This window comes from Escherichia sp. MOD1-EC6842 (assembly GCF_002965705.1).
GTDB classification, from domain to species: Bacteria; Pseudomonadota; Gammaproteobacteria; order Enterobacterales; family Enterobacteriaceae; genus Escherichia; species Escherichia ruysiae.
The window spans coordinates 517,198-573,897 of the sequence record NZ_PTRF01000001.1 but is presented as its reverse complement, the minus strand read 5'-3'; the positions used below and the strand labels follow the sequence as shown (position 1 = coordinate 573,897).

Genomic DNA, 56,700 nt, shown 5'->3' with positions numbered 1-56,700 from the left:
AATTCATCATTGATAATCTGGAATGCGATGTCATCGCGCATTTCGTGCAGCGGAAAACGTTTAGATTCCGCGATAGTGGAAATAGATTTCGCACCAAAACGTGAATCGAGTAGTTCTGACCTTAAATCCGTTACTTGCTTCTTATCCATTTCAAACTCCTTAAAATGATTGGATCGCATTAAAAAAAGTAGGATTTATCGATAAAGTAAGCAAGCGTAATGGCTTGGGTTTTAAATAACAAAATCCTAACCGATTTTTGATTTTCGGAATAAGTGCAGTGTATTTTTCATAATTAATTACAATGAGATACAACAGTTTCCGATAAGGGGTTTTGAGTGATATGTTGTTATTTTTCTGTGATTTTACTACGCGCCATGATTATCACATAAAAATCAGCTCGCAAAATATCATTATTCGCTCGTCATTAATTTATGAAAGCGATGGATAAGATTGTCAAATAACAAAGGTTATTACTGAAATCTCTGCCAACCATGCTGGCGGGTGAGGTTTTTATTCCTTCAGCAATAGTCCAGTATAGATGTATGCAGATAATGACTATGCGAAAAATTAAGTAATGTCTATCGCGAGTGATTAAGATATTTCCTAATCGAAGAACACATGACTATAAATGAGGATTGGCATACCACCGAAGGCTTATTGACTTATTTTGACTGAAATGCCTTTCCGCTATAAAAGGCCAGTAACGATACCTAAACAATCCAATTCTAAATAACCAGGTAACCATAATTTAGTCAGCATCCAATAGAACTTGCCCCTTTATATTAGCTCTTGCACAAAAAGCTAAATTCATATTTACAAACAAAAATATAATCCCGGCCCTGTCACCAGACGAGTTATTGCAACCACTGAATATTCAGGGTGGCGATGCGCTTTCTTTCATAAAGGTATTTCCTTTTCTGCGGAAAAGGAAACCGGGAAATACCCGGTTTTTCTGACAAGCAAACATTTTATTTGCGTTTGCTTATGTTCGTTAATTCGTTCATCAGGAAATTATCTCAATGTCACGTTTTAAAAAAGCTAATAAACAACCACGCTTTCGTTATTCAGCCCTGGCTCACTGCGTGGCGTGGGCAAACATCTCTATTCAGGTTCTTTTTCCACTGGCTGTCACCTTTACGCCGACAATGACGGCGCGAGCGGCTCTGCCTCGTCTAAGTACGGAAAATACTGCGGTTGCGACTGACAATAATGCAGAAAAAAATATCGCGTCGTTTGCCGCGAATGCCGGTAAATTTTTAAGCAGTCAGCCGGATAGCGATGCGACACGCAATTTTGTTACCGGAATGGCCACAGCTAAGGCTACCCAGGAAATCCAGGAGTGGCTTGGAAAATATGGTACGGCGCGTGTCAAATTGAATGTCGATAAAGATTTCTCGCTGAAGGACTCTTCGCTGGAAATGCTTTATCCGATTTATGATACGCCTTCAGATATGCTGTTCACTCAGGGGGCAATACATCGTACCGACGATCGTACTCAGTCAAATATTGGTTTCGGCTGGCGTCATTTTTCAGGCAATGACTGGATGGCGGGGCTGAACACATTTATCGATCATGATTTATCCCGTAGTCATACCCGTATTGGCGTTGGTGCGGAATACTGGCGCGATTATCTGAAACTGAGTGCCAATGGTTATATTCGGGCTTCTGGCTGGAAAAAATCGCCGGATATTGAGGATTATCAAGAGCGTCCGGCTAATGGTTGGGATATCCGCGCAGAGGGATATTTACCGGCATGGCCGCAGCTTGGCGCAAGCCTGATGTATGAACAATATTATGGCGATGAGGTAGGGCTGTTTGGTAAAGATAAGCGCCAGAAAGACCCACATGCCATTTCTGCTGAGGTGAACTATACGCCAGTGCCTCTTCTGACACTGAGTGCAGAGCACAAGCAGGGCAAGAGCGGTCAGAATGACACTCGCTTTGGCCTGGAAGTTAACTACCGGTTTGGCGAGCCTCTGGAGAAACAACTCGATACGGATAGCATTCGCGAGCGTCGGGTACTCGCAGGCAGCCGTTATGATCTGGTTGAACGTAATAACAATATTGTTCTTGAGTATCGCAAAGCTGAGGTGATCCGTATTGCTCTGCCTGATCGTATTGAAGGTAAGGGCGGACAGACGGTTTCGCTTGGTCTTGTAGTCAGCAAAGCAACTCACGGTCTGAAAAATGTGCAATGGGAAGCGCCGTCCTTGCTGGCTGCAGGCGGTAAAATTACCGGTCAGGGTAACCAGTGGCAAGTGACGCTTCCGGCTTATCAGGCAGGCAAAGACAATTATTACGCAATTTCTGCGGTCGCATACGATAACAAAGGCAATGCCTCAAAACGCGTACAGACTGCAGTGGTTATCACCGGGGCAGGTATGAGCGCCGAGCGCACTACGTTAACGCTTGACGGTCAGAGCCGTATCCAAATGCTTGCTAACGGGAGTGCGCAAAAGCCGCTGGTTCTGTCTCTGCGAGACGCCGAAGGGCAGCCAATCACGGGTATGAAAGATCAGATCAAAACTGAACTGACGTTTAAACCTGCCGGAAACATCGTAACGCGGGGCATTAAGTCTGCTAAATCACAAGCGCAACCAACTCTGGGGGAGATCACCGAAACAGAAGCCGGGGTGTACCAGTCGGTCTTCACCACCGGTACGCAATCAGGTGAAGCAACCATTACGGTGAGCGTTGATGGCATGAGCAAAACCGTCACTGCTGAACTGCGTGCCACTATGATGGATGTGACAAAATCGACTCTGAGCGTGAATGAGCCGTCAGGTGACGTGGTTGCCAATGGTCAGCAATCCTACACGCTGACGCTTACTGCCGTGGATACCGATGGCAACCCTGTAACGGGAGAAGCCAGCCGCCTGCGATTTGTTCCACAGGACAGCAATGGCGTTACCATTGGCAGCATTTCGGAGATAAACCCAGGGGTTTACAGCGCCACGGTTTCTTCAACCCGCGCCGGAAACATTGTTGTGCGTGCTTTTAGCGAGCAGTATCAGTTGGGAACGTTACAACAAACGCTGAAGTTTGTCGCCGGACCGCTTGATACAGCGCATTCAACCATCACCCTGAACCCGGATAAACCGGTAGTTGGTGGCACGCTTACAGCTATCTGGGCAGCAAAAGATGCCTATGACAACCCGGTGACCGGTCTCACTCCAGATACACCGTCATTAACGGGGACTGCCGCTGCGGGTTCTTCCGTTTCAGGCTGGACGGATAATGGCGACGGGACGTGGACTGCGCAGATTTCTCTGGGTACTACGGCGGGTGAATTAATTGTTATGCCGAAGATCAACGGTCAGGATGCTGCAGCTAATGCGGCGAAAGTGACTGTGGTAGCTGATGCTTTATCTTCAGGCCAGTCGAAAGTATCCGTTGCAGCGGATCGCGTAAAAGCAGGGGAAAGCACGACTGTGACGCTTGTGGCAAAAGATGCGCATGGTAACGCAATCAGCGGTCTTTCCCTGTCGACAAGCCTGACGGGAGCTGCGTCTGAAGGGGCGAACGTTTCCAACTGGAGCGAGCAAGGCGATGGTTCCTATGTCGCTACGCTGACCACCGGCGGAAAGACAGGTGATCTTCGCATTATGCCGTTATTCAACGGCCAGCCAGCAGCCACCGACGCCGCGCAGTTGACTGTCGTCGCGGGCGATCAGGCAGTTTCTACTTCAACGCTGACAGTAAAAGATGCCAACCTTGCTATTGAAAGCACGACGGAACTGACTTTCTCCGCCAGAGACCAGTTTGGAAACGCGCTTACCGATATCGACACCGCTAAACTTGGCGCATCGCTTTCCGGTGACGCTGCGTCTGGTAGTTCAGTTACAGGCTGGAGCCATAAAGGCAACGGCGAATACACGGCTGTTCTGCGTTCGGGAACGCGGGCAGGCGCGCTGAACATTATGCCGCAGATCGATGGCAAAAACGCTACAGCACAGGCAACTCCGGTTAACGTTAAAGCGGGGGCTATTGCGGTTGACCACTCGGAAATGACCGTATCAAAAACGTCGATTACCGCAGGCGAAAGCATCACGCTGACGCTGACTGTGAAGGATAAATTCGGCAACGCAATCACCGGTATTACACCGGAAACACCGCAATTTGGTGGTGATGCATACAACGTCAACCAGCAGCGCCCATCCGTCAGTCAGTGGACGGAGAAGGGCAATGGAACCTATACGGCGATGCTGACTGCTGGCGCAACGGGAGTTGGTGAGCTGACCATCATGCCGCGCGTTGATGGCGCTGATGCTCTGAAGCAGGCGGTTTCTGTCACCATCGCCGCCGGGGAGATGTCGTTAGTGAACTCCACGCTTGTTGCAGATAATGAAGCCCCGATGATCAAAACGACGACACAATTGACCTTCACGGCGAAGGATGCGAACGGTAACCCTGTAAGTGGTCTGAAACCTGATGCTCCAGAATTTAGTGGCGTAGCCAGCACAGGGACGGAACAACCTTCGGCAGGAACCTGGACGGAACAAAGCAATGGCACCTATGTTACGACGTTAACCACAGGCTCTGCAGCCGGTCAACTGGTTATCTGGCCTCGAGTGAATGGCAAAGATGCTGCTTCGAAACCACTACTGCTGAACGTTGTGGGTAACGCTTCTGAGGCTAACATTCACGATATTTCAGTGAATGTTGATAACCAACTGGCTGATGGACAGTCCGCCAACAAGGTTACCCTGACCGTAACAGATTCCTATGGTAACCCGTTGCAGGATCAAACGGTAACACTGACTCTGCCTGAGGGAGTGAGCAGCAAGACAGGGAATACGGTAACAACGAATGCGGCAGGTAAAGCCGATATTGAGCTGATGTCCACAGTTGCCGGGGAACACACAATCACAGTCTCGGTGAATAAAAATCAGAAGACTGCCACGGTGAAGTTCAAAGCGGATGCCAAAACCGGTCAGGCAAGCCTTCAGGTTGATACCGTCGATCAAAAAGCAGCAAACGGCAAAGATGCTTTTACGCTGACGGCAACTGTTGAGGATAAAAACGGCAACCCTGTTCCCGGAACTATGGTCGCCTTTAATCTGCCTCGGGGCGTCACACCGCTTAATGACGAGAGTACCTGGGTGAAGACCAGCGATGAAGGTAAAGCCGAGCTGCGAGTCGTTTCTGTGACTGCGGGAACGTATGCAATCACCGCAACGGCAGGAAATGACCAGATGTCGGATGCGCAGAGCATCACGTTTGTGGCTGACAAGGCTACGGCAACCATCTCGAGTATTGAGGTGATTGGCAACCGTGCACTGGCAGATGGTAAAGCCAAACAGACTTATAAAGTTACGGTTACTGATGCCAATAACAACCTTGTGCAAGGTAGTGAAGTGACGCTGACCGCCAGCCCGACAACATTAGATCTGGAGCCGAACGGGACTGCAACAACTAATGAGCAAGGGAAGGCTATATTCACCGCTTCTACCACTAAAGCGGCGATATATACGCTAACAGCGAAAGTGAATCGGACCGACGGTCAGGTATCGACGAAAACTGCCGAATCCAGATTCGTTGCGGATGATAAAAATGCAGTACTTGCTGCATCATCTGATGTAAAAGAACTGGTAGCAGACGGAGTGGCGACCGCAACGCTGGATGTTACTCTGATGTCGGCTGGCAACCCTGTTGGGGGAAATATGTGGGTCGACATTAAGGCTCCGGAAGGCGTGACGGAGAATGATTACCAGTTCTTGCCGTCGAAAGCTGACCATTTCGTGAACGGGAAAATCACACGTAAATTCAGTACCACTAAGCCTGGGGAATATACATTTACATTCAACACTCTGACGTATGGTGGGTACGAAATGCAGCCTGTGACGGTGACTATTAACGCTGTGAAAGCTGCTACTGAAGAAGGTGAGGAGGCAGTAAAATAATTTCTCCCGGAATGAAAAATTCGCTGTAATAAAGAATAATGGCGTTGACATTCTCAACGCCATTATTCCACTAAATACCTACCCTGGTACTGATTAGACGGTAGCAGGGTAGGGTAATCCTTAATCTGAGAATGTGACACAGATACAAACTAAGCTGGGCGAACGGGGATAAAAATTTCGCAAACAACATAATTGCTATCCTTTTCTACGAAAGTTTTATCGTAGTAAAATCGCTCAATATCACTGCCGTTGACTCTGACTAACCCCCTGGCAGGCAGTTCTATCAGATACAGGTTCCGCACCCAGTTCGCGTAGTGCTCCCAATCTCCTTCATAGCGGAAAGATGCATAAAGCCCTCCAGCCGTTATCCATTCCTTTGGCATGTCTGTATCCGCATGGTTGCATACAGTACCGGCGAAAGTTTCAACTGTGAGCAAATCTACCGATTTTGTTGATGGTGTATACGCTGAGACGTAATAGATATCCATCTTCAAATTTTGCAGACACCGGGATAAATGATTACGGCGCAGTTTTGCTTCTTCATCTGGTGGCGTATTAGATAGCTCAATATCATATTTAAATGCATTGCCAAAAATACGTGTTTCAGGAAGATGGATTAATGTGCAATCTGTCTTTTGATGTTGACGCGTTAATAACGGGGGTAAAATATTTGTTAGATCCCAAAAATCACGGTGCCGATATTCTCTGGGAGAACATCCAAACAATTTTTTAAATTCACGACTGAATGACTGCTGTGAATCAAAATGCAAAGAGAGCGCAATATCAAGCATTGATTTGGCAGTAAGTCTGACAAGAATGGCTGCCCGACAAAGTCTTCGTTTGCGGATGTATGCGCCCAGGGGCATGTGCATGAAGTTTCTGAACAGGAGTTGAATATTGCGTCTGCTGTAGCCAGATTTCTGTGCGATATCTTCGATTGAGATAGGGTGATCGAGATTGCACTCAATCCACTCCAGGAGCTGCTGTAAAATCTTCTGCCTGATCATAACATTCTCCATTTATCTTTAGTCACTTTGCACATTTTCCTGGCGACAATGGCTTTGAGTATATCAAAAACAGAAATGCCCGAGGCAAAACGATTGATAGTGCCTGTCGGGGAATGGGGAGGAAGCATGTACATTAAAGCTATGAGGTCGGTACGGTGGTCAGGGGCATTCTGATATCTCTTATTTAACATAATATACATTATGCGCACTAAGGTTGTCAGCACAAAGCGTTATTGTCGTCTCACCACAATTCAGCTTTCATTTTGCTCAGCACAGGACCGCAATCTTATGTTGGTGACTATGACAGACAGAGAACTTTACCGACTTGGCATCATTCAGCGAGTATTTGACCGGGCTTTGCTTCAGCTCTTCATGGATGACGCCACCGGTCGTCTGATGCACCTGCGATTCTGTGATTCAGAAAATGCGTTCGACTACATGATGGCCACCCAGCAATACATTGATAATAAACGTTACCGTGAGCTGGGACCTGCCGGTCTGGTCAGCCAGCGCAGGGGAAAGCCCGGCAACCATCAGTTAAACACTGCCATCAGAGACCAGACCCTGCAGTTTATTCGCACACGTGGTCGGGGGATGAATCCGTCTGCAATCTGGCGAATTCTGACCACAGAATACGGTGTCCGGATTTCAAAAGAGACCGTGCGGAAAATGATGATTACAACCGGCGCTTTGCGAAATCGCCTCGGCATGACTTTGATGTTCACCGGCCACTTGAAACTGATGATGATCTAGCCGCATCTTTCACATGGCGGGAACTGCGACGTGTTTCAAAATCTTTAACGGTGCAGTACTTTATCTGATTGAAGATAATGAGATGAGTTAAGCCGCAGGGCTATCGGGAAATATATCGAGGTCTGGCATTACCCGGAAGGTCGTAAAGAACTCTGCCTTAACGGTGAAGCTCTTCCCTACTCCACCTATGATCGGCTCCAGGAAATCGACCAGGGGGCTATCGTGGACAACAAACGACTCGGACGTACCCTTGAATTTATCAAACTGTTTCAGGATAAACGCGATAATAACCGTTCACAGGCACTCCCTGCCGGTGATGGCCCAGAAAACCAGGCGAAAAGAAATCGCAACGTTCACTGAATGGTGACGATATGCTTGATGCGTTGAAGACGTTACAGTCCCGTTCTGAAGAAATTTTCGGTACAAGGAAATGACGAAGCTCTGAAGGCAGACATAATCCCACCCTTCACAGAACTGAATTGCCAGAGACATTAATGTCCGCTTTGAGCGAGGAGCGGTCATTAGCCCCTCAGCCGTATGCCTTAAAGAGCGTACGCCAGAAATAAAAGGATTGCGCTACTGCGCATTCCTACTTTGACGGGATGTGACCCATGTCATCGCCACCGCTCCCAGAAGTAACAAACCACTTAAACCAAAAGCACTTCTCCATCCCAGACTGTCGAATACCAGACCTCCAGCCGTTGAACCAAGTGCAATAGATAGCTGAATCACCGCAACCATGAGGCCTCCCCCCGTCTCTGCATCTTCGGGTAACGCACGTGCTATCCATGTCCACCACCCCGTTGGCGCAGCCGTTGCAAGTAGCCCCCACAGGCTGAGTAAAACGGCAACAGCCCAGATGTGGTGTCCGACCAGCAGTAACGCACCGGTAATCGCTGCCATAAGCAACGGGATCATGATTAATGTCTTATAAAATATGGTGTTCAGGAATGTTGAGACGAGCATTGTGCCGACAAAACCTGCTACACCTATTGCGAGCAAAATCAGAGAAAGAGCAGAAGCTCCCACTCTGGTGACGCTTTCCAGAAAGGGGCGCACGTAGGTAAATAAAGCAAACTGTCCCATAAAGAAGAGCCCACAGGCCAGCAGTCCCGTTGGTACGATGGCGACACTGAACAGACGAAGCACAGACCCCTGTGGTTTATGTGTTTTATCGCTTTCCATCGAAGGCAGGCTGATCCATTGCCAGATGAACGCAGCTATCGCAAGGGGGACCAGACATAAAAAGGTGCCACGCCAACCGATGGTTGTCCCCAGATAGCTACCAAGCGGCGCAGCCACAACGGTGGCCAGCGCGTTGCCGCCGTTAAAAATTGCCAGTGCGCGGGGGACCTGGTGCTGCGGCACGAGCCGAATGGCGGTTGCAGCCGACATTGACCAGAATCCTCCGATGACGACGCCAATCAGAGCCCTCCCCAGCATATAAACCGGATAGTTAGGCGCTATGGTGATAACTATTCCCGATATGGCCATTAAGACCGTCAGCCCCAGCAGAAGATATTTTCGATTCAGGTCTCCGACAATACGGGAGATAGTCAGACTGGTAAGCACCGCCAGCGCGCCAGACACAGCAATTCCTTGCCCTGCCAGCCCTTCGGTAACGTGTAAATCATGGGCAATGAGCGTAAGCAGGCTGACTGGCATAAACTCAGAAGCGATCAGCACAAACACGCAAAGCGTCATGGCAAATACGCCGCTCCAGTATGCATGCGTTTTTTCGTATGATTGTTTTAGACTTATAGTGAACATTATTAGCATCCCTTAATATCGAACCAGCCAGATTCAGGCGCAGTCGGGTCAGAAGTTATTCAGGGAATAACGACATAATAGTTGGGTGAGAATAGAGGGCGATGTGGCATATTCTGCATCACACCAGGCAGTTAAAAGCCACCCGTTTACGACAGGTGGCCTGGTAAACCTTTCGGGTTATCTTAAGTTTGCCTTGAAAAATTGCTCAAATTTGGCAAATGGGATCTTACCCGCAACGTTGTCATACAGATCAACATGGTTTGCCCCGGGAACAATCACTAACTCTTTCTCTTTGCTGCCGATCGCGTTAAAGGCATCTTCAGCAAAATAGCGTGAATGGGCTTTTTCGCCGGTCACGATGAGTGTAGGGATAGTAACTTCATTAGCGTAACTCAGCAGCGGCATATTCATAAATGACAGCGGCATGGTTGCATTCCAGGCACCGGTTGAGTTGACCGAACGCGCATGGAAACCACGCGGCATGCGGTAATAATCAAAGAACTCTTTCAATACCGGATTAGGATTCGTGGGCAGAGTTTCCGGTAAAATACGATCGGAAGCGGTGACGTTGCCCTTCTCATCAACGTAAATGTCATGCCCGCCTGGCGCGAAAGCGCCATTTTCCGCATCCTTCCAGCGCTGCATGTTCAGATACTGCAATACGGCACGACGATCGGCAGTGGTATAGCGGTCTTTGCCATCGCCCACGCCATGACCCATTGCACGGCTCATGTCATACATCACGCTGCTCGCCACCGCCTTGACACGCGTGTCCATCGCAGCGTCGTTTAAAGCCATGCCGCCCCATCCGCAGATACCGAGCAACCCGATACGGTTGCGATCCACCTCTTTTTGCAGGCCTAAGAAATCAACCGCCGCGCTGAAATCCTCGGTGTTGATATCCGGAGATGCGACGTTTCGCGGGTAGCCGCCGCTTTCACCCGTGTATGAAGGGTCGAAAGCCAGAGTGACAAATCCCTGTTCAGCCAGCGTCTGCGCATACAGGCCGCTGGATTGCTCTTTCACCGCCCCGAAGGGGCCACTAACAGCAATAGCGGCCAGCTTGCGATCTCCACGATCCTTCGGTATGTAGAGATCCCCGACTAAGGTGATCCCGTACCGGTTCGGAAAGGTCACCTTACGGTGATCAACTTTCGTGCTCTCAGCAAAAGTTTTATCCCATTTCTCAACCAGCGAAACGGGCGCGTTCGGATTGGTTGTATCAGCGTAACTCATATTTGTGACTCCACTTAATGATGCGCATAACAGCATGGCGGGTATCGCAGCTGTCAATTTTTGGGTGAAAGCAGTCATCAAAATCCCCTTCATAAAATGTGCCAGATACTGGTTTCATACGGCCAACGCTGCCGTGCTTTGTTGCAACGCGCATATTATAGTTAGCACTAATAGTGCTGATTAGAGGGTAAATAATGCTAAGATTAATACCATATTGTTCTGAATTGTGATGCAGCAGCAGAGGAAGAATGATGGCGAAAAGGGAAAACTATAACGATCTCTATCTGTTTATGCAGGTCGTGCGAGAAGGGAGTTTTACCGCCGCCGCACAGAGGCTTGGTCTGGCGCAGTCAGGAATTAGCCGTGCAGTGCGCGAGCTGGAAGAACGACTGGGCGTGCAGCTTCTGGTACGCACCACGCGCAAGCTATCGCTCACCCATGCTGGCGAGTTGCTCTATAAAAACGTCGAATCTGGATTTGACGCCTTAGATATGGGGCTTGCCACGCTGGCCCATTATCGCCATACACCATCGGGTACGGTCCGTATTAATGCCAGCCAGCACGCCATTGACAAAGTACTGCTGCCGAAGCTGGCGGTGTTTAAACAACGCTACCCGGATATTCGGCTGGAGCTCATCAGTGAAAGCCGGTTTGTCGATATTATTACTGAACGCTTCGATGCCGGTATACGTCTGGGCTCGGAAGTGGATAGCGGTATGGTCGCGGTGCGTATTTCGCCCGATATGGAGATGGCCGTTGTCGGCACACCCGAGCACTTTCGTCGCTACGGATTTCCGCAAACCCCCACCGATTTAGTGGGTCATCCCTGCATCGCTTACCAGTTCGGCGACGGCAGCCTGTATGCCTGGGAACTCAATCAGGACGGTAAAAAGATCACCCATCAGCCTCAGGGACAATGGGCCTTTGCTGACAGTTATATGGAAGCCAAAGCCGCGAGGCTAGGTCTGGGACTGGCTTATGTTCCGGAGGAATTGGTGTCTGATGATATAGAACAGGGGGCGCTGATCAGAGTTTTGCAATGCTACAGCCAACGCCTGGAAGGTTCATATATCTATTATCCGCACAGAAATGTGTCACCCGCTCTACGAGCGGTTATCGATACATTGAGAATTTAAGGGATGAAGATGAGATGATTCGCAGGCCTGGGTAATAGTTGGAAAACAACGTCCGTTTCTGGCACACAGCGGACATTTCAGCTTTACCCTGCCCCGGACATCTGAACTTAGCTTTGACATAGGTTGTAGAGGCTAAATTGAGATGTCCATTTCTGGCAAATATAGCCATGCCCGCGCTACAGTCTCACCACTGCTTTCAAAGGATGAGACTCATAACTGCATTCGGAACTGAGTTTTTCTCAATGACCGATGTTAATCAACTCAGGCTCTTACAGGACGTGTTTGGTTCCACGCAGGCTTCGCGCCCCCAAAATTCAGTAGCCAAGGATCGACGTGCTTGTACTGGTGAGCTCATTCAGCAACATTGTGCGTCCATCAGTTGAATTCACAGCGAAAAGCAACCCTGGCAACTTTAGAGAGACTGGGATATTTTTACTTAACTCTTCTGACAAAGGTTATGGCAATGGTCTTAATCAGGACTCCTGAATTAAAAGATATACCATCTCTACAAAAGCTCTTTCTGCAATTGGGTTATCAGACAGATGTAGAACGCTTAGAAAATCATATTAACCAGAAGCATACCAGTCTTAGTATTTTGGTTGCTGAAGCAGAAAAGGAACTCTGCGGGGTTATTGTGATGAATTTTATCACCCCTGTACATGAAAACGGTTTGTGGGCATTAATTTCAGCTCTGGTCATAGATGAATCGTCGCGAGGAACAGGTATCGGAAAGAAGCTTCTCATTGCCTCTGAGCAAATCGCACTGGATAAGGGATGTTCTCAAATTGAGCTTTCAAGCAGTGAACGTAGAATCAGAGCACACAAGTTTTATGAAAGCCACGGTTATCAGGAAGTGAGGAAGCGTTTTGTTAAGCTTCTCGCAGACATGCCCATTGTTAAATAACTCTCCAGCGAGGTTTGCATGTCGGATTCGAGTACGAGCGCAAGCTGATTATTATAACCACTTCGTAAGTTGTGCCACCTGGTGTATATCATCTGACTTGATGTACACCAGGTATTCTACAGTAGTAAATCCAGTGTTTTCAGGGTCAAACCCCCTTCCCCATGATTGTATTTCTTTTCAATTTAATTGCATTCCTCAGTTCGAGGTTGAATTTAGCCTCGTCAATAAGTTTGTCCTTAAGTTCCTGTGCAATTCGCTTTAATTCCGTAAACGCAAGCGGCTTTTGCCCATGTAAGAATTGAACACCAGAACGTTCATAATACTTATCAATATGTTTTAACCTGTATTTTGCTAACTTTCTTATTTCACCTATAGAGCCCTGTTGTCCATTGTCTATTAGTCGGTTGATTGTATACTCAACAAACTCTTTTTTATCTTTTCCGAAATAACTCAAGACCAATGGAAGTAAAAAGCTTTGCATACAGATATCATATGAGAAAACCATAGAAAAATCGGCACCTAAAAGATCACAAGCTCCATCGAAATCATTATATAAAAAGATATAACGGTAAAAATCTTTAAACCTGCTAATTATACTTGCGTCAGTAACTTTGTTTGCGCCAATATAGCAGCCATAAGGGCTTCCTTTTGCAAACTCTATATTTTCTGTTGATTTGAAACTGTCACATCCCGCGACAATGGCCAGTAGGTTATTCATTGTATGTTTGTTTATCATTAAAAATAAATCATTCATCTCCCCCCAGGAGATATACTTTTTAATTCCAGGAAAAAACATCCCTTCCTCAGGTGAACCATGACACTCAAAATGCACTATAGGAATTAACCCTTTTTTTATGACTCCTTTTTCCAGCTCTTTAAAGAAAGAATTCAGCATGGGGATATTATGTATCTTAACAAAAACAATAGGAATTGGCACTTTCAGACTTGATATGGATTTAAATAGTTTTGAGGCAGTATTACTTTTAAGCGTTATATCATCTGGTTTATTATTGATTTTGATGTCACTCGGGGAATCAAGATCCTCATCACCTAAAACATCAATGATGTATAAAATGTTGAATGCAAATTTTCTCGTCATGTTTTATATCTCTATATCCGATAGAGTTAGTGTCCAAAATGCCATGATTGCACAAAAAACTCCTTCAAATCTGGCTCCTGCCCTAAGGATATCAAAAAAAATCCTCTGTGGAATTATTTACTTCATGGATATTTGGCTGGCAGATATTAAAATTAGATATTGAATATTCTGTATGTTAATAGATTCATATAAAATCAACAAAAAACTTAATATATGGATTTTATTTGTTTTAAAGTGGTTGTAATTAAAATTTACGCCAGGCTACATTTGAGTTAATCACGTAGGCCACGTACAAAGCGCGTGTTCAATGGATTGATGACGTGAGGCGAATCCATCAGTTTTATCTACACTTGGGATAATGCGCTGACGGGAGTAAAAAAATGGCTGACTGGAATCCCTCTTTATATCTGCACTTCAACGCCGAACGGTCACGACCGGCAGTAGAACTGCTTGCCAGAGTCCCTCTGGAAAACGCCTGGGAAATAGCCGATCTTGGCTGTGGCCCAGGCAATAGCACCGCCCTGCTACATCAACGCTGGCCAACGGCTAAAATTACCGGCATTGATTCGTCTCCGGCGATGATTGCCGAAGCGCGCGCAATTTTACCAGAATGTCAGTTTGTGGAAGCAGACATCCGCAATTGGCAACCTAACCATGCACTCGATCTGATTTTCGCCAATGCCTCGCTGCAATGGCTGCCCGAACACTATGAACTGTTTCCGCATCTGGTATCGTTACTCAATCCGCATGGCGTGCTGGCGGTGCAAATGCCGGACAACTGGCTGGAGCCGACGCATGTGTTAATGCGCGAAGTCGCCTGGGAGCAGCATTATCCGGATCGTGGACGCGAACCGCTGGCAGGCGTTCATGCTTACTACGATATTCTGAGCGAAGCCGGATGTGAGGTTGATATCTGGCGCACCACCTACTATCACCAGATGCCGTCGCACCAGGCGATTATTGACTGGGTGACAGCCACCGGATTACGCCCATGGTTGCAGGATCTGACGGAGAGTGAGCAGCAGCATTTTCTTACGCGCTACCATCAGATGCTGGAAGAACAGTATCCACTGCAGGAGAACGGGCAGATACTGTTGGCATTTCCGCGTCTGTTTATTGTTGCCCGGCGCACGGAGTAATTATTACGTCAGCTGGTAATGGCGATCGGGAAGAATCTTCGGCGGAATTTCTGTTTCGTCGTTCATCTGTAACAGGTCAATTTCAATAGCGTTGCAGATGGCATCCAACGGTAAATCATTGTTTTCAGTACCGAACGGATCTTCCAGCTCTTCCGCCAGACAATCCAGCGAAATAAAGGTGTAGGAAATTAGCACTGAGATAAAAGGCGTCATGTAATGCAGATCCACCACAAGGGCAAACGGTAGCATAATGCAAAAAAGATAAACGGTGCGATGCAAAATCAGGGTGTAAGCAAAGGGAATTGGTGTATATGCAATACGCTCGCACCCTGCCAGTACCGCAGAAATATCATTAAGACGATCGTTCAGACTAATAAACAGAATGTCAGAAAGTAGCCCGTTTCGCCGCTGAACGGCCAACCACTCACCCATTATCAATAAAATACGGTTAGCTGGAGAGTTGGAAGCCAGTACTCGCTGAAGATCTCCAGTATTAAGATAATGTGCCAGCACTCCCGCCTGTGGCTGTTTGCGTAATGTCATGCGTAAACAGTGGGCGAAGGCGATTTGTAGCCGGGCAAACTCCTTTACACTTGCCGAATCCGGCAATGTCGTTTTTACCTCGCGCAGTAACGACCGTGAAGCAATCATCAACTGCCCCCAAAGTTTGCGCGCTTCAACGTAACGGGCGTACCCAGCATTATTACGAAAACCAAGAAAAATGGCGATGGCGACACCGAGAATGCTGAACGGTGCGAGGGTGAATTTGATGCCCAAATGCGTGTACCAGGGCAGCATGAAAATAACAGCGATAGAAAAGAGAAAGTTTAGTAGCAAACGCGAGGATATTTTGGATAATACTGAACCGTGCCAGACAAAAATACGGCGCAGCCAGTGTTGTTGTGGGCGAACAATCATGATTATCTTCAGGCGTGGAAAAGTCGCACTATTAAACGTGATTCCGATCACATTCTCAAGACACTACTTACAAATTACCTACAAGCTTACAACATTAACAGGTTCTGCATGTGGCACCTGTTAATGATAAAGGCACATAGGATGTTGTAACTAATATAGTCAAATAAGAAACCCGGTCGAAACCGGGTTCAGAGTATTAGCACAACGGACGTACAGCTTCGCGCATTCCTTTTTCGAGAATCGCATCCAGGTCATTAGCAACCTGCTCGACCAGACCAGGCACTTGCGTCAGGTCCTGCTCCCAGTGGTCTTTTTCTGCTAACACAATCGCAACCAGTTCCTGGGTGCCGATAACGCGGTCACGATGCTGGCTCCAGAGTTGCTGGTAACGTTCCAGCCAGTGCGCATCGTCCTGTACCGGATACGTTTCTCCGTTACGCTCTCCGCGATAGAACGCAATCAATGCCGCTAATGCGAAAGTGAGGCGCGCCGGAAGTGTGCCGTTTTCCTTCTGCCCTGCCAGCAACTGCGGCAGGATGCGGGTGCGGAACTTGGTCATACCGTTGAGCGCGATAGACAGCAGCTGATGCTTAATGTACGGGTTACGGAAACGCCCGGTGACGGCACTGGCGAAAGATTCCAGTTCATCACGTGGCAGATCCAACACCGGAATAATCTCTTCGTAAATGGCTTTTTCAACGAATGCGCAAATTTCAGCATCGTTCATCGCTTCGCCGACGGTATCCAGCCCTGCCTGGAACGCCACCGGCACCAGCGCGGTGTGTGCGCCATTAAGGATTGCTACTTTGCGCTCTTTATACGGTTTAATATCGTCAACAATCAGCACGTTAAGCGGATATTTATCCAGACGCAGTTCAGTCGCTAAGGATTTCGGCCCCTGAATCACAAACAGGTAAAAGTGTTCAGCGGTGTCGAGGAAACCATCGTGATAGCCGAGTTCAGCTTCCAGTTTAACCACTTCATCACGCGGATAACCGGTAACGATGCGGTCCACCAGCGTAGAACAGAAACTGTTAGCCTGATCCAGCCATTGAATAAATGCTTCGGGCAGTGCCCATTCTTGTGCGTAGCGCAGCACCAGTTCACGCAACGCGTCGCCGTTGTAGTCGATCAGCTCACACGGAATGATGATCCAACCTTTATCCAGCGCGCCGTTGAAATGGCTGAAACGTTCGAACAGCAGACGCGTCAGTTTTGCCGGATAGCTTACTGCTGGCGCATCATCAAATTTGTCGCCCGCATGATAGCTAATACCCGCCTCTGTGGTGTTGGAAAAGACGAAGCGCATTTCCGGATTATGTGCAAGTTTCAGGAATTCATCGTAGTCACCGTAGACGCTGATTTCACGGTTTACAGAACGAATCAGACGCGCATCGCTGACCGCTTCTCCCTTCTCATTCAGGCCACGAATAATGGTGGTATACAGACCATCCTGCGTGCTCAGTGACGGCGGGAATGAAGTTTCAATCGGACGAACAACGACCACGCCAGAATTCAGGTCGGTGTGTTCATTCAGGAGATCAATTTGCCAGTCAACAAAGGCGCGCAGAAAGTTACCTTCACCAAACTGAATGATTCGTTCTGGATACTGTGCACCGGGAAAATCGCGACGATTTAGTGTTTTCACAATGGGTTCCCTTTTGATTAGTCATACAACCTGCTTGAATTGGTACGACAGGTTAGCAAACTTTAATACATTGAACCCCTGTTTTGATCAACTCGTGATGATTAATTAGCAGGTTTAAGATAAAAATGTGGCACAGATCATGGTTCCATCGAGGATTTTCCTCTTTCTCCAGTCGACAGAGTGGTAGAACACATTATGCTAAAACTGTGACAAAATAACAAAGCTGTCAGACAACTTCCTCACCATAACGCATGGTACTGGTGCGGTTACGCCCGTCTTTCTTCGACCGATAGAGACACGCATCAGCTTCGACCATCAATTTATTGAAGTCATCGGTTAGTGTGCGGTATGAAGCATCCCCACTACCGACGCCGATGCTAACCGTCAGATAAAGCGTCTTTTGTTGCCAGGTAAACGGTTGTAGTTCAACGCCTTTACGAATTTTCTCCGCCATCAGCAGACCATCAACGGGATTCATTGATGGCACGGCTACGGCAAACTCTTCGCCTCCCATTCTCGCCACCAGCCCCTTATCGCCGACAATTTTCTGAATATGCTGGGCAAACACGCTTAACACTTTATCGCCACACTCATGACCATAGTTATCGTTAATGCTTTTGAAATAGTCGATATCAAGCAACATGACGGTCAGATGTTGTGTCTGTTGCAGAGATGGACTTTTCAGCGCCTCATAAAGACCGGATCGTGAGTAAACCTGAGTCAGAAAATCAAAGTCGGCTCGCAGCGCAACTTGCTTCATTAGCGAATTAATCGCTGCCACGCTAAAGGAAACCATAATTGGGCAAATCGCCATCGTGGCAATGCCCAGACGCGCGGAAAACATCTGCGGAATAAAGAACGGCGAACCGACGGCGATATCAATTACCGAATTTGCTACCAGTACGATCTCCACTGCTCCGGTGATAAAAGTCAGCAGACACGTCACCTGTGGCGTATAGCGCACTGCACACCAGATTAATGCAGGCAGCGGGAACGCCAGACTCCCCGCTCCGCCAATGACGACCGAGGCAATAACCGACACAATAAGCGCAATGGCTGGCATCATCTGCTCTGCTTTAAAGCGCGGCAATACCCCAGGAATTGCCAGCGTCAGCATACAAGGCACAATCAACACGCCTGTTGAGAATTGTTCACTAAACCAGTCAGCAAGCAAAGGCCAGAAATCCAGGCTATCAATACTAACCGAACCAATCGCCCCGACGATGGCACATAATAAAGCGGCAATCAGACAATAATTAAATAACCGTAATGCGCTTACTGGCTCGTACTTATTTTTCCCCAGACGCTTATCCCGCATAACCAGTAGGGCGACAGTTACGATAAACATCATATTGGATAAATTGATAACCAGTGAAACCAGCCCCCATTCGGTGGTCATGGCATCATAAACCAGCATTGCCACGTAACAGATGGCATAGTAATGCAGACGATTAAGCCAGACGTAGCGGGCAAATACCCCAGCCATCACGCCATTCAGCGGCCAGAAAAGAGAAAGTTCGTGAACCAGGCGTAGCTCTGCACCTATAAAATAGAACAGCGTCGTTAGCGCAAAAATTGCAATGCTATTACGTAGTAGATGACCTTCCTGGAACAAACGGAAAGTGGATATGGGGTGTACATGCATTAATTATCTGTCCATACAATTGCGAGTGGCAATTATCTCAACGCAATAAGTAAATTCTCATAAAGGATAGCATGTTCGCTGACAGCGGCGACAAAGAAAGATATCAATCAGATGATCTTTTGGCTTTTACCACCATTCTTATGGCTGATTCATCTGAATAACCAGCCAGTGATAGATAACCGTCACGATATAACGTTGTTGTTCCTCACTTAACGAAACACCCTGCGGAATGTTATGCCACTTAGCCAGACAGCCACGGCAGCAGGTCGCGGTGGCGTGTTGAGCGATAAACACCGGATGCCCGCGCATGGGGGTTTGCTTCCCGTCGTTCGCCGGTAATGCCGGCGCAAGACGCTTAGCGACAAAATCTGCCGCATGTTGTTCAATAACCGGCGCGCCCTTCTCCAGACAATACTGACGCTCCTTGACGCCCAGACGAAAGCGAGAGCGAAATTTTGAACGGGCTAAACGCGCGAAGAGTGGATCAAGTGACTGCATTAATAAACCGAGCGTCCTAACTGTTTCGTTAATTGTTCAAGTACTGCGATACCGGCAAGCGAGTTACCTGCATCATCCAGTTCCGGGCTCCATACCGCGATAGCCATTTCATGCGGGACGATCGCAACAATACCGCCGCCAACGCCAGATTTCGCCGGAAGGCCTACCCGCCAGGCAAACTCCCCCGCGTTCTGGTACATTCCGCTCGTTGCCATCAACGCGTTAATTTGCCGCGCCTGCATCGGCGTCACTACGGGCTCATCGATATGAATAGCCTTTCCCTGATTTGCCAGAAAAACAAACGTCCGCGCCAGCTCAACGCAGCTCATTTTCAGTGCACAGTAATGAAAGTAGTTTTGCAGAACGGTTGTCACATCATGATGGAAATTGCCAAACGACTTCATCAGCCAGGCAATAGCCGCATTTCGCGCGGAATGTTCAAACTCGGAACGGGCAACCACCGTATCGTAGGCAATATCAGACACGCCGCTTAAGCCGCGCACGACTTCCAGCATACGTTGCCGTGGTGCGCTTAATCGCCCTTGCAACATATCGCAGACCACCAGCGCACCGGCATTAATAAACGGATTACGCGGAATGCCCTGCTCCATTTCCAGTTGGACTAAGGAATTGAACGGAGATCCCGACGGATCTTTGCCGACGCGTTGCCAGATTTCTTCTTCGGAGTAATGACGCATAGCAACAACGAGACTGAGCACTTTGGAAATAGACTGAATAGAAAATCGTTCTTGCGCGTCTCCGGCCTGGAAAAGCTGCCCATCAACGGTACAGATAGCAATCCCCAGACGGGAACCATCGACGGTTGCCAGTGCCGGAATATAATCAGCGACTTTACCCTGACCAATTAGCGGACGTACTTGCCGCAAGATATTTTCTAAAATTGCATTATCCATGGCGACTGCCACTCTCTGCTCCTTGCTCGCAGGTCTGAAAAGACCTGCGAGTATAACAGAGCTAAATATGTGACGTCAGATCCGGTCTTTCCACACCGTCTGGATATTACAGAACTCATGTAAGCCGAAATGAGAAAGTTCACGCCCAAAACCGCTCTTCTTCACACCGCCAAAAGCGACCCGTGCGTCGCTGGCGCAGAAACCATTGATAAACACGCCGCCGCATTCCAGACGTACCGCCATCTGTCTGGCTCGTGTTTCGTCAGCGGTAAAGATCGTCGCTGAAAGGCCGAACTCACTGTCATTCGCCAGTTCCAGCGCATGTTCTGCATCTCTCGCTACGGTGATTGCCGCAACGGGGCCAAACATTTCTTCACGAAATGCGGTCATTTCTGGGGTGACATTTGCCAGAACCGTTGGCGGATAGCAGTTACCTGCCCCAGCCATCTTTTCCCCGCCCAGTAACAAACGTGCGCCCTGCGCCAGAGTTTTTTCCACCTGATGATGCAACTCATCACGCAAGTCAAAACGTGCCATCGGACCAAGATCGTTCTCTTCGTCACGGGGATCGCCCATTTTCAACGCTGCCGCAGCCGCTACAAAACGTTCGGTAAATGCCGAAGCAATCCCCTCTTCGATGATAAAGCGTTTTGCCGCCGCGCAAACCTGTCCGGTATTCTGGTAACGCCCGGCAACCGCCGCTTTAACCGCCAGTTCCAGATCGGCATCGTTAAGCACAATAAACGGATCTGAACCGCCCAGCTCCAGTACGCATTTTTTCAGTGCCGCACCAGCCTGTGCACCAATAGCTGCTCCCGCACGAACACTCCCGGTCACGGTGACTGCCGCAATACGTGGATCTTTAATCATCTGACTGACACCATCGTTATCGGCATTTAGCCAGCCATATACGCCCTGAGGGATACCCGCGTCTTTAAACACCAGGGCAATGAGCTGAGCACAGCCCGTCACATTCGGCGCGTGCTTAAGTAAGTAGCCGTTACCTGCAAGAATGATGGGAACAGCGCCGCGCATCACTTGCCATAAAGGAAAGTTCCACGGCATAACTGCCAGAATCGTCCCCATTGGTCGATACTCAATAACCGCCTGCTGATTCTCAACCAGCGTTGGCTCTGCTTTCAGCATTGACGGGCCATGTTCTGCATACCAGTCACACAAATTCGCCGATTTCACCACTTCGGCACGTGCCTGCTTGATGGGTTTACCCATTTCGCGGGTGATCATTTGCGCTATCTCTTCGCTGCGAGTACGCAGAGCTTTACCGATATCTCGCAGTTTTTCCGCCCGGTAATCTACGCTTGTCTCGCGCCAGCCGCGAAAACCTTCCACTGCAAGCTGAAGAGCGTTTTCAATATCGTCAGCGCCTGTCCAGGGCAGTGAAGACAGTTGTTCACCGTTAGCTGGATTTATCGAAATGGCATGGGTCGCCGGAGTGATGGTCATTGGGGTATCTCCTTTATGAGTTATGGTTTGAAGATACGTAGATTTACTCTTGTTTGAAAATGAATAATATTAAGCCACTTATTCACAAATCGAGAATGCTATGGATCTGACTCAATTGGAGATGTTCAACGCAGTTGCCGAGGCAGGCAGCATTACCCAGGCTGCGGCTAAAGTACATCGTGTGCCGTCGAATCTCACGACTCGTATACGTCAACTGGAAACAGAGCTCGGTGTTGAGCTGTTTATCCGCGAAAATCAGCGTTTACGTCTCTCTCCCGCCGGGCATAACTTTTTACGCTACAGCCAACAAATTCTCGCGCTGGTGGATGAGGCGAGAAATGTCGTGGCTGGCGATGAGCCGCAAGGTCTGTTTTCTCTCGGATCGCTGGAAAGCACCGCCGCAGTGCGTATTCCGGCAACGCTGGCAGAATTTAACCGTCGTTACCCCAAAATTCAGTTTTCACTTTCCACCGGCCCTTCCGGCACGATGCTGGACGGCGTACTGGAAGGAAAGCTGAATGCGGCATTTATTGATGGGCCGATTAACCATACCGCCATCGACGGGATACCGGTGTATCGTGAGGAGCTGATGATCGTCACGCCGCAAGGACATGTGCCAGTTACCCGTGCCAGTCAGGTTAATGGTTACAACATCTATGCCTTTCGCGCCAATTGTTCGTATCGCCGTCATTTTGAGAGCTGGTTTCATGCTGACGGTGCCGCACCGGGGACTATTCATGAGATGGAGTCGTATCACGGGATGCTGGCCTGTGTGGTCGCGGGTGCGGGCATTGCGCTTATCCCTCGTTCTATGCTGGAAAGTATGCCGGGGCATCACCAGGTTGAAGCATGGCCGTTGGCTGAGCAATGGCGTTGGTTAACAACCTGGCTGGTCTGGCGTCGCGGTGCGAAAACGCGCCCGCTTGAGGCGTTTATTGAACTGCTGGATGTACCAGACTAAATGTTGTACCGGCTACTCACGCTGCCGTTGATACAGCATGACATGAATCGGCGAAACGCGACATAGATCACAAAACCGTTGTATTCAGATCATTAACCGTTTTAAGATCATTTCATTACCTTTTCGCAACTCATCCGATAATCGGTTATGACAACAAATATGGTTTCCCGCAAAGTGGCGTGGCTACGGGTCGTTACGCTGGCCGTTGCCGCCTTCATCTTCAATACCACCGAATTTGTGCCTGTAGGTTTGCTTTCTGATATTGCGCAAAGCTTTCATATGCAAACCGCACAGGTCGGTATCATGTTGACCATTTATGCGTGGGTAGTGGCGCTAATGTCACTGCCTTTTATGCTAATGACCAGTCAGGTCGAACGCCGCAAATTGCTGATCTGTCTGTTTGTGGTGTTTATCGCCAGCCACATACTGTCGTTTTTATCGTGGAGCTTTACCGTTCTGGTAATCAGTCGCATTGGTGTGGCTTTCGCCCATGCTATTTTCTGGTCGATTACGGCGTCTCTGGCAATCCGTATGGCGCCAGCCGGAAAGCGAGCGCAGGCATTGAGTTTAATTGCCACCGGCACAGCACTGGCGATGGTATTAGGTTTACCTATCGGGCGCATTGTGGGGCAGTATTTCGGCTGGCGAACAACCTTCTTCGCGATTGGTATCGGGGCGCTTATCACCCTTTTGTGCCTGATCAAATTACTTCCATTGCTGCCCAGTGAGCACTCTGGTTCGTTAAAAAGTCTTCCGCTGCTGTTTCGTCGCCCGGCATTGATGAGCATTTATTTGCTGACGGTAGTCGTGGTCACCGCCCATTACACGGCATACAGCTATATTGAACCTTTTGTGCAAAACGTTGCGGGGTTCAGCGCCAACTTTGCCACAGCATTGCTGTTGATGCTCGGTGGTGCGGGCATCATTGGTAGCGTCATTTTCGGTAAGCTGGGTAATCAGCACGCATCTGTGCTGGTCAGTGCGGCGATTGCGCTATTGCTGGTGTGCCTGGCACTACTGTTGCCTTCGGCAAGTAGCGAGATACACCTCGGCGTGCTGAGCATTTTCTGGGGGATCGCGATGATGATCATCGGACTTGGGATGCAGGTTAAAGTACTGGCGCTGGCACCAGATGCCACCGACGTTGCGATGGCGCTCTTTTCCGGGATATTTAATATTGGTATTGGCGCCGGGGCGCTGGTGGGTAATCAGGTAAGTCTACACTGGTCGATGTCGATGATTGGTTATGTGGGTGCAGTTCCGGCTCTCGCCGCGTTGATATGGTCAATCGTCATATTCCGCCGCTGGCCTGTGGCACTTGAAGAACAGACACAATAGCTTCCATGCACGAACGAGCCTTTCAGATTATTGACAACGTGCGCTTTGTTTATGCCGGATGCGGCGGGAACGCCTTATCCGGCCTACAACTCAATACATTGCAGAGATTACGTAGGCCTGATAAACGTAGCGCATAGGCAATGTTGCGTTTGTCATCTGCTCAGACCCATTTGGGTCTTTTTTAATGGTAAGTTTTAATAATTTCCAGGATGCCGTTAATAATAAATTGCACGCCCATACAAACCAGCAAGAAGCCCATCAGGCGGGAGATCGCTTCAATTCCCCCTTTCCCCACCAGCCGCATAATGGCACCAGAGCTACGTAGACTTCCCCACAAAATGACCGCCACCAGGAAAAAGATCAGCGGCGGCGCAACCATCAGCACCCAGTCCGCGAAGGTTGAACTCTGACGCACCGTTGACGCCGAGCTAATGATCATCGCAATGGTTCCCGGTCCGGCGGTACTTGGCATTGCCAGTGGCACAAAAGCAATATTGGCGCTGGGTTCATCTTCCAGCTCTTCCGATTTGCTTTTTGCTTCCGGTGAATCCGTTGCCTTTTGCTGGGGAAAGAGCATACGGAAACCGATAAATGCAACAATTAACCCCCCAGCAATACGTAGACCGGGAATCGAAATGCCGAACGTATCCATCACCAGTTGCCCGGCGTAATACGCCACCATCATGATGGCAAATACGTATACCGAGGCCATCAACGACTGGCGGTTACGTTCGGCGCTGTTCATGTTGCCCGCCAGGCCAAGAAATAACGCGACTGTCGTTAATGGGTTGGCTAACGGCAGCAACACCACCAGCCCCAGACTAATTGCTTTAAACAAATCTAACATTGGTGGTTGTTATCCTGTGTGTCTGAGTCATCAGCGAAAAGTATAAAGGGAAAACAAAGAGAAAGTTTCACTCTTTAACTAATCTTGCATAGCACTGACCAAAACTTGAACCGATTTAGCAAAACGTGGCATCAGACAATTCATTCATTTGACTTATACTTGCCTGGGCAATATTATCCCCTGCAACTAATTACTTGCCAGGGCAACCAATGTGAAAAGTACCAGCGACCTGTTCAATGAAATCATCCCCTTGGGTCGCTTAATCTATATGGTTAATCAGAAGAAAGACCGTCTGCTTAACGATTATCTGTCTCCGCTGGATATCACTGCGGCACAGTTTAAGGTGCTCTGCTCTATCCGCTGCGCAGCGTGCATTACGCCGGTTGAACTGAAAAAAGTGTTGTCGGTCGACCTGGGGGCACTGACCCGTATGCTGGATCGCCTGGTCTGTAAAGGCTGGGTGGAACGGTTGCCAAACCCGAATGACAAGCGCGGCGTGCTGGTAAAACTCACCGCCAGCGGCGCAGCAATATGTGAACAATGCCATCAATTAGTTGGCCAGGATCTGCATCAAGAATTAACAAAAAACCTGACGGCGGACGAAGTGGCAACGCTTGAGCATTTGCTTAAGAAAGTCCTGCCGTAAACAAAAAAAGAGGTATGACGATGTCCAGACGCAACACTGACGCTATTACCATTCATAGCATTTTGGACTGGATCGAGGACAACCTGGAATCGCCACTGTCACTGGAGAAAGTGTCAGAGCGTTCGGGTTACTCCAAATGGCACCTGCAACGGATGTTTAAAAAAGAAACCGGCCATTCATTAGGTCAATATATCCGCAGCCGTAAGATGACAGAAATCGCGCAAAAGCTGAAAGAAAGCAACGAGCCGATACTCTATCTGGCAGAACGTTATGGTTTCGAGTCCCAGCAAACGCTGACCCGAACCTTCAAAAACTACTTTGATGTTCCGCCGCATAAATACCGGATGGCTAATATTCAGGGCGAATCGCGCTTTTTACATCCATTAAATCATTACAATAGCTAGTTTAAACGTGACAACGTCACTGAGGCAATCATGAAACCACTTTTATCCGCAATGATAACCGCGCTTATTGTCTTTTCTGCGCAAGGCTTTGCGGAACAAACCACGCAGCCGACGGTTATTCCCTGTGGTGATGAAGTGATTGTTCCCCCATCGCAGGAACAACCACCATTCGATTTAAATCACATGGGGACAGGCAGTGATAAGTCGGATGCGCTGGGCGTGCCCTATTATAATCAACACGCCATGTAGTTAATTCTGGCCCCGACATATCGGGGCTTATTAACTTCTCACCTTCACCGCTTTACGCCACCGCAAACCAAACACATTGATATACAGCCCGCCCATTATCAGCACCGCACCGAAAAATTGCAGACCCGTTAATCGTTCATCTAACAAGAACGCCGCACTTGCCAGACCGACTACCGGGACAAGTAACGATAACGGTGCCACGCGCCAGGTTTCATAACGCCCAAGCAGCGTACCCCAGAGCCCATAGCCGACAATCGTCGCCACAAACGCCAGATACATCAGAGACAAAATGGTGGTCACGTCGATAGTGACCAGGCTGTGAATCATTGTTGCGGAACCATCGAGAATGAGCGAGGCGACAAAGAACGGGAGAATCGGGATCAATGCGCTCCACACTACCAGCGACATCACTGCCGGGCGCGATGAGTGCGACATGATCTTTTTATTGAAGATGTTGCCACACGCCCAGCTAAATGCTGCCGCCAGGGTCAGCATAAAACCGAGCATCGCCACATGCTGACCGTTCAGGCTACCTTCAATCAACACCAGCACGCCAAATATCGCTAAGGCGATCCCCGCCAGTTGCTTGCCATGTAGTCGTTCACCGAAAGTAAACGCGCCGAGGACAATCGTAAAAAACGCCTGTGCCTGTAAAACCAGCGAGGCCAGACCTGCTGGCATACCGAAGTTAATGGCGCAGAAGAGAAAGGCAAACTGCGCAAAACTGATGGTTAAACCATACCCCAGCAGCAAATTCAGCGGTACTTTCGGTCGTGCGATAAAAAAGATTGCCGGGAAGGCCACCAGCATAAAGCGCAAACCGGCCAACATCAGCGGTGGCATATTATGAAGCCCCACTTTGATGACCACAAAATTAAGCCCCCACACAACCACTACCAGTAGCGCCAACAACCCATCTTTTCGCGACATTCTACCGCCCCTGAATTTTCATCTTTTGTAAGCAATCAACTTAGCGGAATTTACTTTTTTTTAACAGTTGATTCGTTAGTCACCGTTTACGACGGCATTAATGCGCAAATAAGTCGCTATACTTCGGATTTTTGCCATGCTATTTCTTTACATCTCTAAAACAAAACATAACGAAACGCACTGCCGGACAGCCAAATGAACTTATCTCTGCGACGCTCTACCAGCGCCCTTCTTGCCTCGTCGTTGTTATTAACCATCGGACGCGGCGCTACGCTGCCGTTTATGACTATTTATTTGAGTCGCCAGTACGGTCTGGGTGTCGATTTGATTGGTTATGCGATGACAATTGCGCTCACTATCGGCGTCGTTTTCAGCCTCGGATTTGGCATTCTGGCGGATAAGTTTGACAAGAAGCGTTATATGTTACTGGCAATTACCGCCTTCGCCAGCGGCTTTATCGCCATTCCCCTGGTGGACAACGTGACGCTGGTGGTGCTGTTCTTCGCGCTCATCAACTGCGCGTATTCCGTTTTTGCTACCGTGTTGAAGGCCTGGTTTGCCGATAATCTTTCCTCCGCCAGTAAAACGAAGATCTTCTCGATCAACTACACCATGCTCAACATTGGCTGGACCATCGGCCCACCGCTCGGCACGCTGTTGGTGATGCAAAGTATCAATCTGCCCTTTTGGCTGGCAGCCATCTGTTCTGCGTTTCCTGTGCTTTTCATTCAAATTTGGGTGAAACGCAGCGAGAAAATCATCGCCACAGAGACAGGCAGCGTCTGGTCTCCAAAGGTTTTGTTACAGGATAAAGCTCTGCTGTGGTTCACCTGCTCAGCCTTTCTGGCCTCTTTCGTGAGCGGAGCGTTTGCCTCGTGCATTTCACAATACGTGATGGTGATTGCTGATGGTGATTTTGCCGAAAAGGTGGTCGCGGTTGTTCTTCCGGTTAATGCTGCGATGGTAGTTACGTTGCAATATTCCGTGGGCCGGCGCATTAATCCGATCAATATCCGCGCGCTAATGACGGTCGGCACTCTCTGCTTTGTCATCGGTCTGGTCGGGTTTATCTTTTCGGGCAACAGCCTGCTACTTTGGGGAATTTCAGCCGCCGTGTTTACTCTTGGCGAAATCATTTATGCCCCTGGTGAATATATGTTGATTGACCATATTGCACCGCCAGGGATGAAAGCCAGCTATTTTTCCGCCCAGTCTTTAGGCTGGCTTGGTGCAGCGATTAACCCATTAGTGAGTGGCGTCGTGCTCACCCGCCTGCCGCCGTCCTCGCTGTTTGTCATCTTAGCGTTGGCGATCATTGCTGCATGGGTGCTGATGTTAAAAGGCATTCACGCAAGACCCTGGGGGCAGCCGGTTCTTTGTTGACTCTCTGCCGTGCCTTAACGGCACGGCTTGACTCATTATTTTCCTGTTGCAAAGGCGTAGCCTTCATCTTCCCAGCCGGTTACCCCGCCGATCATGATTTTAACTGGCCTTCCTAACCGAGCCAGTTTGAGTGCCGCGCGGTCTGCGCCGTTACAATGTGGCCCCGCGCAATACACCACAAACAGAGTATCTTCCGGCCATTGAGCCATTCTCTCTTCGGTCATTTGCTTATGGGGCAGATGAATTGCGCCTGGGATATGCCGATGAGCGAAATCCTCTTCACGTCCGACCACATGCAGCAAAACGAAATCATCGCCAATGTAGGCCAGCGAGTCATGAACATCGGCGCAATCCGTTTCAACACTCAAACGCATGAGAAAATGCGCTTCGGCAACGTCCGGTTTCGCTGCGGTAAATTCAGTGACATAACGCATATTGCTTTTTCCTTTTGGGTTGTTGTGTTAACAATAATGTAACCAATCAACCTTTCACTGACTGCCTCACGATATGCCAGAAAAGAGTAAAATGATGCCAACATTGCAGCGCCCGCTGGTTGTTGTATTGGCTTATGACGGACTATGCACTTTCGAATTTGGTGTAGCCGTTGAAATCTTCGGCCTGCCGCGACCGGAACTGGGCGATAACTGGTATCGGTTTGCTGTTGCTGCGGTAGAACCCGGTGCGCTGCAAGCTACTGGCGGGATCCACGTAGTTGCGGATGGCGGGCTGGAGCTACTGACTGAAGCCGATATGATTATTATTCCAGGCTGGCGCGGTATAGATGCAACAGTACCAGAAATGCTATGCCAGGCGTTGCGCGAAGCACATCAACGCGGTACTCGCCTGGTTTCGATATGCTCGGGCGTATTTGTCCTTGCCGCCACTGGCCTTCTTCACCAGCGAAAAGCAACCACCCACTGGCGCTACACGGAACAACTCCAGCATCGTTACCCTTCAATTCACGTAAGTGACAATGTGTTATATCAGGATGAAGGACAAGTGATGACCTCCGCCGGAAGCGCAGCGGGGATCGATCTGTGCTTACATATCGTGCGCAAAGATTATGGTCACGAAATTGCTAATAATGTCGCCCGGCGGCTGGTCATTCAGCCTCATCGCCACGGTGAGCAACCACAAAACCTGACACGCCCGATGGCTGCGCCGCGTGAAAGCCATACGTTAGGCGCATTATTCGACTTTTTACAGCAAAATCTGGCACAAACGCATACCGTTGCCTCTCTCGCCGGACGAGTGAATATGAGTCAACGTACTTTTTTAAGACGCTTTGTCGCCTTAACGGGTATGACACCCGCCCGCTGGCTTCTCAATGAGCGATTAATACGAGTGGAAGATTATCTGCAAAATTCGTCGTTTAGCATCGATAAAATTGCAGATCTGACGGGGTTTGGTAATTCATCTTTACTGCGTCATCATTTTCACCAGCGTTTTTTATTATCCCCTTCACAATATCGGAAAAACAGCCGTTCCTCATCACATTAACCCTCTAATTCAGCCTTCGTTTAGGTTACCTCTGCTAATATCTTTCTCATTGAGATGAAAATTAAGGTAAGAGAGGAAACACACCACACCATAAACGGAGGCAAATAATGCTGGGTAATATGAATGTTTTTATAGCTGTACTGGGAATAATTTTATTTTCTGGCTTTCTGGCCGCGTATTTCAGCCACAAATGGGATGACTAATGAACGGAGATAATCCCTCACCTAACCGGCCCCTTGTTACAATTGTGTACAAGGGGCCTGATTTTTCTGACGGCGAAAAAAACCGCCAGTAAACTGGCGGTGAATGCTTGCATGGATAGATTTGTGTTTTTACTTTTGCGCTAACAGGCTTTTCTCTGCACTGGTAACGGATCATTGACACAGTAGCATTATTTTTCTCAATGAATGTTAAACGGTGCTTAAACTCGGGTAATCACGTTTTGTTCGTCAATAAACATGCAGCGATTTCTTCCAGTTTGCTTACCCTCATACATTGCCCGGTCTGCTCTTCCGATGACCACATCCAGCGGTTCTTCAGGAAATGCGCGGCTCACACCTGCGGTCACGGTTATGTTGATATGCCCTTCAGAATATGCGATTGCATGGGTATCGACTCGCTGGCAAATACGTACTCCGGCACGACATGCATCTTCATCATTAGCAGCTTTGACAATGATGATAAATTCTTCGCCACCATAGCGATAAACCGTTTCGTAATCACGCGTCCAGGCAGATAAGTAAGTTGCCAGGGTTCGTAATACCACATCACCGATTAAATGCCCGTAGGTATCATTAACCAATTTAAATCGGTCTATATCCAGCAGCATTAAATAGAGATTCAGTGGCTCAGCATTACGTAATTGATGATCAAAGGATTCATCAAGAACCCGACGACCAGGTAATCCAGTCAGAACATCCATATTGCTACGAATTGTCAGCAAATAAATTTTGTAATCTGTTAATGCTGCAGTAAAAGAAAGTAACCCTTCCTGAAATTCGTCAAAATGAGCGTCCTGCCAGCGATTTTCGACAATTGCCAACATTAATTCCCGACCACAGTTATGCATATGTTGATGGGCAGAATCCATTAGCCGAACGTAAGGTAATTCATCGTTATCGAGTGGCCCCAGATGATCAATCCAGCGACCAAACTGGCACAGTCCATAAGAATGGTTATCCGTAATTTCTGGCTTACTGGCATCTCTCGCGACCACGCTGTGAAACATACTCACCAGCCACTGATAATGGGCATCGATAGCCTTATTGAGATTTAGCAAGATGGCATCGATTTCCGTTGTCTTCTTGATCATTGCCACTCCTTTTTCACAGTTCCTTGTGCGCGCTATTCTACCGAGAGAAAAGAAAAATTACGTCAATATTTTAATAGAAATCCTAATCTGAGACGACGTTAAAGATAACATTCTGATTTAAAACAAAATAAGCAGATAAAAAAGTGTTTAATACTGTAAATTATCCCTTCCTTGCACCATAAAACAGAGGCAAATAACATAAACAGTAAAGCCTGATGCCCCTATTGATTGGGCCATCAGACGCATTTATTTTTGTGACTATTTCTGCAGATGTGTGACCCGAACGACGGCTGGAGTGCTTTTCTTATCCAGACTCCCGCTAATGTTGATCATCTGGTCAGGCTGAACTTGTCGTCCATCAAAGACGGCAGCAGGAATAACAACATTAATCTCACCGCTCTTATCACGAAAAACGTAACGGTCTTCACCCTTGTGGGAAATCAAATTACCACGTAATGAAACTGAGGCACCATCATGCATAGTTTTCGCAAAATCAACGGTCATTTTTTTTGCATCATCAGTTCCGCGATAGCCGTCTTCTATTGCATGTGGCGGTGGAGGCGCAGCATCCTGTTTTAAACCTCCCTGATCATCTGCCAACGCATAAGGCATGACAAGAAAACCTGCTAATACAATGGCCTGAAATTTCATACTAACTCCTTAATTGCGTTTGGTTTGACTTATTAAGTCTGGTTGCTATTTTTATAATTGACAAATAAGAATCGTACTGATTGTTATAAAACAATTAAAATCAGTCAGCTAGCAACAAAATTTGCTGCAAATTTAACTCAAAAAAGACAATAAAAAGATTAATGAAAGCTGTGTTTAAGTCTTAAATATATTTTCAGAATAATCGGATTTATAAATCTGATTTTTATTATAGTGAAAGAACATACCAAAAAGGCAAATCACCTTTGCAGCTAATAACGTGGACAAACAACGATGAACATTAATAGCAATAAAATTGTACAACTTGCAGATAGCGATACTATTGAAAACCTGACATCCGCGTTGAGCCAAAGACTTATCGCTGATCAATTACGCTTAACTACCTCCGAATCATGCACTGGCGGTAAGTTGGCTTGCGCGCTGTGTGCTGCTGAAGACACACCAAAGTTTTACGGCGCAGGCTTTGTCACTTTTACCGATCAAGCCAAAATGAAAATCCTTGGCGTCAGTCAGCAATCTCTTGAGAAATATACGGCGGTGAGCGAGAAGATAGCGGCAGAAATGGCAACTGGCGCCAAAGAGCGCGCAGATGTCGATATTAGTATTGCCATTACCGGCTACGGTGGGCCTGAAGGTGGGCAGGATGGTACGCCCGCAGGCACAGTCTGGTTCGCATGGAATATAAAAGGAAATACGCATACTGCGGTTATGCATTTTGATGGTGATTGCGAAACAGTATTAGCATTGGCGGTTCGATTTGCACTGGCGCAGCTTTTGAAATTACTGGAATGACTTTCTGGCCTGGCTTTACGCCAGACCAGCTATATTTACAGAAAATTAGACGTTCAGTCCACGATGTTGCAACATCGGCGCAATCTGTGGTGCCTTACCGCGCCATTGACGATACAAACGTTCTAAATCTTCGCTGTTGCCTCTGGAAAGAATCGCCTCGCGAAAACGTTGCCCATTCTCACGCGTTAAGCCGCCCTGCTCGACAAACCATTGATAACCGTCGTCTGCCAGCATTTGCGTCCACAAATAGGCGTAATATCCCGCCGCATATCCGCCACCAAAAATGTGGGCAAAATAACTGCTGCGATAACGTGGCGGTATGGCGGGAAGATTCATATTTTCCGCCACCAGCGCCCGCAGTTCGAAATCATTCACATCCTGCATCGCTTCATGCTCTTGCAGACAGTGCCAGCGCATATCAAGAAGTGCGGCGCTAAGCAATTCGCTCATCTCATAACCTTTATTGAACAGGCTGGCATTACGCATTTTTTGTTGTAACTCTTCCGGCATTGCTTTCCCGCTCTGATAATGCCGGGCGTAGCGCGCGAATACCTGCGGATGCATTGCCCAATGCTCGTTGATTTGCGAAGGAAATTCGACAAAATCGCGTGGTGTATTGGTGCCAGAAAGCGTGGCATAACGCTGGCAGGCAAACAGACCGTGCAACGTATGCCCAAACTCATGGAATAATGTAATAACATCGTCCCACAGCAACAATGCGGGTTCGTCTGCCGCCGGTTTCTGATAATTACAAACGTTATAGATTACCGGGCGTGTTTCATTAAGCGTAGATTGTTCTACAAAATTCCCCATCCATGCGCCGCCGCTTTTTGAGTCACGGGCGAAGAAATCACCGTAAAATAACGCCAGCCCCACGCCATTATGATCAAAAATTTCCCATACGCGGACATCAGGATGGTAAACAGGAATATCAAAACGTTCGACAAACTTAATACCGAAGAGCTGATTCGCAGTCCAGAATACACCTTCATTCAACACTGTGTTTAATTCGAAATAAGGTTTGAGCTGCGCTTCATCAAGACAGAATTTCTCCCGCCGCACCTGTTCAGCATAAAATGCCCAGTCCCACGGCTGGGCACTGAACTCACCCTGCTGATTATCGATAACCGCCTGTATAGACGCTAATTCATCGCTCGCACGTTGACGCGCCGCCGGAACAATTTCCCGCATAAAGTTGAGTGCTGCTTCTGGCGTTTTTGCCATCTGATCGGCGATTTTCCATGCGGCATAATGAGGGAAACCAAGCAGTTTCGCCTGCTGCGCGCGGATCTCCACCAGACGTTGAATGATAGCACGGGTATCATTGGCATCATTTTTTTCCGCTCGCGTCCAGCCCGCAGTGAACAGTTTTTCACGTGTAGAGCGATCGCGTAGCTCCGCAAGCGCCGGTTGTTGCGTGGTATTCAGCAATGGGATGAGCCATTTGTTTTCCAGACCTTTCTCGCGAGCCGCCTCTGCCGCCAGCGCAATTTCTTGCTCACTCATGCCTGCCAGTTGCGAAACATCGTCAACCACCAGCCCTCCGGATTTGTTCGCGGCTAATAACCGCTGGTTAAACTGACTGGTCAGGGTAGCGGCTTCTGTGTTCAGCACTTTTAATTTTTCTTTATCGGCATCTTCAAGTTTGGCACCGGCAAGAACAAAACGCTGATGAATAACTTCTACCAAACGAACAGATTCACTATCAAGGCCCAGCGTTTCACGCCGCTGCCAGACAGCATCTACCCGCGCGAATAATTCGCCATTCAGGTAGATATCATTAGCCAATTCCGCCAGTTCCGCCGAGAACTGTTCATCGAGACGCTGTAATTCATCATTAGTATGCGCCGAGGTCATGGCAAAGAAGACGCTGGTAACGCGAGTGAGTAACTCCCCGCTCTTTTCGAGGGCCAGAATAGTGTTAGTAAAATCGGGCGTCTGCGGGTTTAAAGCTATCGCCTCTATCTCAATCCGCTTTTGCCGCATCCCCTCATCGAATGCCGGGCGATAGTGTTGATTTTCAATCTGATCAAAATGAGGAGCCATATACGGCAGAGTACTCTGCGTAAGGAAAGGATTCGTCGTTGACATTTTCTACTCCTGAAAACGAGGTGTTCCATAGCGTAGGCTTACTGATAACGGAGTGCAATCTTGCAAACCAGTATTACCCGCTCTTAAGCATCACGTGCTATGTTATTGACACACAAAATCGTTGAGGAACAGTGAGATGATCGTTTTAGTAACTGGAGCAACGGCAGGTTTTGGTGAATGCATTACACGTCGTTTTATTCAACAAGGGCATAAAGTTATCGCCACTGGCCGTCGCCAGGAACGGTTGCAGGAGTTAAAAGACGAACTGGGAGATAATTTGTATATCGCCCAACTGGACGTTCGCAACCGCGCCGCCATTGAAGAGATGCTGACTTCGCTTCCTGCCGAGTGGCGTAATATCGATATTCTGGTAAACAATGCTGGACTGGCGCTGGGTATGGAACCTGCACATAAAGCCAGCGTTGAAGACTGGGAAACTATGATTGATACCAACAATAAAGGCCTGGTGTATATGACCCGCGCTGTCCTGCCTGGCATGGTCGAGCGTAATCATGGTCATATTATTAACATTGGCTCAACGGCGGGTAGCTGGCCGTATGCTGGTGGTAACGTTTATGGCGCGACAAAAGCGTTTGTTCGTCAGTTCAGCCTGAATCTGCGCACTGATCTGCATGGTACGGCAGTACGTGTCACCGACATCGAACCGGGGCTGGTGGGTGGCACCGAGTTTTCCAATGTTCGCTTTAAAGGTGACGACGATAAAGCGGAAAAAACCTATCAAAACACCGTTGCGCTGACGCCAGAAGATGTCAGCGAAGCAGTCTGGTGGGTTGCTACACTCCCTGCTCACGTCAACATCAACACACTGGAAATGATGCCGGTTACCCAAAGCTATGCCGGACTGAATGTCCATCGCCATTAATTTTTATACCCGGCTTAACCGCCGGGTTATTGCTTGTCACAAAAAAGTGGTAGACTCACTGAGTTAACCCACTCACAAGCAAGAACGAATGACCGTCGAAACGCAACTTAATCCCACACAACCTGTCAATCAGCAGATTTATCGTATTCTTCGCCGCGACATTGTCCATTGTCTAATTCCACCGGGCACACCGTTGTCGGAAAAAGAAGTTTCTGTTCGTTTCAATGTGTCACGCCAGCCGGTTCGTGAAGCCTTCATAAAACTGGCAGAAAACGGCCTGATTCAAATTCGCCCGCAGCGTGGCAGCTACGTCAATAAAATTTCCATGACTCAGGTACGCAACGGTAGTTTTATTCGTCAGGCTATTGAGTGTGCCGTCGCCCGCCGGGCGGCGAGCATGATTACCGATAGCCAGTGCTATCAGCTTGAGCAAAATCTCCACCAACAACGTATTGCCATTGAACGCAAACAACTGGATGATTTTTTTGAGCTGGATGATAACTTCCATCAAATTCTGACGCAGATTGCCGACTGTCAGCTTGCGTGGGACACCATTGAAAACCTGAAAGCAACTGTTGACCGCGTGCGCTATATGAGCTTTGACCACGTATCGCCACCTGATATGTTGTTACGTCAACATATGGATATTTTTACTGCTCTACAAAAACATGATGGTGATGCGGTAGAAAAAGCAATGACTCTGCATTTGCAGGAAATAAGTGAATCCGTGCAGCTGATCCGCCAGGAAAATAGCGACTGGTTTAGCGAAGAGTAATTCATTTCCTCTCATCCCATCCGGGGTGAGAGCCCATCCCTTTCTTCTGGTTCATGCAAGCATCAAAAAAGATGTGAACTTGATCATAAACAAAAAAATATTCACTCGACAGGAGTATTTATATTGCGCCCGTTACGTGGGCTTCGACTGTAAATCAGAAAGGAGAAAACACCTATGACGACCTACGATCGTAACCGTAACGCAATCACCACTGGCAGCCGTGTTATGGTTAGCGGCACCGGTCACACTGGCAAGATCCTGTCGATTGACACTGAAGGTCTGACCGCAGAGCAAATCCGTCGCGGTAAAACCGTGGTTGTTGAAGGTTGTGATGAAAAACTCGCGCCTCTGGACCTGATTCGTCTCGGCATGAACTAAGCGTGTGAATGCCGCCGATGGCGGCATTGCTGTTTTTACCTCTCGATATATTTCGCCACGGTCGCTTTCGCGCCATGCGCTAATAGAGACAAGTACGCTTCCGTCACCTTTGCAACAAACAAGTTATTGTTCGGCAAATTATCACCAAATATCGCCTTAATCGCCATCAACGACTGCACACGCGTTTTCCCTTCGGCACTACTTTGCACAGCCTTTTGAATGACCGCTAGTAACGGATCGCTAATCTCAATCTGATTTCCCTGTTCATCAACACCACCAACATAACGCATCCAACCAGCGACGCCCAGCGCCAACAGATCGAACGCGCTGTCATGCGCCAGATGCCAGCGAATTGAATCCAACATCCGCTGTGGCAGTTTCTGACTACCGTCCATTGCAATCTGCCAGGTTCGGTGGCGTAAAGCCGGGTTGCTGTAGCGTTCAATCAATCGATCGGCATAATTTTGCAAATCTACACCCTGTACTTTCAGCGTGGGCGCCTGTTCCTGCAACATCAAGGCATGTGCTGCATGACGATAATTTTCATCTTCCATACAGTCGTTAATGTGCTGATATCCCGCCAGATAGCCCAGATAAGCCAGGAAGGAGTGGCTGCCGTTGAGCATACGCAGTTTCATCTCTTCATAAGGCAGCACATCGCTGACCAGTTCAGCGCCTGCTTTTTCCCATTCCGGGCGTCCGGCAACAAAATTATCTTCAATCACCCACTGACGGAACGGCTCACACGCCACGCCTGCCGGATCGCGCACGTTGGTAAGTTGTTCGATTTTATCCAGCGTTTCCGCCGTCACTGCGGGTACAATGCGATCCACCATTGTCGATGGGAAAGTCACGTTTTCCTCTATCCATTGCGCCAGTTTTACATCCACTGCTCTGGCGTATGAAGTGACAACGTCACGCATAACGTGACCGTTTTCTGGCATGTTGTCGCATGACATAACGGTAAACGCGGGAAATCCTGCGGCTTTACGGCGAGCCAGCGCCTCGACAATCACGCCTGTTGCTGTTTTCGGCTGGTGGGGATTTTGCAAGTCGGCAGCTACCATCGGGTGATCCATCATTAACTGTCCGGTCGCCGGAGAGTGGAAATACCCTTTTTCGGTGATTGTCAGAGAGACAATTGCGATTTGCGGTTCACACATCGCGGCCAGCACGGCTTCTAAGCCATCAATTTGTACGTGCAGCGCCTTTTTCACGACGCCAACGACGCGAGCGGTCCACGCATCAGCCGACATTTCCGCAACGGTATAGAGATTATCTTGCTGTTTAAGATCGACGATTTGCTGTTCGCCGCCAATCAGATTCACTTCATAGTAGCCCCAATCGCTGTGATGCTGGGCAGCCAGGATATCGGCATACACGCCCTGATGCGCGCGATGAAATGCGCCAAACCCTAAATGAACAATTTTTGGCGTCAGGTTATTACGATCATAAACAGGGAGTGTCGCTTTTGCGGATAACAAATTATTTCCCATGACGTTTCCTTTAATTTAAATATGGCAAGCTGAATGGTTTGTTATATGAATAAAAATCCCTCCTCACTAAGAGAAGGGATTCTGGATTTACAGACTTGTTGAAGGTTGCGCAGCTCTTACAACGCGCGGTTGATCTTCTGCAGCATCTTCCAGCGCACTCAAATCGCGGTCTTTAACTTCTGGCATTTTCAGCGCGGAAATTAAGCCGATGACGGAATAAGCCATAATCATTATTGCAATCGGATACCAGGATCCTGTCATGTTACAGAAAATACCGGCCAGAATAGGACCAAACCCTGAAGCGATAAGACCACCAATTTCTTTAGATATTGCCATTCGGGTAAAGCGGTTTTTACAGCCGAACATCTCTGCCATGGTAATGTTTTCCAGGGCAAATAATCCCAACACCGCACAGTTGTGAATCACAATGAGAGCAACCATGATGGTGCCCGGTGCATAGCTTTTATCTACAATGATAGAAAGCATTGGCCACGCCAGGACAATAGCTGAAGTATTCATAATGATATAAGGAATACGACGCCCAATTTTATCGGATAACCAACCGAGGAAAGGAATCGTCATAAAACCGATAATAGAACTGATCATTAATGCATCTGTGGGAATTGCTTTATTAAACAGCAAAGTTTGCACTAAATAACCAGCAAGGAAAGTTTGAATCAGACCTGAGTTTCCTGCCTGTCCAAAACGCAGACCTGTTGCCAGCCAGAAGGATTTGCTCTGGAACATGCTACCGACAGGTGCAGGTTTTGCTGTAGGTTGGTTGCTGTCGTTAACCTTCTCAAAAACCGGGCTTTCTTTCAGGTTCATTCGCAACCAGATAGCAAAGACCATCACGACAACGCTCGCCAGGAACGGTATACGCCATCCCCATGCCAGCAGTTCTTCTTTACTAAGAATAAAGAACATAAAGGCCCAGATTGCCGTTGCGCTCAAGGTTCCGCAGTTAGTACCCATAGCCACAAATGAGGAGATAATTCCGCGCTTACCTTTCGGCGCATATTCCGCCAGCATCGTACCGGCACCGGAAATTTCCGCACCTGCCCCCAGCCCCTGAATAATACGCAACGTCACCAGCAAGATTGGCGCAAAAACACCAATCTGCGCATAGGTCGGCAACACACCAATTAAGGTAGTACAGATCCCCATCATGGTGATGGTAATAAAGAGCACTTTTTTACGCCCTATTCTGTCGCCCATCCGAAAATAAATGCTCCGACAATACGTGCAACATAACCAGCACCGTAAGTTCCCATTGCCAGAATTAACGCCATTGCGGTTGACGATTCCGGAAAAAATATTTCATGGAATACTAACGCTGCACCGAGCGAGTATAACTGAAAATCCATAAATTCAAGTGCCGTACCTAACCATCCTGATACCGCTGCCTTCACTAAATCCTTAGTGCTTCTTTCATGTTTATCTATTGTCATAATTGTTATCTCTAAATAAGAGGTAAGATGCGTAATGCTTATTCGCTATTATTGGTATTATTCAGAAAACGTGAGTAAAACTTTGCAACAATGCTTTTGATCCTTTTCAAATAATGAAATGGCATCAGCAACATGCAGATAATCAAATGTATGGGTAATTAATTTATCAGGATTAATTAACCCTTTGCTTAACCAGTCGATAACTACCGGGAATTTATTGGCATTTAACCGGGAAGAAAAAATAGAGAGTTCCTTGCCGGTAATTCCCTGCTGAATGACTTCAGACGGTTCACTGGAGAAGCCCATTAACACAATTCGTGCCGCCGGAGAAGCCAGCATAACCGCTTCTTTCAAAATGGAAGGATGGCAAGCAGCATCAATAATTAATGTTGGTTTGATGCCCTTTTCAGCGAATATTTCGCCAAGCGATGTCTGGCTGTTATTAATCGCCCAGTCTGCCTCGCTCTCTTTCGCTTTATCCAGTCGTTCATCAATACGATCGGCGACAATCACATTTTTAACGTTATAAACACCTTTCAATACCTGAACGATAGTCAGACCAATCGGGCCGGCACCATAAACCAGCACGGTGTCATCTTCAGTCGGCTGACCGTGTCCAGTAACGTTCGCCGCAATGGTAAAAGGTTCGATCATTACAGCGAACTGATCAGCCACCCCATCGGGAATTTTCCACGCATTCTTCGCCGGAACGACTGCATATTCGCTAAAACCGCCATCAGCGTGAACACCTAATACAGCTAAAGTTGTGCAAACGTTGGGTTTACCCATTGAGCATGGATAACAATGTCCGCAGCTGACTACGGGATCTACCGCAACACGTTCGCCAACTCTGGCGTTATCCACACCTTCACCTACGGCATCAATCACGCCAAAAAATTCGTGACCAATGACGCGCGGATATTTCGCAAACGGATTATGACCGCGATAAATGTGACTATCCGATCCACAAATTCCCGCGAGTTTCACTTTTACTCGAACTTCCCCCACTGCCGGGGTCGGAATTTCACGTTCGATAATCGCCAGTTGATTCGGTTTTTCAATTAAAATACTTTTCATTATTGTATGACTCCTTACCAGTTCCATAGCGTGCCATCTTCCAGACGTGCGACTGGTAGATAGGCAGGTTCGTAGGGATATTTTGCCGCCAGCTTTTCATCGAATTCGATGCCAATGCCTGGCTTATCACCAGGATGCATATAGCCGTTATCGAAGCTCCAGTTGTGCGGGAAGACTTCAAGCATTTGTTCTGAATAGCCCATATACTCCTGGACGCCGAAATTCGGCACCCACAGGTCAAAGTGCAACGCCGCAGCCATGCAGACTGGCGACAAATCGGAAGGATCATGTGAGCCAGTACGTACCTGGTAAAGCGAAGCAAAATCGGCAATTCTGCGCATACCTGTGATGCCGCCAGCGTGGGTCAGCGTTGTACGGATATAGTCGATGAGTTGTTCTTCAATCAGCTGTTTGCAGTCCCAGATGCTGTTAAAGACTTCACCCACCGCAATTGGCGTTACGGTATGTTGGCGAATGAGGCGGAAGCACTCCTGGTTTTCTGCGGGTGTCGGATCTTCCATCCAGAACAGGCGATAATCTTCAATACTTTTGCCAAAGCGTGCCGCCTCAATGGGTGTTAAACGATGGTGCATGTCATGCAGTACATGCTCATTAAAGCCAAACTTATTGCGCACTGCGTCGAACAGTTTTGGCATAAAGTCGAGATATTTTTCCGTTGACCACAACTGCTCTTCTGGCCACTGCCCTTTGGTCGCTGGTTCATAAGCCAGCCCTTTTCCTTTGGACATACCGTAAGTCGTTTTCATACCGGGAATACCGCACTGCACGCGGATAGCTTTGAATCCCAGTTCTTGATGGCGAGCGTAATCATCCAGTGCTTCATCAATACTGTGACCGGTGGTATGACAATAGACCATTACGCCTTCACGGGAAGCCCCACCTAACAGTTGGTAAAGCGGCATGTTTGCGGCTTTGGCTTTAATGTCCCACAGCGCCATATCAACAGCGGAAATAGCCGACATGGTGACAGGGCCGCGACGCCAGTAAGCGCCTTTATAGAAAAACTGCCAGATATCTTCGATACGATGGGCATCGCGGCCTATAAGTTGCGGACAGATATGATCCTGCAAATAGGACGCAACGGAAAGTTCGCGCCCGTTCAGAGTGGCATCACCAAGACCGGTAATACCGTCCTCGGTGGTGATTTTTAAGGTGACGAAATTACGTCCCGGACAGGTAACAAAAACTTCAGCCCCTACGATCTTCATGTTCTATTCCTTGCATCGCTTGTCGTGATGCATGAAATCTACGCAACTGAGCTACTACCATACAAGTATTAAGATCAAGAAAAGCCAGAGCGATCACAAAAAAAGGCGCATATTTGCGCCGTGAATAGTTCTAAAAACAGTCAAACTTTATTGTTTTTTCGGGGATCGACTAGTGCGTATATTATTGATAACAAAACATGAGTTATATCAGATAAGTCAGGCGCGTCCCCAGCCAGCAACAATAATCAACATGCCGAAAAGTGCAATTATCGCTCCCGTCCAATCGTAGAGACTGAGCTTCACTCCATCCACAACCCGCAGCCACAGGAGCGCCGTACAGACATAAACACCGCCATATGCTGCATAAACTCGCCCACTTGCTGCTGGATGCAACGTTAACAGCCAGACGAAAAGCGCCAGGGAAATTCCCGCCGGAACCAACAACCAGACACTGGCATTCCGTTTCAGCCACAGCCAGGGCAAAAAACAACCAATGATTTCACACAAAGCGGTAGCAAAAAACAGTAATGTTGTTTTAATCATCTTTGTCACTCATTGACATCATGTATATTTATAGGACGACATAATATCATCAACATAGACATCCTCTGGTACGTTTCGCGTTCACAGTGGATCGTGTAAAATCGCCCTTAATCATTCATGTAAGGAATAGATCATGAATATCACTCTCTGCAAAAAACTCAGCCTGCTCGCTTTTCTGCTGCCTTGCGCACTGGCATTTAGCGCAACTACCCATGCAGAAACCAACAAACTGGTGATTGAATCTGGCGACAGCGCACAGAGTCGCCAGCAGGCAGCAATGGAAAAAGAGCAATGGAATGACACGCGTAATCTGCGTCAAAAAATCAACAAACGCACCGAGAAAGAATGGGATAAAGCTGACGCCGCATTTGATAACCGCGATAAATGCGAGCAGAGTGCCAACATTAATGCCTACTGGGAGCCGAATACTTTACGCTGCCTGGATCGTCGTACTGGTCGCGTAATCATCCCCTAACCTGTTATTGATATAAGGAATGTAAGGACACGTTATGACTAGCGCCCACAGTGTTAAGCTACGTCCGCTGGAGCGTGAAGATTTACGCTATGTGCATCAACTCGACAATAACGCCAGCGTGATGCGTTACTGGTTTGAGGAGCCCTACGAAGCCTTCGTTGAACTCTCTGATCTGTACGATAAACATATTCACGATCAGAGTGAACGTCGTTTCGTCGTGGAATGTGATGGCGAAAAGGCAGGTCTGGTGGAACTGGTAGAAATTAACCACGTCCATCGCCGCGCAGAATTTCAGATAATCATCTCCCCGGAATACCAAGGTAAAGGTCTGGCAACCCGCGCCGCGAAATTAGCGATGGATTATGGTTTCACTGTTCTTAATCTTTATAAGCTTTATCTGATTGTTGATAAAGAGAATGAGAAAGCGATTCATATATATCGTAAGCTCGGTTTTACGGTCGAAGGTGAACTGATGCATGAATTCTTTATTAACGGTCAATATCGTAATGCCATTCGCATGTGCATATTCCAGCATCAGTATCTGGCGGAACATAAAACGCAAGGGCAAACTCTACTAAAACCGACCGCGCAATAGTATTAATAATAATCAATGGTATTTTTGATGGTGTAAACCCGTTCGACGGCGGGTTTTACTCCCTCATCCACAATGATTAATTGGCAGTCCACTGGATTCGCGTGGCTGTCATATTCACAAGTCTGTCTGACATTACCAACCTGTTGATTATTCAGTAAAGTAATTGCCGTATAATCCAGTTTTTTGATCGGGTCCGTTGATGGCGTGGCGCTGACAGATAACGTTTTGTCGTTACTTTTCGTCGTTTTCCCCAGCGGATAACCCTGATCATCATAGTGATATTCCATCTGCATCTGTTTGCTGCTGGCCTTAACCACGAAACCATTATCATCAGTTTCCCAACTTACACCGGCAGAAGGTAATTCTGCTAACTGGCATTTTCCCTGTAGACGTACTCTTTTCTCCAGCGTCTGTGCATCCCGATAATAATTTGCATCCAACACCAGGGTAATCACGGTATTATTTTCCAGATCCAGTAATTCGAGGGAATCAAAACAGCCCTCTTCCGATAAATTCCCCGAAACACGTTTCGTGACTTCCCCTTGCTCATTCATTAACGTCTGAGTGAAATCTTTAACCGGCCCACGCAGCGGGTCAAAATCAAATTCATTAGAGAAACTGGCCATTTCTGGCGTTAATGAAAGAGTTACCTCTGTACGGTCACATCCTGTGAGTATTATCGCAAGGAAACATGGCAGTAATTTGTAATTCACATCAATCACCAGACAGTAGAGATGATTCTCAATCATAGTAGTAAATACAGTAATTTACACGTGAAATGCTATGCTTATTTAGTAATATTCATGTAAGGAGCCAATGATGAAAATCATAGCCTGCAGTGCCGCACTTCTGCTCACCCTGGCCTCATCCACAGTGCTCGCCGCGTCGGATTCATGTGAGCGCATAAAAAGTGATATTTCACAGCGTATTATTAATAACGGCGTACCAGAAAGTGGCTTCACTTTAAGTATTGTGCCGAATGATCAGGTCGACCAGCCTGATTCACAGGTCGTCGGGCATTGCGCTAACGACACGCATAAAATTCTCTACACCCGCACCACCAGCGGTAATGTTTCTGCCCACACCCAGCCAACCCATGATAATGAGCCTGCTGAATCGCATTAATAAACCTGTGACTGCCTGATACGATGCTTACGCATCATATCAGGCCTGCCGTGTGGTATTGTTATGCGCAGGCAGTGTCCGCTAGCTGGGACACCTGCGGTGAGATGATCGGGCGTGCGCTCGTTTATGGCCTGCACATGACGTCCGGAATGACCATCGCAGGTTAACAAATTGGTGCGGGATAAACCGCACGTTTCAGGATGATAGGAATGACGCATTTCTCACAACAAGATAATTTTTCTGTCGCGGCGCGCGTGCTGGGCGCGCTGTTTTATTACGCTCCTGAGAGTAAAGAAGCCTCTCCACTGGTTTCTGCGCTAACCAGTGACGATTGGGTCACCCAGTGGCCTTTATCACAAACGTCATTAGCGCCGCTGGCAACGGCTTTTAAGGAAGAATGTGAAGAGTCGCGTACTCAGGCCTGGCAACGATTATTTGTCGGGCCGTGGGCGCTACCCTCTCCTCCGTGGGGATCTGTCTGGCTGGATCGCGAATCGGTGCTGTTTGGCGATTCTACTTTGGCGCTTCGTCAATGGATGCGCGAAAAAGGCATTCAGTTTGAAATGAAACAAAACGAACCGGAAGATCATTTTGGTTCGCTGCTGTTGATGGCAGCATGGCTGGCAGAGAACGGTCGTCAGACCGAGTGCGAAGAGTTGTTGGCCTGGCATCTTTTACCGTGGTCAACACGCTTTCTTGAGGTGTTTATCGAGAAGGCGGAACACCCTTTTTATCGCACGCTCGGTGAGCTGGCTCGTTTAACGCTGACACAATGGCAGTCACAGTTGCTGATTCCTGTCGCGGTAAAACCCCTGTTTCGCTGAATAATCCTGAGTAAGACCGAAGGGCGTAAACTGCACGCCTTTCGGCTCCAGTAAGTGACAACGTCACGCTTAATACCACATAAAGCACGCACAGCTTTTGCGCCAGGCTTCTTTTCCCGCAAAATAGAGACCCGTGTTTAATTTGCCGTTTCTGCTCATGCAACATCTACATGTCTACCCGGATCTGCGCACCATGTTCCGCCGCCTGCTTATCGCAATGGTCGTAGGCATTCTGGCGGCCTTTGCCGTTGCAGGGTTTCGTCATGCGATGCTGCTACTGGAGTGGCTGTTCCTCAATAATGACTCCGGCAGTCTGGTCAATGCAGCAACGAACCTTTCTCCGTGGCGTCGGCTGCTAACGCCGGCGCTCGGCGGACTGGCGGCTGGTTTGTTGCTGATGGGTTGGCAGAAACTCACTCAACAACGCCCCCATGCGCCTACCGATTATATGGAGGCGTTACAAACCGATGGGCAGTTTGATTACGCCACCAGTCTGATTAAATCCTTCGCTTCTTTGCTGGTGGTGACCAGCGGCAGCGCCATTGGTCGTGAAGGTGCGATGATCCTGTTGGCGGCACTTGCTGCATCCTGGTTTGCCCAACGTTTTACCCCACGCGAAGAGTGGAAATTGTGGATTGCCTGTGGCGCGGCTGCGGGGATGGCAGCAGCCTATCGCGCCCCACTTGCCGGGAGTTTATTTATTGCCGAAGTATTGTTTGGCACCATGATGCTGGCCTCCCTTGCACCAGTAGTAATCTCTGCCGTAGTGGCATTGCTTATTAGCAATCTTCTTAATCACAGCAATGCTTTGCTCTACAGCGTGCAACTCTCCATGATGATTCAGGCTCGTGACTATGCACTGATTATCAGTACAGGCGTGCTGATGGGTTTGTGCGGTCCATTGTTTTTAAAGCTAATGAACGCCAGTCATCAGGGTTTTATTAATCTAAAACTTGCACCGCCCTGGCAACTGGCATTGGGAGGGTTAATCGTGGGTCTGCTTTCCCTGCTCACTCCTGCCGTGTGGGGCAACGGCTATAGTACGGTGCAATCCTTTTTAACAGCCCCGCCACTGTTTATGGGCATTGCCGTGATCTTCCTCTGCAAGCTAGTTGCCGTGCTGGCCAGCAGTGGTTCCGGCGCGCCTGGGGGCGTGTTTACGCCGACCTTATTTATCGGACTGGCAATTGGCATGTTGTATGCCCGGAGCCTGGGGTTATGGTTTACTGACAGTGAAGGAATTACGCTTTTACTTGGGCTAACCGGGATGGCAACACTACTGGCTGCGACTACACATGCGCCCATTATGTCGACACTGATGATATGTGAAATGACCGGGGAGTATCAGCTACTCCCCGGTTTATTGATTGCTTGTGTGATTGCGTCAGTAATGTCGCGGACGTTACATCGTGACTCTATCTACCGCCAGCACACTACGCAGCATGGATAAGCGGATATATTGCCCCAGTTCACGCTGTTCTGCGCGAGGCAGATAAGGAAGCTCACCAATAAGCGGTGCCGGGAGTTTTTTACCCAATACATCAATGATTTCAGCGTAATGTGCTAACCCTGGGTTGATACGGTTAGCCACCCAGCCAATCAGCGGCAGTCCGTCGTTGGCAATCGCCTGTGCGGTCAGAAGCGCATGGTTAATACAACCTTCCTGAATACCTACCACCATCAACACGGGTAGCTGCTCCTGAACCACCCATTCAGAGAGCGGACGCAGGTCATTCATCAGGCTACGCCAGCCACCAGTACCTTCAACAACCACATGGTCGACTTTATCAGTCAGATTAGCCAGGCCATTTGAAATAAGGGTGTAATTGATCGGGCAACTGTGCGCCACACTGCTTTCTTCTTCGCTTAACGCTATGGGATTGACTGCTTCATAAGGCAGTTCAATTGATGAAACACTCTGCAACACCAGGGCATCTTTATTACGTAGCCCATCAGGTGTCTCTTTGCTCCCCTTCGCCACGGGTTTATACCCCGCAACCGTTTTTCCCTGGGAGGCTAACGCTTGTAGCAATGCGCGGGAAACCACTGTTTTCCCCACAGAAGTGTCTGTACCTGTTATAAAGAAACGCTTCAGCATCACTAACTCCACCGTTATGCTTCACAAATATAAGCCAGGAAAATAATTCAACTTTGGAAGTCTAAGTTATGCGTTCCTGGCTCAATTTGAGATAGCGCAAATTTTGGTAGAACAGTTAAAAAATGTTAACCCTGCAACAGACGAATCAACAAAGAACCGTTATACATCGCGTCTTTTACCAACGCCGCCCCCGCCATCGTCCCCTGATTAGAGAACTGGGTACTCTCGACGCTAATATGCTGGCTGTAGGCGGGAAGCGCCTGCTGACGGATACTGTCAGAAATTACAGGGAACAGGATCTCTGCAGCTTTGCTTAGCGGCGAACCAATCAGTATTTTTTGTGGGTTGAATAAATTCACCATAATGGCAAGAATCCGCCCGACGTGCGTCCCCACGCCAGTAATAATATCTTTTGCCAGCAGATCGCCCTGCAACGCAGCCAGACACAATGAATCCACAGTTAATGGCTGCCCATGTAACATCGAACTCATAGATTGATTCAAACGTAATTGTGCAAGCTCAAGAATACTATCAACACTAGCAATGGTTTCCAGGCAGCCGTGGTTACCGCAATAACAGCGTTTCCCGTAGGGATCGACCTGAGTGTGACCAATTTCCACAAGGCTACTGCTTCCCGCGTGTAGCAAATGACCATCGGTAATCACACCAGCACCCACGTTGTGATCAATCACCACCTGAATCACATCGCGTGCTCCGCGTGATGCGCCGAACAAGGCCTCAGCCATCGTCCATGCGCTAATATCATGCTGAATATAAACCGGTACACCGGTGTGCTGCTCCAGTACTTCGCCGAGCGGCATCTCTTTTACGTCCTCATAGAACGGCATACGGTGCACAATGCCATTTTCCGTATCAATAATTCCCGGCAAGGTTATGGCAATCGAAGTTAGACGCTCCAGTTTTTTCTGATGGCGGATAAAAAACTGATCAATATGATTAATGATGCGATCCAGCAGTGGCGAGTCATCTTTCAACGCCAGCTCCTGCGACTCTTCCACCACCAGTTTGCTGCTCAGATCGCGCAGGGCAAGGAAAATCTCCCCGCGACTAATGCGCAAAGAAAGATAGTGCCAGGCTTCGGTTTCAACCACTAGCCCCACCGCTGGACGACCACGGTTCCCCGCTTCTTTAATTTCCAGCTCTTGCACCAGGTGCGCTTCGAGCATTTCACGGACAATTTTGGTGATACTGGCTGGCGCCAGTTGCGCCAGCCGGGAAAGATCGATACGCGAAACTGGACCAAGCTGATCAATCAGGCGGTAAACCGCGCCCGCGTTGGTCTGCTTTATTTGATCAATGTGCCCAGGCTGGTTTTCAGCAACCACCGCATACTCCCTATATTTTCGCGCTCCGAAATAATCTGTAGGTTATGGTGAAGTACTTCAATATGCGTCGTCAAATTTTTACTTCGTCATGTGATTGACAGCACATTTTTCGGTTTTTTTTGCTGAATTATCCCTCACCGGAGTGCATTCATCAGCTGAATACGAAAGTTTCGCGCTGCCGGGCTTTGTTCACGATGCTTTGGCCAAACCAGCCACATTTCAGAAACCGCATCCTCTTCAGCAATAGGTAACCAGCGCATTTCATTGAGTTGGACACGTTTAAAAGAGGCGGGCAAAATCGAAACACCAAGACCGGCGGAAACCAGACCGATGATCGTCATCGCCTCGCCCACTTCCTGGGTGATGACCGGAGTCAGATTATAACGCCGCATCAGGCCAATAATGTCGTCATACAGCCCTGTCCCTACGTGCGGATCAAAAAAAACAAACGGCTCTTTTGCCAGTTCCGCCAGCGTTACCTTCGGTTTATTTGCCAAAGGATGATCGTGCGGGATCATCGCCATAAGCGGTTCATGCACAATAACCGCGTGATCCAGCGTCTCCGGCAACACGGTGTTTCGTAACAACCCCATATCGAGCGTCCCTTCGGTAAGAGGGTCTATTTGCTCGCGAGTATTCATCTCACGCGTCTGCAAATGGACATCAGGAAATTCACAGCGAAATAGCGATAAGGTATCAGACACTGCGCGAATAAAGGGTGCCGACGAGGTAAAGCCAATGCGTAACTCTCCCGCTTCTCCCTGATGCAGACGCTCAGCGCGAGCGGCTGCGTCATCCACCATAGACAGGATTTGCCGACTATCAGCAAGGAACTGCTTTCCTGCTGCCGTAAGCAGCACGCTGCGGTTGGTTCGTGCCAACAGTCGCGCGCCAATTTGTTGCTCCAGAGCCTGAATCTGCTGACTTAGCGGCGGTTGCGAAATGTTCAGGCGGGCAGCCGCGCGTCCAAAATGCAGCTCTTCCGCAACGGCAACAAAGTACCGGAGGTGACGCAATTCAATATTCATATCTTAAACATCTTATTTGAGATTATTAATATATTAGACATAACAATTCGATTTTCCTACTCTATTCCTAATCCCACATCACGGGCATAATTAGCAAGGATTTCAAGTGAGTCGTACTACAACTGTTGATGGCGCTCCGGCAAGCGACACTGACGAGCAACCCCTTTCCCAGCCAAACGAATTCATTAAACGCGGTACACCGCAATTTATGCGTGTCACCCTGGCGCTATTCTCTGCCGGGCTGGCAACCTTCGCGCTTCTCTATTGCGTGCAACCTATTCTTCCGGTGCTTTCGCAAGAATTTGGCTTAACGCCTGCTAACAGTAGTATTTCACTGTCCATTTCAACGGCGATGTTAGCTATCGGTTTGCTGTTTACTGGCCCGCTATCCGATGCCATTGGTCGCAAGCCAGTGATGGTGACGGCGCTACTGTTGGCCTCCATCTGTACGTTACTTTCGACAATGATGACCAGCTGGCACGGCATTTTGATTATGCGCGCCTTGATTGGCCTGTCGTTAAGTGGTGTAGCTGCTGTTGGTATGACCTACCTTAGCGAAGAGATCCACCCCAGTTTTGTGGCCTTTTCAATGGGACTGTATATCAGCGGCAACTCGATTGGCGGCATGAGCGGGCGCTTAATCAGCGGTGTATTTACTGACTTCTTTAACTGGCGAATTGCGCTGGCGGCTATCGGCTGTTTCGCCCTGACCTCGGCGTTAATGTTCTGGAAAATTCTCCCGGAATCACGTCATTTCCGTCCTTCTTCGCTGCGCCCAAAAACACTGTTTATTAACTTCCGTCTGCACTGGCGCGATCGGGGACTCCCCTTATTATTCGTCGAAGGTTTTTTGCTGATGGGCTCATTCGTAACGCTGTTTAATTACATCGGCTATCGGTTGATGCTCTCCCCATGGCATGTTAGCCAGGCAGTGGTTGGGTTATTATCGCTGGTCTATTTGACAGGCACCTGGAGTTCGCCAAAAGCAGGCACCATGACTACCCGCTTCGGTCGTGGCCCGGTGATGTTATTTTCGACAGGTGTTATGCTTTTGGGTCTTATCCTGACATTGTTCAGCTCACTTTGGCTCATTTTTATCGGTATGATGCTTTTCTCAAGCGGATTTTTTGCCGCTCATTCTGTTGCCAGTAGCTGGATTGGCCCTCGTGCTAAACGCGCCAAAGGCCAGGCTTCTTCGCTTTATCTATTCTGTTACTACCTGGGTTCAAGCATTGCCGGAACATTAGGTGGCGTCTTCTGGCATAACTATGGCTGGAACGGCGTCGGTGCATTTATTGCCCTGATGCTGGTGGTCGCTATTCTGGTCGGAACACGTTTACATCATCGGCTGCACGCCTGAAAAAATAAGTCCGGACGATGTGTTAAATTTCTGTCCGGACTTATTGCTTGCTCAACTCAACGTTAATAACCACCCCAAAATAGACGAAGCGCCTGCCATTTCTCGCAGAGCATCTAACGTCATCAGGATAATAAATACCCAAATTAGCGGATTCATTTTGCTGTGTGTCATTTATTGCAAATACACAGTGATTCTACCAATTTATAGGTAGTGAAAAAGTTAAGTTATTCAATACTACCGATATTGGTGGGAAATTCGCCTTACGTTACAATACGTTATTATTTCCTTCGTCATCGTTATCCGCTTTGTACATATCGTTACATGCCGAAACCAACCACTCACGGAAACCTGTCATTTCCAGAGATATAGTCATGACATCGGCCCCGCAGTGGGGTTGCATAAAAAACAAAATTGAGGGTATGACAATGAAAAAAGTATTAGCTCTGGTTGTTGCCGCTACTATGGGTCTCTCTTCTGTCGCATTTGCTGCAGAAACTGCGACCACGCCTGCTCCGACTGCTACAGTCACCAAAGCAGCGGCTGCAAAAACAACGCATCATAAAAAACAGCATAAAGCGGCGCCTGCCCAAAAAGCGCAGGCGGCTAAAAAGCATCATAAAAAAGCGAAAAATGAACAGAAAGCGCCTGAGCAAAAAGCACAGGCAGCCAAAAAGCACAGCAAAAAACACAGCCAGCAGCAATCTGCAAAACCAGTTGTACAACCAGCCGCGTAAGTTTTCGGCAGTAATAATGGCGCGCCCCCTCGCGCCTGAAAATTACGGTGTTAAACGGATAACGTTTAACACCGCCTTTAGCGGAGGGTACTATGGTGGGCCGTTATCGCTTTGAGTTCATTCTTATCACCCTTATTTTATGCGCCCTGATTGCCACCTGTTTTTATCTTTCCTGAGCGTAGTTATCTGATTTTACTCCCACTTTCATCCCGTCCCGTCTATAGTATTTACGAGGGTTTGCTTTTAATAATCATAATTACTCACCAGAGTGTGATATGCGTACAACCATTGCTGTAGTACTGGGTGCAATTAGTCTGACATCTGCATTTGTGTTTGCGGATAAACCGGACGATCATAAATCGACCAATAATGAGGTCAGCACCCTATTTTTTGGTCATGATGATCGTGTATCAGTAAATAACACGAGCCAATCGCCGTGGGATGCGGTTGGGCAACTAGAAACGGCCAGCGGCAATTTGTGTACGGCGACGCTAATTGCGCCGAACCTGGCATTAACGGCAGGACACTGTTTATTAACGCCGCCGAAGGGCAAAGCGGATAAAGCAGTTGCGTTGCGTTTTGTGTCAAATAAAGGTCTTTGGCGCTATGAGATCCACGACATCGAAGGCCGCGTTGATCCGACACTAGGGAAGCGGTTAAAGCCGGATGGGGATGGCTGGATTGTTCCCCCCGCAGCCGCGCCGTGGGATTTCGGTTTGATTGTGCTGCGCAATCCCCCTTCGGGCATTACGCCGTTGCCGTTATTTGAGGGAGATAAAACCGCGCTTACCGCTGCATTAAAAGCTGCGGGTCGTAAAGTGACTCAGGCGGGATACCCTGAAGATCATCTCGATACGTTGTACAGTCATCAAAATTGCGAAATAACCGGCTGGGCGCAAACCTCGGTAATGTCGCACCAGTGCGATACCCTACCAGGTGACAGTGGTTCGCCACTGATGCTTCATACTGATGACGGCTGGCAGTTAATTGGGGTACAAAGTTCAGCTCCTGCAGCAAAAGATCGCTGGCGCGCCGATAACCGGGCCATTTCTGTCACCGGTTTTCGCGACAAACTGGAAGAACTGACCCGGAAATAACGTTCAAACGCTGCCCGCATTATCGGGCAGCGTGTTCATCAGGCAAGTTTCACCATAATCATTCCAGCCAACAGCAAGACCAGACCAACCCAGCCTTTGCGATTTAAACGTTGACCAAACAAGATCCAACCAGCGGCTAACGTGGCAGCAATACCAAACCCGCCCCACAACGCATACGCCACCGACAAATCTATGCCCTTTACTGCCTGGGAGAGTGAGCTAAAGGCCGCAAGCACCGCTGCCAGCGAAAGCAAACCATAGACTTTGCGGCGAAAGCCGTCAGAAAATTTCAAAAAGACGTTAGCAATGATTTCCAGCACGATTGCCAGTGCCAGCCAGGCGGCGTGAACCCATTCAAACTGCGCCATGATTCACCTCCAGCGAGGGTTTACGCACTTTGCGAGTACCAGATTTAATCAACACAATCCCGAGCACCAGGGTTGTTAACCCGGCAATTTTTAGCAGCGATAAGCTTTCGTCAAATAACAGAACACTAAATAGCGTAATAAATAAAATACCGATACCTTCCCACAGAGCATAAGCCACGCCAAGTGCTATTTTTTTCACGGCAAAAGAGAGAAATATATATGACAGCGAAATCATCACCAGCATTAAAATAAAACCGCCGCTTCCCTCACTAACGCTCGCCCATTTCATTGACAGCGTGCCGGTAATTTCTGTGGCAATAGCCAGACCTAATAAAACCCAATAAATATACATCGTCCTTCCCCTGCAAGAGAATTATTTTAACATTCGCTCGACTCAGCGAAACCAAAAGAAAAGTATTCAGCCCAGCGCAGAGCGCCAGCTTTGGCAGAGGAAGGGACTAAAGCGCGTTGCGCCAGTGTTGCTCACCTGCGAGCAAGATGGTGGTTGAGGTACGAAAATGAGTAAATGTAGAAAATAACGTCCTGAACAAATTGTCCATAATATTACAATTATCCGCAGTGTTGCTTCTCGTCATCGCGGATGATAATTGTCCTCGGTAGTTGTACACGTCTGATTTGTATCATAGCTTAAGAATTAACTCAAAACATTTTCATTTCTTTACCTGAGGAGTTTGATTTTCGTTATAATGCCACGGCTAAAAAGAAAATATTATTAGCGAAGAAAGAAAAAATGGGGATACGCATGGCAAAGCCGATCATCACGCTCAATGGTCTAAAAATAGTCATTATGTTGGGAATGCTGGTCATTATTCTCTGCGGTATCCGTTTTGCCGCCGATATCATCGTACCCTTTATCCTTGCCCTATTTATCGCAGTCATTCTTCATCCGCTGGTACAACGCATGGTTCGTTGGCGCGTGCCGCGTGTGTTGGCTGTGTCGATTTTAATGATAATCATCGTGATGGCGATGGTGCTATTACTGGCCTATCTCGGCTCAACGCTTAATGAGCTGACCCGCACTTTGCCACAGTATCGCAGCTCAATCATAAAGCCTCTGCAAGTTCTGGAGCCTTTATTACAACGCGCGGGTATTGATGTCTCGGTTGACCAACTGGCGCATTACATTGATCCGAACGCGGCGATGACGTTGCTCACCAACTTGCTGACACAGTTATCTAATGCCATGTCATCCATATTTTTATTGTTGCTGACGGTGCTGTTTATGCTGCTCGAAGTGCCACAACTTCCCGGCAAACTCCAGCAAATGATGACGCGCCCGGTCGAAGGTATGGCGGCGATCCAGCGCGCCATTGACAGTGTGTCGCATTACCTGGTGCTGAAAACAGCCATCAGCATCATCACCGGTCTGGTCGCCTGGGCGATGCTCGCCGCACTCGATGTTCGCTTCGCTTTTGTCTGGGGATTACTGGCCTTCGCGCTTAATTACATCCCTAACATTGGTTCGGTTCTCGCGGCTATCCCCCCTATCGCTCAGGTACTGGTGTTTAATGGTTTCTATGAGGCGTTACTGGTACTGGCGGGATATCTGCTGATTAATCTGGTCTTCGGCAATATTCTGGAGCCGCGCATCATGGGGCGCGGACTGGGGCTTTCCACACTGGTAGTTTTTTTGTCGTTAATTTTTTGGGGATGGTTGTTAGGGCCGGTGGGAATGCTGCTTTCCGTGCCGTTGACGATTGTTGTCAAAATTGCGCTTGAACAAACGGCGGGAGGCCAAAGCATCGCCGTCCTGTTAAGCGATCTCAATAAAGAGTAACGGCCTCCGCAGAGGCCGTCAGGGTTACAGTGCTTTCAGGATTGCATCCACGCTGGCTTTGGCGTCACCAAACAGCATGTGGGTGTTTTCTTTGAAGAACAGCGGGTTTTGCACGCCAGCATAGCCGGTGTTCATCGAGCGTTTAAAGACAATCACGTTCTGTGCTTTCCACACTTCCAGCACAGGCATACCAGCAATCGGACTCTTCGGATCATCCTGCGCCGCCGGGTTAACCGTATCGTTAGCGCCAATCACCAGCACAGTATCGGTATCAGCAAAGTCATCGTTGATCTCGTCCATTTCCAGCACGATGTCATACGGCACTTTCGCTTCTGCCAGCAATACGTTCATATGCCCCGGTAATCGACCTGCAACCGGGTGAATACCGAAACGCACATTGATACCACGGGCACGCAATTTCTCGGTGATTTCTGCCACCGGATATTGCGCCTGCGCGACCGCCATGCCGTAGCCTGGGGTGATGATCACCGAGTGCGAGTTTTTCAGCAATTCTGCCGTCTCTTCCGCAGTGATTTCGCGATGCTCGCCAACTTCCTGATCGTCACCGGTGGAAGAACCATCTGTGCCGAAACCACCCGCAATGACGCTGATAAAGGAACGGTTCATCGCCTTACACATGATGTAAGAAAGGATGGCACCCGAAGAACCGACCAGCGCACCGGTCACAATCAGCAGGTCATTACTGAGCATAAAGCCCGCCGCTGCCGCTGCCCAACCAGAATAAGAGTTCAGCATCGACACCACCACGGGCATATCTGCGCCACCGATGGAAGCCACCAAATGCCAGCCGAAAACCAACGCAATGGCGGTCATTATCAGCAATGCCAGAACTTGCAGGCCAAC

At 48.3% G+C, this 56,700-nt stretch carries 56 protein-coding genes and 4 pseudogenes (1 of these 60 only partly in view); 29 read left to right on the top strand and 31 right to left on the bottom strand.

The window, feature by feature from the left end; all coding sequences use genetic code 11:
• Positions 1-149 (bottom strand): annotated as a pseudogene (locus A7Z29_RS03035) (glutamate decarboxylase); the annotation flags it as partial.
• An 870-nt stretch (positions 150-1,019) separates the two neighbouring features.
• On the opposite strand from A7Z29_RS03035, the gene A7Z29_RS03030 reads away from it, so the two are divergent.
• Positions 1,020-5,903, top strand: a complete 4,884-nt coding sequence (locus A7Z29_RS03030; protein WP_105289762.1) for an invasin domain 3-containing protein — start codon at positions 1,020-1,022, stop codon at positions 5,901-5,903.
• Between the two features lie 149 nt (positions 5,904-6,052).
• On the opposite strand, the gene A7Z29_RS03025 is transcribed toward A7Z29_RS03030, so the two are convergent.
• A complete protein-coding gene (locus A7Z29_RS03025; RefSeq protein WP_024165164.1) occupies positions 6,053-6,910 on the bottom strand; it encodes a helix-turn-helix domain-containing protein in 858 nt (285 codons plus the stop codon).
• Positions 6,911-7,348: 438 nt separating this feature from the next.
• On the opposite strand from A7Z29_RS03025, the gene A7Z29_RS03020 reads away from it, so the two are divergent.
• Together A7Z29_RS03020 and A7Z29_RS24010 are read left to right on the top strand one after the other, a co-directional pair.
• Complete coding sequence (locus tag A7Z29_RS03020) at positions 7,349-7,663, top strand: helix-turn-helix domain-containing protein (RefSeq protein ID WP_176241071.1); 315 nt, start codon at positions 7,349-7,351, stop codon at positions 7,661-7,663.
• A pseudogene (locus A7Z29_RS24010) lies at positions 7,585-8,097 on the top strand (ISNCY family transposase); the annotation flags it as partial. The gene A7Z29_RS03020 and the pseudogene A7Z29_RS24010, both read left to right, overlap by 79 nt.
• Before the next feature lie 142 nt (positions 8,098-8,239).
• Here A7Z29_RS24010 and A7Z29_RS03010 read toward each other — a convergent pair.
• Together A7Z29_RS03010 and A7Z29_RS03005 are read right to left on the bottom strand one after the other, a co-directional pair.
• On the bottom strand, positions 8,240-9,433 hold the full coding sequence (locus A7Z29_RS03010; protein ID WP_000494213.1) for an MFS transporter: 1,194 nt from the start codon (positions 9,431-9,433) through the stop codon (positions 8,240-8,242).
• 177 nt (positions 9,434-9,610) lie between these two features.
• Positions 9,611-10,747 carry an alpha/beta hydrolase gene (locus A7Z29_RS03005; RefSeq protein ID WP_010350796.1) on the bottom strand — a complete coding sequence of 379 codons (1,137 nt, stop codon included), beginning with the start codon at positions 10,745-10,747 and terminating at the stop codon, positions 9,611-9,613.
• Positions 10,748-10,920: 173 nt separating this feature from the next.
• Here A7Z29_RS03005 and A7Z29_RS03000 point away from each other — a divergent pair, with 173 nt between their 5' ends.
• Both A7Z29_RS03000 and A7Z29_RS02995 read left to right on the top strand, forming a co-directional pair.
• Complete coding sequence (locus tag A7Z29_RS03000) at positions 10,921-11,805, top strand: LysR family transcriptional regulator (RefSeq protein ID WP_001119030.1); 885 nt, start codon at positions 10,921-10,923, stop codon at positions 11,803-11,805.
• Between the two features lie 463 nt (positions 11,806-12,268).
• Positions 12,269-12,709, top strand: a complete 441-nt coding sequence (locus A7Z29_RS02995) for a GNAT family N-acetyltransferase (RefSeq protein ID WP_000243017.1) — start codon at positions 12,269-12,271, stop codon at positions 12,707-12,709.
• A gap of 145 nt (positions 12,710-12,854) precedes the next feature.
• Here A7Z29_RS02995 and A7Z29_RS02990 read toward each other — a convergent pair whose 3' ends face one another.
• Positions 12,855-13,808 (bottom strand): hypothetical protein, encoded by a 954-nt coding sequence (locus tag A7Z29_RS02990; RefSeq protein WP_105289761.1) that lies wholly within the window; start codon positions 13,806-13,808, stop codon positions 12,855-12,857.
• A gap of 380 nt (positions 13,809-14,188) precedes the next feature.
• Here A7Z29_RS02990 and tam point away from each other — a divergent pair, with 380 nt between their 5' ends.
• Positions 14,189-14,947 carry a trans-aconitate 2-methyltransferase gene (gene tam / locus A7Z29_RS02985; protein ID WP_105280467.1) on the top strand — a complete coding sequence of 253 codons (759 nt, stop codon included), beginning with the start codon at positions 14,189-14,191 and terminating at the stop codon, positions 14,945-14,947.
• Between the two features lie 3 nt (positions 14,948-14,950).
• Here the strand turns inward: tam and A7Z29_RS02980 are convergent, their stop codons facing one another.
• From A7Z29_RS02980 to sad, 6 genes are all read right to left on the bottom strand, one after another.
• The gene (locus A7Z29_RS02980; protein ID WP_024212389.1) at positions 14,951-15,865 is read right to left on the bottom strand and encodes a bestrophin family protein; all 915 of its coding nucleotides are present in this window, start codon (positions 15,863-15,865) and stop codon (positions 14,951-14,953) included.
• A 196-nt stretch (positions 15,866-16,061) separates the two neighbouring features.
• Positions 16,062-17,513, bottom strand: a complete 1,452-nt coding sequence (gene uxaB, locus A7Z29_RS02970) for a tagaturonate reductase (protein ID WP_105289760.1) — start codon at positions 17,511-17,513, stop codon at positions 16,062-16,064.
• Positions 17,514-17,739: 226 nt separating this feature from the next.
• Positions 17,740-19,158, bottom strand: coding sequence for a GGDEF domain-containing protein (locus tag A7Z29_RS02965; protein ID WP_123058397.1), 1,419 nt, complete (start codon positions 19,156-19,158; stop codon positions 17,740-17,742).
• A 138-nt stretch (positions 19,159-19,296) separates the two neighbouring features.
• Positions 19,297-19,656 carry a DUF4186 domain-containing protein gene (locus A7Z29_RS02955; protein WP_001191014.1) on the bottom strand — a complete coding sequence of 120 codons (360 nt, stop codon included), beginning with the start codon at positions 19,654-19,656 and terminating at the stop codon, positions 19,297-19,299.
• Positions 19,656-20,582, bottom strand: coding sequence for a glutaminase B (glsB, locus tag A7Z29_RS02950; protein WP_000257398.1), 927 nt, complete (start codon positions 20,580-20,582; stop codon positions 19,656-19,658). The genes A7Z29_RS02955 and glsB overlap by 1 nt, the downstream gene beginning before the upstream one ends.
• A gap of 63 nt (positions 20,583-20,645) precedes the next feature.
• Positions 20,646-22,034 (bottom strand): succinate-semialdehyde dehydrogenase, encoded by a 1,389-nt coding sequence (gene sad, locus A7Z29_RS02945; protein WP_105289759.1) that lies wholly within the window; start codon positions 22,032-22,034, stop codon positions 20,646-20,648.
• A gap of 100 nt (positions 22,035-22,134) precedes the next feature.
• Here sad and ptrR point away from each other — a divergent pair, with 100 nt between their 5' ends.
• Positions 22,135-22,995, top strand: a complete 861-nt coding sequence (ptrR, locus tag A7Z29_RS02940) for a putrescine utilization regulator PtrR (protein WP_105289758.1) — start codon at positions 22,135-22,137, stop codon at positions 22,993-22,995.
• Between the two features lie 147 nt (positions 22,996-23,142).
• The gene (ydeA, locus tag A7Z29_RS02935) at positions 23,143-24,333 is read left to right on the top strand and encodes an L-arabinose MFS transporter (RefSeq protein WP_105289757.1); all 1,191 of its coding nucleotides are present in this window, start codon (positions 23,143-23,145) and stop codon (positions 24,331-24,333) included.
• A gap of 181 nt (positions 24,334-24,514) precedes the next feature.
• Here the strand turns inward: ydeA and marC are convergent, their stop codons facing one another.
• Positions 24,515-25,180: an NAAT family transporter MarC gene (gene marC / locus A7Z29_RS02930; protein WP_000885044.1), complete on the bottom strand. Its 666-nt coding sequence runs from the start codon at positions 25,178-25,180 to the stop codon at positions 24,515-24,517.
• Between the two features lie 211 nt (positions 25,181-25,391).
• Between marC and marR the strand changes: the two genes are divergently transcribed.
• Genes marR through marB form a run of 3 tightly spaced genes read left to right on the top strand, consistent with a single transcriptional unit; the run spans position 25,392 to position 26,479 of the window.
• Positions 25,392-25,826, top strand: a complete 435-nt coding sequence (marR, locus tag A7Z29_RS02925; RefSeq protein WP_000843428.1) for a multiple antibiotic resistance transcriptional regulator MarR — start codon at positions 25,392-25,394, stop codon at positions 25,824-25,826.
• A gap of 20 nt (positions 25,827-25,846) precedes the next feature.
• Complete coding sequence (gene marA / locus A7Z29_RS02920; RefSeq protein WP_000091195.1) at positions 25,847-26,230, top strand: MDR efflux pump AcrAB transcriptional activator MarA; 384 nt, start codon at positions 25,847-25,849, stop codon at positions 26,228-26,230.
• Positions 26,231-26,260: 30 nt separating this feature from the next.
• Positions 26,261-26,479 (top strand): multiple antibiotic resistance protein MarB, encoded by a 219-nt coding sequence (gene marB / locus A7Z29_RS02915; protein ID WP_000803538.1) that lies wholly within the window; start codon positions 26,261-26,263, stop codon positions 26,477-26,479.
• 30 nt (positions 26,480-26,509) lie between these two features.
• Here the strand turns inward: marB and eamA are convergent, their stop codons facing one another.
• A complete protein-coding gene (eamA, locus tag A7Z29_RS02910; RefSeq protein ID WP_105289756.1) occupies positions 26,510-27,409 on the bottom strand; it encodes an O-acetylserine/cysteine exporter in 900 nt (299 codons plus the stop codon).
• A 195-nt stretch (positions 27,410-27,604) separates the two neighbouring features.
• On the opposite strand from eamA, the gene ydeE reads away from it, so the two are divergent.
• Positions 27,605-28,792: an efflux MFS transporter YdeE gene (ydeE, locus tag A7Z29_RS02905; RefSeq protein ID WP_105289755.1), complete on the top strand. Its 1,188-nt coding sequence runs from the start codon at positions 27,605-27,607 to the stop codon at positions 28,790-28,792.
• A gap of 35 nt (positions 28,793-28,827) precedes the next feature.
• On the opposite strand, the gene A7Z29_RS02900 is transcribed toward ydeE, so the two are convergent.
• Positions 28,828-29,226, bottom strand: coding sequence for a rhodanese-like domain-containing protein (locus A7Z29_RS02900; RefSeq protein WP_001271098.1), 399 nt, complete (start codon positions 29,224-29,226; stop codon positions 28,828-28,830).
• Between the two features lie 94 nt (positions 29,227-29,320).
• On the opposite strand from A7Z29_RS02900, the gene ftrA reads away from it, so the two are divergent.
• The 3 genes and pseudogenes from ftrA to A7Z29_RS23580 all read left to right on the top strand — a co-directional run bounded on the left by ftrA (position 29,321) and on the right by A7Z29_RS23580 (position 30,598).
• On the top strand, positions 29,321-30,292 hold the full coding sequence (gene ftrA, locus A7Z29_RS02895) for a transcriptional regulator FtrA (protein ID WP_123058398.1): 972 nt from the start codon (positions 29,321-29,323) through the stop codon (positions 30,290-30,292).
• Positions 30,293-30,399: 107 nt separating this feature from the next.
• Positions 30,400-30,495, top strand: a complete 96-nt coding sequence (gene mgtS, locus A7Z29_RS02890) for a protein MgtS (protein ID WP_000901364.1) — start codon at positions 30,400-30,402, stop codon at positions 30,493-30,495.
• Positions 30,495-30,598 (top strand): annotated as a pseudogene (locus A7Z29_RS23580) (hypothetical protein). Before mgtS ends, A7Z29_RS23580 begins: the two are co-directional and overlap by 1 nt.
• A 115-nt stretch (positions 30,599-30,713) precedes the next feature.
• Here A7Z29_RS23580 and dgcZ read toward each other — a convergent pair.
• Positions 30,714-31,604 (bottom strand): diguanylate cyclase DgcZ, encoded by an 891-nt coding sequence (dgcZ, locus tag A7Z29_RS02885; protein WP_000592846.1) that lies wholly within the window; start codon positions 31,602-31,604, stop codon positions 30,714-30,716.
• A 258-nt stretch (positions 31,605-31,862) separates the two neighbouring features.
• A complete protein-coding gene (ydeI, locus tag A7Z29_RS02880) occupies positions 31,863-32,255 on the bottom strand; it encodes a YdeI family stress tolerance OB fold protein (RefSeq protein WP_000671720.1) in 393 nt (130 codons plus the stop codon).
• A gap of 291 nt (positions 32,256-32,546) precedes the next feature.
• On the opposite strand from ydeI, the gene A7Z29_RS02875 reads away from it, so the two are divergent.
• Entirely contained in the window at positions 32,547-33,065 is a 519-nt protein-coding gene (locus tag A7Z29_RS02875; protein ID WP_032225211.1) for a 2-oxo-tetronate isomerase, read from the top strand.
• 45 nt (positions 33,066-33,110) lie between these two features.
• Here the strand turns inward: A7Z29_RS02875 and dcp are convergent, their stop codons facing one another.
• Positions 33,111-35,156 (bottom strand): peptidyl-dipeptidase Dcp, encoded by a 2,046-nt coding sequence (gene dcp, locus A7Z29_RS02870; protein WP_105289753.1) that lies wholly within the window; start codon positions 35,154-35,156, stop codon positions 33,111-33,113.
• A 136-nt stretch (positions 35,157-35,292) separates the two neighbouring features.
• Between dcp and ydfG the strand changes: the two genes are divergently transcribed.
• The 3 genes from ydfG (at position 35,293) to ydfZ (ending at position 37,192) form a co-directional block, all read left to right on the top strand.
• The gene (ydfG, locus tag A7Z29_RS02865) at positions 35,293-36,039 is read left to right on the top strand and encodes a bifunctional NADP-dependent 3-hydroxy acid dehydrogenase/3-hydroxypropionate dehydrogenase YdfG (RefSeq protein ID WP_010346482.1); all 747 of its coding nucleotides are present in this window, start codon (positions 35,293-35,295) and stop codon (positions 36,037-36,039) included.
• 88 nt (positions 36,040-36,127) lie between these two features.
• Positions 36,128-36,814, top strand: coding sequence for a DNA-binding transcriptional regulator rspR (gene rspR, locus A7Z29_RS02860; RefSeq protein WP_000215570.1), 687 nt, complete (start codon positions 36,128-36,130; stop codon positions 36,812-36,814).
• A 174-nt stretch (positions 36,815-36,988) separates the two neighbouring features.
• On the top strand, positions 36,989-37,192 hold the full coding sequence (gene ydfZ / locus A7Z29_RS02855; protein WP_000214710.1) for a putative selenium delivery protein YdfZ: 204 nt from the start codon (positions 36,989-36,991) through the stop codon (positions 37,190-37,192).
• Between the two features lie 35 nt (positions 37,193-37,227).
• Here the strand turns inward: ydfZ and A7Z29_RS02850 are convergent, their stop codons facing one another.
• From A7Z29_RS02850 to A7Z29_RS02830, 5 genes and pseudogenes are all read right to left on the bottom strand, one after another.
• Complete coding sequence (locus A7Z29_RS02850) at positions 37,228-38,688, bottom strand: mannitol dehydrogenase family protein (protein ID WP_032225213.1); 1,461 nt, start codon at positions 38,686-38,688, stop codon at positions 37,228-37,230.
• A gap of 87 nt (positions 38,689-38,775) precedes the next feature.
• Positions 38,776-40,139: pseudogene (gene ydfJ, locus A7Z29_RS02845) on the bottom strand (MHS family MFS transporter YdfJ).
• Positions 40,140-40,196: 57 nt separating this feature from the next.
• Complete coding sequence (locus A7Z29_RS02840) at positions 40,197-41,216, bottom strand: Zn-dependent oxidoreductase (RefSeq protein ID WP_105289752.1); 1,020 nt, start codon at positions 41,214-41,216, stop codon at positions 40,197-40,199.
• A 14-nt stretch (positions 41,217-41,230) separates the two neighbouring features.
• The gene (rspA, locus tag A7Z29_RS02835; protein ID WP_105289751.1) at positions 41,231-42,445 is read right to left on the bottom strand and encodes a starvation-sensing protein RspA; all 1,215 of its coding nucleotides are present in this window, start codon (positions 42,443-42,445) and stop codon (positions 41,231-41,233) included.
• A 216-nt stretch (positions 42,446-42,661) separates the two neighbouring features.
• Entirely contained in the window at positions 42,662-42,988 is a 327-nt protein-coding gene (locus tag A7Z29_RS02830; RefSeq protein ID WP_010346477.1) for a YnfA family protein, read from the bottom strand.
• A 133-nt stretch (positions 42,989-43,121) separates the two neighbouring features.
• Between A7Z29_RS02830 and A7Z29_RS02825 the strand changes: the two genes are divergently transcribed.
• Positions 43,122-43,463, top strand: coding sequence for a DUF1283 family protein (locus tag A7Z29_RS02825; RefSeq protein ID WP_001027858.1), 342 nt, complete (start codon positions 43,122-43,124; stop codon positions 43,461-43,463).
• Between the two features lie 34 nt (positions 43,464-43,497).
• A complete protein-coding gene (gene speG / locus A7Z29_RS02820) occupies positions 43,498-44,058 on the top strand; it encodes a spermidine N1-acetyltransferase (RefSeq protein ID WP_000199501.1) in 561 nt (186 codons plus the stop codon).
• Between the two features lie 2 nt (positions 44,059-44,060).
• Here speG and A7Z29_RS02815 read toward each other — a convergent pair whose 3' ends face one another.
• Positions 44,061-44,771 carry a YnfC family lipoprotein gene (locus tag A7Z29_RS02815; RefSeq protein ID WP_105289767.1) on the bottom strand — a complete coding sequence of 237 codons (711 nt, stop codon included), beginning with the start codon at positions 44,769-44,771 and terminating at the stop codon, positions 44,061-44,063.
• Positions 44,772-44,877: 106 nt separating this feature from the next.
• Between A7Z29_RS02815 and A7Z29_RS02810 the strand changes: the two genes are divergently transcribed.
• The 3 genes from A7Z29_RS02810 (at position 44,878) to clcB (ending at position 47,457) form a co-directional block, all read left to right on the top strand.
• On the top strand, positions 44,878-45,183 hold the full coding sequence (locus A7Z29_RS02810) for a DUF1161 domain-containing protein (RefSeq protein WP_000690952.1): 306 nt from the start codon (positions 44,878-44,880) through the stop codon (positions 45,181-45,183).
• Positions 45,184-45,392: 209 nt separating this feature from the next.
• Complete coding sequence (gene dmsD / locus A7Z29_RS02800) at positions 45,393-46,007, top strand: Tat proofreading chaperone DmsD (RefSeq protein WP_000148722.1); 615 nt, start codon at positions 45,393-45,395, stop codon at positions 46,005-46,007.
• Between the two features lie 157 nt (positions 46,008-46,164).
• Entirely contained in the window at positions 46,165-47,457 is a 1,293-nt protein-coding gene (gene clcB, locus A7Z29_RS02795) for a voltage-gated ClC-type chloride channel ClcB (protein WP_071987965.1), read from the top strand.
• On the opposite strand, the gene bioD is transcribed toward clcB, so the two are convergent.
• The 3 genes from bioD to A7Z29_RS02780 form a co-directional block, all read right to left on the bottom strand.
• Positions 47,410-48,105, bottom strand: a complete 696-nt coding sequence (gene bioD / locus A7Z29_RS02790) for a dethiobiotin synthase (RefSeq protein WP_000919217.1) — start codon at positions 48,103-48,105, stop codon at positions 47,410-47,412. The two genes, clcB and bioD, sit on opposite strands and share 48 nt — an antisense overlap.
• A 125-nt stretch (positions 48,106-48,230) precedes the next feature.
• Positions 48,231-49,451: a sugar metabolism global transcriptional regulator Mlc gene (gene mlc, locus A7Z29_RS02785; protein WP_000225268.1), complete on the bottom strand. Its 1,221-nt coding sequence runs from the start codon at positions 49,449-49,451 to the stop codon at positions 48,231-48,233.
• A gap of 134 nt (positions 49,452-49,585) precedes the next feature.
• Positions 49,586-50,479, bottom strand: coding sequence for a LysR family transcriptional regulator (locus tag A7Z29_RS02780; protein WP_105279404.1), 894 nt, complete (start codon positions 50,477-50,479; stop codon positions 49,586-49,588).
• 106 nt (positions 50,480-50,585) lie between these two features.
• On the opposite strand from A7Z29_RS02780, the gene A7Z29_RS02775 reads away from it, so the two are divergent.
• Complete coding sequence (locus tag A7Z29_RS02775; protein ID WP_000091808.1) at positions 50,586-51,839, top strand: MFS transporter; 1,254 nt, start codon at positions 50,586-50,588, stop codon at positions 51,837-51,839.
• 51 nt (positions 51,840-51,890) lie between these two features.
• Here the strand turns inward: A7Z29_RS02775 and A7Z29_RS23895 are convergent, their stop codons facing one another.
• Positions 51,891-51,995 (bottom strand): KPN_01571 family protein, encoded by a 105-nt coding sequence (locus A7Z29_RS23895; RefSeq protein WP_212592170.1) that lies wholly within the window; start codon positions 51,993-51,995, stop codon positions 51,891-51,893.
• Between the two features lie 269 nt (positions 51,996-52,264).
• Between A7Z29_RS23895 and asr the strand changes: the two genes are divergently transcribed.
• The 3 genes from asr to A7Z29_RS02760 all read left to right on the top strand — a co-directional run bounded on the left by asr (position 52,265) and on the right by A7Z29_RS02760 (position 53,670).
• A complete protein-coding gene (gene asr / locus A7Z29_RS02770; RefSeq protein ID WP_000756321.1) occupies positions 52,265-52,573 on the top strand; it encodes an acid resistance repetitive basic protein Asr in 309 nt (102 codons plus the stop codon).
• A gap of 92 nt (positions 52,574-52,665) precedes the next feature.
• A complete protein-coding gene (ydgU, locus tag A7Z29_RS02765; protein ID WP_000233094.1) occupies positions 52,666-52,749 on the top strand; it encodes a small membrane protein YdgU in 84 nt (27 codons plus the stop codon).
• Between the two features lie 99 nt (positions 52,750-52,848).
• On the top strand, positions 52,849-53,670 hold the full coding sequence (locus A7Z29_RS02760) for a trypsin-like serine peptidase (RefSeq protein WP_001260826.1): 822 nt from the start codon (positions 52,849-52,851) through the stop codon (positions 53,668-53,670).
• Positions 53,671-53,708: 38 nt separating this feature from the next.
• Here A7Z29_RS02760 and mdtI read toward each other — a convergent pair whose 3' ends face one another.
• The 3 genes from mdtI to A7Z29_RS24005 form a co-directional block, all read right to left on the bottom strand.
• Positions 53,709-54,038, bottom strand: a complete 330-nt coding sequence (gene mdtI / locus A7Z29_RS02755) for a multidrug/spermidine efflux SMR transporter subunit MdtI (protein WP_000046658.1) — start codon at positions 54,036-54,038, stop codon at positions 53,709-53,711.
• A complete protein-coding gene (gene mdtJ, locus A7Z29_RS02750; protein ID WP_000276160.1) occupies positions 54,025-54,390 on the bottom strand; it encodes a multidrug/spermidine efflux SMR transporter subunit MdtJ in 366 nt (121 codons plus the stop codon). Before mdtJ ends, mdtI begins: the two co-directional genes overlap by 14 nt.
• A 106-nt stretch (positions 54,391-54,496) precedes the next feature.
• Positions 54,497-54,667 carry a protein YdgV gene (locus tag A7Z29_RS24005; protein ID WP_085948676.1) on the bottom strand — a complete coding sequence of 57 codons (171 nt, stop codon included), beginning with the start codon at positions 54,665-54,667 and terminating at the stop codon, positions 54,497-54,499.
• A 134-nt stretch (positions 54,668-54,801) separates the two neighbouring features.
• On the opposite strand from A7Z29_RS24005, the gene tqsA reads away from it, so the two are divergent.
• Positions 54,802-55,836, top strand: coding sequence for an AI-2 transporter TqsA (gene tqsA, locus A7Z29_RS02740; RefSeq protein ID WP_105289750.1), 1,035 nt, complete (start codon positions 54,802-54,804; stop codon positions 55,834-55,836).
• A 24-nt stretch (positions 55,837-55,860) separates the two neighbouring features.
• Here the strand turns inward: tqsA and pntB are convergent, their stop codons facing one another.
• Positions 55,861-56,700 carry the 3' portion of a Re/Si-specific NAD(P)(+) transhydrogenase subunit beta gene (gene pntB / locus A7Z29_RS02735; protein ID WP_000014065.1) on the bottom strand. The gene runs 549 nt beyond the window's last position, so only the last 840 of its 1,389 coding nucleotides appear in the window; its start codon lies beyond the right edge, outside the window; it ends in the stop codon at positions 55,861-55,863.

Excerpts from the sequence above, each read along its gene's own strand:
- A7Z29_RS03030 (WP_105289762.1), top strand. The coding sequence starts at position 1,020 with ATGTCACGTTTTAAAAAAGCTAATAAACAACCACGCTTTCGTTATTCA.
- A7Z29_RS03025 (WP_024165164.1), bottom strand. The coding sequence starts at position 6,910 with ATGATCAGGCAGAAGATTTTACAGCAGCTCCTGGAGTGGATTGAGTGC.
- A7Z29_RS03020 (WP_176241071.1), top strand. The coding sequence starts at position 7,349 with ATGATGGCCACCCAGCAATACATTGATAATAAACGTTACCGTGAGCTG.
- A7Z29_RS03010 (WP_000494213.1), bottom strand. The coding sequence starts at position 9,433 with ATGTTCACTATAAGTCTAAAACAATCATACGAAAAAACGCATGCATAC.
- A7Z29_RS03005 (WP_010350796.1), bottom strand. The coding sequence starts at position 10,747 with ATGACTGCTTTCACCCAAAAATTGACAGCTGCGATACCCGCCATGCTG.
- A7Z29_RS03000 (WP_001119030.1), top strand. The coding sequence starts at position 10,921 with ATGGCGAAAAGGGAAAACTATAACGATCTCTATCTGTTTATGCAGGTC.
- A7Z29_RS02995 (WP_000243017.1), top strand. The coding sequence starts at position 12,269 with ATGGTCTTAATCAGGACTCCTGAATTAAAAGATATACCATCTCTACAA.
- A7Z29_RS02990 (WP_105289761.1), bottom strand. The coding sequence starts at position 13,808 with ATGACGAGAAAATTTGCATTCAACATTTTATACATCATTGATGTTTTA.
- tam (WP_105280467.1), top strand. The coding sequence starts at position 14,189 with ATGGCTGACTGGAATCCCTCTTTATATCTGCACTTCAACGCCGAACGG.
- A7Z29_RS02980 (WP_024212389.1), bottom strand. The coding sequence starts at position 15,865 with ATGATTGTTCGCCCACAACAACACTGGCTGCGCCGTATTTTTGTCTGG.
- A7Z29_RS02965 (WP_123058397.1), bottom strand. The coding sequence starts at position 19,158 with ATGCATGTACACCCCATATCCACTTTCCGTTTGTTCCAGGAAGGTCAT.
- A7Z29_RS02955 (WP_001191014.1), bottom strand. The coding sequence starts at position 19,656 with ATGCAGTCACTTGATCCACTCTTCGCGCGTTTAGCCCGTTCAAAATTT.
- sad (WP_105289759.1), bottom strand. The coding sequence starts at position 22,034 with ATGACCATCACTCCGGCGACCCATGCCATTTCGATAAATCCAGCTAAC.
- ptrR (WP_105289758.1), top strand. The coding sequence starts at position 22,135 with ATGGATCTGACTCAATTGGAGATGTTCAACGCAGTTGCCGAGGCAGGC.
- ydeA (WP_105289757.1), top strand. The coding sequence starts at position 23,143 with ATGACAACAAATATGGTTTCCCGCAAAGTGGCGTGGCTACGGGTCGTT.
- marC (WP_000885044.1), bottom strand. The coding sequence starts at position 25,180 with ATGTTAGATTTGTTTAAAGCAATTAGTCTGGGGCTGGTGGTGTTGCTG.
- marA (WP_000091195.1), top strand. The coding sequence starts at position 25,847 with ATGTCCAGACGCAACACTGACGCTATTACCATTCATAGCATTTTGGAC.
- marB (WP_000803538.1), top strand. The coding sequence starts at position 26,261 with ATGAAACCACTTTTATCCGCAATGATAACCGCGCTTATTGTCTTTTCT.
- eamA (WP_105289756.1), bottom strand. The coding sequence starts at position 27,409 with ATGTCGCGAAAAGATGGGTTGTTGGCGCTACTGGTAGTGGTTGTGTGG.
- ydeE (WP_105289755.1), top strand. The coding sequence starts at position 27,605 with ATGAACTTATCTCTGCGACGCTCTACCAGCGCCCTTCTTGCCTCGTCG.
- A7Z29_RS02900 (WP_001271098.1), bottom strand. The coding sequence starts at position 29,226 with ATGCGTTATGTCACTGAATTTACCGCAGCGAAACCGGACGTTGCCGAA.
- ftrA (WP_123058398.1), top strand. The coding sequence starts at position 29,321 with ATGCCAACATTGCAGCGCCCGCTGGTTGTTGTATTGGCTTATGACGGA.
- mgtS (WP_000901364.1), top strand. The coding sequence starts at position 30,400 with ATGCTGGGTAATATGAATGTTTTTATAGCTGTACTGGGAATAATTTTA.
- dgcZ (WP_000592846.1), bottom strand. The coding sequence starts at position 31,604 with ATGATCAAGAAGACAACGGAAATCGATGCCATCTTGCTAAATCTCAAT.
- ydeI (WP_000671720.1), bottom strand. The coding sequence starts at position 32,255 with ATGAAATTTCAGGCCATTGTATTAGCAGGTTTTCTTGTCATGCCTTAT.
- A7Z29_RS02875 (WP_032225211.1), top strand. The coding sequence starts at position 32,547 with ATGAACATTAATAGCAATAAAATTGTACAACTTGCAGATAGCGATACT.
- dcp (WP_105289753.1), bottom strand. The coding sequence starts at position 35,156 with ATGTCAACGACGAATCCTTTCCTTACGCAGAGTACTCTGCCGTATATG.
- ydfG (WP_010346482.1), top strand. The coding sequence starts at position 35,293 with ATGATCGTTTTAGTAACTGGAGCAACGGCAGGTTTTGGTGAATGCATT.
- rspR (WP_000215570.1), top strand. The coding sequence starts at position 36,128 with ATGACCGTCGAAACGCAACTTAATCCCACACAACCTGTCAATCAGCAG.
- ydfZ (WP_000214710.1), top strand. The coding sequence starts at position 36,989 with ATGACGACCTACGATCGTAACCGTAACGCAATCACCACTGGCAGCCGT.
- A7Z29_RS02850 (WP_032225213.1), bottom strand. The coding sequence starts at position 38,688 with ATGGGAAATAATTTGTTATCCGCAAAAGCGACACTCCCTGTTTATGAT.
- A7Z29_RS02840 (WP_105289752.1), bottom strand. The coding sequence starts at position 41,216 with ATGAAAAGTATTTTAATTGAAAAACCGAATCAACTGGCGATTATCGAA.
- rspA (WP_105289751.1), bottom strand. The coding sequence starts at position 42,445 with ATGAAGATCGTAGGGGCTGAAGTTTTTGTTACCTGTCCGGGACGTAAT.
- A7Z29_RS02830 (WP_010346477.1), bottom strand. The coding sequence starts at position 42,988 with ATGATTAAAACAACATTACTGTTTTTTGCTACCGCTTTGTGTGAAATC.
- A7Z29_RS02825 (WP_001027858.1), top strand. The coding sequence starts at position 43,122 with ATGAATATCACTCTCTGCAAAAAACTCAGCCTGCTCGCTTTTCTGCTG.
- speG (WP_000199501.1), top strand. The coding sequence starts at position 43,498 with ATGACTAGCGCCCACAGTGTTAAGCTACGTCCGCTGGAGCGTGAAGAT.
- A7Z29_RS02810 (WP_000690952.1), top strand. The coding sequence starts at position 44,878 with ATGAAAATCATAGCCTGCAGTGCCGCACTTCTGCTCACCCTGGCCTCA.
- dmsD (WP_000148722.1), top strand. The coding sequence starts at position 45,393 with ATGACGCATTTCTCACAACAAGATAATTTTTCTGTCGCGGCGCGCGTG.
- clcB (WP_071987965.1), top strand. The coding sequence starts at position 46,165 with ATGCAACATCTACATGTCTACCCGGATCTGCGCACCATGTTCCGCCGC.
- bioD (WP_000919217.1), bottom strand. The coding sequence starts at position 48,105 with ATGCTGAAGCGTTTCTTTATAACAGGTACAGACACTTCTGTGGGGAAA.
- A7Z29_RS02780 (WP_105279404.1), bottom strand. The coding sequence starts at position 50,479 with ATGAATATTGAATTGCGTCACCTCCGGTACTTTGTTGCCGTTGCGGAA.
- A7Z29_RS23895 (WP_212592170.1), bottom strand. The coding sequence starts at position 51,995 with ATGAATCCGCTAATTTGGGTATTTATTATCCTGATGACGTTAGATGCT.
- asr (WP_000756321.1), top strand. The coding sequence starts at position 52,265 with ATGAAAAAAGTATTAGCTCTGGTTGTTGCCGCTACTATGGGTCTCTCT.
- ydgU (WP_000233094.1), top strand. The coding sequence starts at position 52,666 with ATGGTGGGCCGTTATCGCTTTGAGTTCATTCTTATCACCCTTATTTTA.
- A7Z29_RS02760 (WP_001260826.1), top strand. The coding sequence starts at position 52,849 with ATGCGTACAACCATTGCTGTAGTACTGGGTGCAATTAGTCTGACATCT.
- mdtI (WP_000046658.1), bottom strand. The coding sequence starts at position 54,038 with ATGGCGCAGTTTGAATGGGTTCACGCCGCCTGGCTGGCACTGGCAATC.
- mdtJ (WP_000276160.1), bottom strand. The coding sequence starts at position 54,390 with ATGTATATTTATTGGGTTTTATTAGGTCTGGCTATTGCCACAGAAATT.
- tqsA (WP_105289750.1), top strand. The coding sequence starts at position 54,802 with ATGGCAAAGCCGATCATCACGCTCAATGGTCTAAAAATAGTCATTATG.